Source organism: Streptomyces sp. AC555_RSS877, assembly GCF_019049245.1.
Taxonomy (GTDB): Bacteria; Actinomycetota; Actinomycetes; order Streptomycetales; family Streptomycetaceae; genus Streptomyces.
The window spans coordinates 1-55,742 of sequence record NZ_JAGMUK010000005.1; the positions used below are offsets into that span (position 1 = coordinate 1).

Consider the following 55,742-nt stretch of genomic DNA (forward strand, 5'->3'; position numbering starts at 1 on the left):
GAGAGAGAGACGTGCGGGGCGCGGGCGGGACCGGGGGAACGTGTCCCGCCCGCGCCAAGGTGCACGAGCCGTGAGTACGGGGGGAACCCCGGCTCTGTGCTACGGCCGATGACCAGTCGGCACACTCATTACTGCGCTACGGCGGCCGAAAACGTCACACCCACCGCGGACGAATTTCGACGGAGTCCGCGCGGTCGGCGAAACCGCAGGTCAGCAGGGCCCGCAGGCAGGGCCCGGTCGGTTCGTCCCGGTCGGTTCGTCCCGGTCAGAGCGCGGTGTACGTCGGGCTCGGGCCGGGCGGGGGCCCGTACGAGGCCGTCGCCCGCTGCGCTGCGAGGGGCGCGGGGGACGCGGATGCCGACGGCGTGCCGAAGCCGCCGTTCGCGTCGTGGTGGTTGCCGCCGGAGGCGTCGCCGGAACCGTCCCGGCTGCCGGTGTCGCCCTCGCCCTTGCCGCCCCGGTCGTCCCTGACTTCGTTGTCTTCCTGGCCGTTCCCGCCGTTCTCGCCGTGCTGGTCGCCCGTGGCGCCCTTGCCGCCGTTGCCGGCGTCCTCGTCGGAGGTGCCGGCGGTCAGCACGCCCTTGCAGTACTTCCACACCCGCGCGGAGCCGCCGGCCGCGCCCTCCAGGGTGCGCCTGCGGTCGGCGCTGAGCTCCTTGCCGTCGCGCACGGCACGGCACGCCGAGGCGGCCCCGCTCCACGAGTCGCCGGAGCCGTCCTTCCGGCCGTCGGCGCCGGTTCCGTCGTCCGGCGTGGCCGAGCCGCCGCGCGCGGTGTCGCGCGGGGAGCCCTGCCCGGTGTCGCCGGTGGCGCCGTCCGGGGTGGGCTCGCTCCCGCGCGCGTTCGGCGAGGGCGTCGGCCTCGGGTGGTCCGGTGTCACCGCGGCCGAGACGGAGGCGGCGGGTTCCGGTTCCGACTCGCCGAACGGCAGCGTTCCGGTTCCGGCCGCGACGGCGACCCCGCCGACCATGCCGACGGCCAGCGCGGCGGCCAGCCCGAAGCGCACCGGGCGGGCTCGGCGGCGGGGCGGCGCGTCCGGTCCCGGCCCGCCGATGCGGACGAGCCCGGCGTCGGGGCCACGGCCGCGGGAGCGCCGGCCCCGTGAGGCCCGCCCCTCGGCCCCGCCCGTGGCCGTTTCACCGGCCCGCTCACCGACCCGGTCGTCCACGCGGTCCAAGCGCGCCTCCCGGAAAGCCGCCAACGCGGCGGCCTCACCAGGGAGTTCGGTATCGGCAGGCGAGTCCACACTGAGCGCGCCGAGGGTCTTGGCGAGCCGTTCAGCCTGGTCGCGGTCGGTCACGTCGACGGTGTCGAGGGACTCGCCGCGCAACAGACGCTCCGCCGTTTCGTGGTCCAGCCACCGGTCTGGGGTCCGGGCCTCGGCGGAGCCGCTGGAGGAATCCGCGTCCTCCGGGAAGACACAGCGCTCGTCGGCCATCACATGTCCTTCTGCGTCCGCGTACGCGTATCCGTCACACTCGCGGACGTCACCGCGCGTCCGCGCGGTTCTCGCTGGGGCGGCAGGGCGTCGAGCGCGCCCGAGGATTCCGGATCGCCGTCGAGGAGTTCGGCGAGCCGTTTCAGACCGCGGTGCGCGGCCGTCCGTACGGCTCCCGGCCGCTTGCCGAGCGTCTCGGCGGCGGTCTTGGCGTCCAGGCCCACGACCACCCGCAGGACGACCGCCTCGGCCTGGTCCTGCGGGAGCCGGGCGATGAGGGAGAGGGTGCTGTCGGTGGCCAGGGCCTCCATGGCCTCGCCCGCGGTGTCGGATTCGGCGGGCCTGCCGGTCAGCTCGGTCTCGTCGCCGCCGACGGCGGGGCGGCGGCCTCGCATGCGGATGTGGTCCAGTGCGCGGTTTCTCGCTATCCGGGCGGCCCAGCCGCGGAACCGGTCCGCGTCGCCGCTGAACCGCTCCAGGTCACGGGCTATCTGCAGCCACGCCTCGGACGCCACGTCCTCGGCGTCGGGATCGCCGACGAGCGTCCGCACGTACCCGAGCAGGCGCGGGTGCACCGTGCGGTACACAGTCCGGAACGCGGTCTCGTTCCCGTCCTGTGCGGCAAGCACGGCGGCCGTCAGCTCCGCGTCGTCCCCCAGCACAGTGTTCCTCAGTCGATGGTCGCGGCTTCGAACCGCCGATGGTTGCGATGATCATGCAACTCCGCGCCCGGCGCGAAAGGCACGTTACGACCTGAAACCGCTGCTCGTCCATGTCCGTACAGAATGCAACCACCCTGCGATGCCGTGAGGGACCCGGCGGGGTGTGACAGAAAACGCACTACCGGCGCTGTAGGAAATACGGGCCGCCGCGCGGCCCGTGCCGCGCGACGGCCGGGGCCTCTCCTGTGGGGGGTGGCGGCCCCGGCCGTTGCCGCGGCGGCCAGGCCTGTCCGGCGGATCATGCCGCAGACGCGGGGCCTGGCACGCCGATCTGCGTCGATGAGGCGCCGCGGATGTCCCGCGACCTGATCCGCCGGACAGGCCTAGTTCTTCTTCCCCTGGGCCTCGTCGGCCTTTTCCTGACCTCTGCCGGGATCTTCGCCCGGCCTGCCGCGCTCGTCGGGTTTCGCGGTCCTGCTCGGCCCGACCGTCTTGCCCGGCTTGCTCTCGTCCTTCGCCCGCGCCAGCTGCTCGGCGCAGTAGGCACGCACGTTCGCCTCCCCGCCCGCGGCCGCGACCAGCCGCTGCCAGGCCGTCGAGTCGAGCGCCGCGCGGCCCGCGACGCGCTCGTACGCACGGCAGTGGGCCTCGGTGTCCTCGGCGGTGTCCGGGCGGTCCGTGGGCCCGGAACCCGGTGCGGCGGACGGACCGCCCGGCCGGGCCCCGGTGCTCGCGGAGGCGGGGGCACGACCGCGGTCGTCATCGGAGCCGCCCGAGGAGGAGCCGGCCGTGCCGATCGCGGCGACCGCGACACCGCCCAGCGCGAGGCTGGCGAGGAACACGGACAGCGTGGTCCTCAGCGAACGCGCCGCACTCCGCTGCTCCCGGGGCCGCCAGTCGTCCCGGCGCCGGGTGCGCGCCCGGTGCACACCCGCGTCCCGGGCCGCCCGGAAGGCGAGCACGGCCCGCTGCTCGGCGTCGGCGTCGACCGCCCCCGCGCGCATGGCGGCGGCGAGCAGGGTCTCCAGCGCGGCGGTGTCGGCCGTGGGGCCGTCCGGAACCCGATCGCCAGGGCGTACGCGTCGGCGGTCGGGGACCCCGCTGCCGTTCTGCCGCTCACCCATACCGTTTCCGTTCCCGTCCGGTCCGCCCGGACCGTCCCACCGGTTCGGGCCGTCCGGCGCCTTGTCGTCACCGTCGCCCCTCATGTCGACTCCCCCAGCGTCCGGGGCCCGTCATCCGTCACACCTTCGCCCGCGCTCTCGCCGCCCAGCCGGCGGGCCAGCCGCTTCAGCCCCCGGTAGGCGGCGGTGCGCACCGCGCCCGGGCGCTTGCCGAGGACGCGGGCGGCCGCGGGGCCGTCGAGGCCGACGACGACCCGCAGCAGTACGGCCTCGGCCTGGTCGCGCGGCAGCCCTCGGACCAGTTCCAGGGCGTACTCCGTGGAGATGGACTCCAGCGCCTGGTCGTGGGTGCTGTGCGGACCGGGCAGATCCAGTACGTCCTGTTCCAGAGCCGACGACCGGGGCCGTACCTTCTGGCGGCGCAGATGGTCCAGCGCCCGGTGCCGGGCGATGGTCGCGCTCCAGCCGCGGAACCCGGCCCCGTCGCCCTTGAACCGGCCGAGGTCCCGGGAGATCTCCAGCCAGGCGTCGGACGCCACGTCCTCGGCGTCGTCGCCGACGAGACCGCGCACATACCCGAGCAGGCCGGGCTGCACCAGCCGGTAGGCGACCGCGAAGGCGGCCTCGTCACCCTGCTGGGCTCGCGCGACGGCCGCGCCCAGTTCCCCGTCGTACGACTGCACCCGGCGGGGTTCCCCTCCTTGGCCCAAGAACCGTCCTCGTCCGTACCCGGTCGGCGGCGGATCCGTATGGAGCCGATCCGGCCGCCCTTGCACTTGCCCCCCACGGTGATCAGCGCCGGGCCTCACCGAAGTGTCACAGCCGCCCCCGCGCCCCACGGCCCTCAGCGGCCCCGGTGGTGCGGGCATCTCACGCCACGACCCGCCGTGGCCGGCCGTGCAGCGTGAGGTAGAAGGTCCGCAGCGACTCCTCGGGACCGCCGGTGTCGAAACGGTTGTGGACCTTGCCGAGCGGGTTCCAGACCCGCCCGTCCGGCATGCGTACGCCGACCGGCTGGGCGAAGTACCCGCGCTGGTCGGCGTCCAGGTCCACCCACACCGCCCCCGCGCGACGCACCAGCACCTCACCGACGTACGCCCCGAGCCCGAGCAGCGTCCCGCGCGCCCGCTCCCGGTCGGCGCCGCCCTTGCGCAGCCCGTCGATCAGGAAGTCGACGACGCGCAGGCTGGCCACGGAGTAGTCCAGCGGCAGCCGGTTGCGTGCGGTGACGCGGGCGACGAAGGCCGTCGCGCACGGCCGCATCTCCCGCGCGCACGGCCCAGGTTCGTCCGTCTTGTCCGTTCTCTTGTCCATGTCGGCCCCCTTCGGTCGGTTTCGGGAGCTCCCGCCTCCGGCCACTCCCCCCGATTGACCCAGCGGATATCGCCTCACAAACATCACAGACCACTTCCGTCTCGCCTGTTCGGTGACGTCAGGCGGGATCTGTGCGCTGAGTGAGTGCGACCTGTGTGACAGGTGCCTTTTTCGTGTCCATTTTTGTGTAGGGGTGGGGTAGTTGAGTCCTCGCAAGACCCATGCGTACAGACCGCTGAGTCTTCGCCGAAGAGCCTGGCTGACGGTCGGAGCCGTCCTGCTGAGCGGTGCGGGCGTCGTCACGTACGCGATGGCCGACCAGCCCGCGCGGTCCGACGCCAAGGGCCAGGGCCGTGCACCGGCCGTCCACACCCTGAAGCTCAGGAACGAGGGCGGGGGCCGCAAGGGCCTGGCCAAGCGGGGGACGGAACGGTTCAGCGCGGTCCTGGTGACCTGGGACGACCCTGACGCCGGCGCCAAGGGCACGCCCGAGGTGCGCACCCGGGACCTGACCACCGGCACGTGGTCCGGCTGGCAGAAGCTGACGGTCGAGCCGAGCCAGGCGGACGGCGCGGAGGGCGAGCGGGTGGCCCTGCGCGGCGGCACGGAATCGATGTGGACCGGTGACGCCGACGGCATCGAGGTGCGCGTCGTGAACGCGGACGGCACGGAGGCGGGCGGGCAGCCGGCCGGCATGGACGTCAGACTGCTGGATCCGGGGACCGATCCGAAGCAGACCGCGGGCTCCGAACTGGAGCCGGCCGCTTTCGCGGCGGAGACCACGACACCGACGCCGACACTGACGGATTCACCTACGGCTACGGCGACCGTTACGCCCACCGACTCCGCGTCCCCGGCGGCCTCGGCGTCGACCCCGACTTCGGCCTCCCCGTCGGTGACGGCCTCCCCGACCCCCACCTCCACCGTCCCGGCCCCCCGCCCCTCGACCGTCGTCAAGCCGCCGGTCATCACCCAGGCCCAGTGGGGCGCCTCGACGGACTACGACGGCACGCCGGGCTACGGCACCGAGATCAAGGCCGCCGTCATCCACCACACCGGCGTGGACAGCGACAACACCCTGTCCTGCGCCGAGTCCGCCGCCCGGCTGCGGTCCATCCAGCAGGACCACTTCGCCCGCGGCTACTTCGACATCGGCTACAACTTCGTCGTCGACAGGTGCGGTCAGATCTTCGAGGGCCGCAGCGGCGGCATGGACCTGCCGGTGATCGGCGCGCACGACGCCGGCTTCAACACCAACACGCTCGGCATCTCCTACATCGGCAACTTCGAGTCGGCGAAGCCGAGCAAGGCCGCCCTCGACGCGATCGCCCGGGTCGTGGCCTGGAAGTTCGGGATGTACGGCATCGACCCGACCGGCAAGGTGACACTGACCTCCGGCGCGGAACAGGGCTACAGCGGCAACAGGATCCCGCTGGGCGGGCAGGTCACGCTGCCGCGCGTCTTCGGCCACCGGGACACCAACGCCACGGCCTGCCCGGGCGCCAACCTCTACCCGAAGCTCTCCCTGATCGCCGCGCTCGCGAAGACGCCGGGCGTCTCGCACGCCCTGGCCACCTCCGACGTCAACCGGGACGGCGTCACCGACCTGGCCGCGGGTGTCCCGAAGGCGAACGCGGTGAAGGTGATCCCCGGCGGCGTCGACGGGCCGGTCCCCGCCGCGAGGATCACGCTCACCCAGAACAGCCCCGGTGTCCCCGGCGCCACCGAGACGGGTGACGCCTTCGGCACCTCCACCGCCTGGGGCGACGTCAACGGTGACGGCTACGCCGACCTCGCCGTCGGCTCCCCCGGCGAGGACGACACCCTCGGCACCGACCGCGGCCAGGTCGCCGTCATGTACGGCCCGGCCCTCGACACCGGCTTCTCGTACAGCACCTCGGGGATCACGGCGGCCGGCGCCCGACTCGGCTCCACGGTCACCGTCGGCGACTTCAACGCCGACGGCAGGGCCGACGTCTTCGCGGCCGGCACCGGCAAGGGCGGCAACTGGAACGTCCGGCTGGGCAGCGGCAAGTACCAGTACGGCGCGCTCACCTCCGCCACCGGCTCGGTCGCCTACCTGGACGCCGCCACCGGCGACTTCAACCGGGACGGCTACGCGGACGTCGCCCTCAACTACCGCGACACCGGCGGCATCGGCCGCGTGGTCCGCTTCGCGGGCTCGGCGACCGGCCTGACCAAGGCCGGGGTGATCTCCGTCAAGGGCGGCCGCTCCATCGCCGCGGGAGACGTCAACGGCAACGGCTACGACGACATCGTCATCGGCCAGCCGGTCGCCTCCGAGTCGGGCGGCATCTCGGGCGGCCAGATCACGATGGTGCCGGGCACGTCGACGGGCTTCACGACGACCGGGATGACGACGGTCCACCAGGACACGACGGGCGTCCCCGGCGGCAACGAATCCGGCGACGCCTTCGGCACCTCGGTCTCGGTCGGCGACCACAACGCCGACGGTTACGCGGACGCCCTCGCCGGCGCCCCCGGCGAGGACCTCACCCGTGACGGCGTCAACCGCGCCGACGCGGGCAACGCGATCCTCGTCGAGGGCAGCGCCTCCGGCCTCACCGGCTCCGGCTCGACCGGCGTCTCCCAGGACACGTCCGTCGTCCCGGGCGCCACGGAGACCGGCGACCGCCTCGGCTCGTCCGTGACCCTCGCGGACCTGTCCGGCCACGGCCGCGCGGACCTGACGTTCGGCGCCGACGGCGAGGACGGCACCGACGGCATCCTCCTGTACCTGCCGAGCAACAGCACGGGCCTCGGCTACGCCGACTCCGTCATCTGCAGCAAGACCACGCTGGGCACCCCGACGGACGGACGGCTGGGGCAGACGCTGACGCCGTAGGCGCGCTGCGGATCCGTCCCCGGCAGCACTGACGGACCAACGCCGCATCAACGAGGTCCGCCGGGCACCGCATGCGGTGCCCGGCGGACCCGGAGGACTACTTCGGGGTCCCGCGGCGCCTCAGCCGCCGAGCCCCTTCGCCTCGGGGGAGTTCGCGCTACTGCTCCTGCCGGGAATCGGCCGTCGTCGCGTCCCGGCACAGCAGCCGCAGCGACCCGTCCCCCGCGAAACACCGCCGGGCCTCGTCCATCGGGTCCCACAGCCGGCCGTCGGGGGTACGGATCCAGTGGTCGCCGCCCGACGCCCACCACTCGGCGCCGGTCTGCCGGGCGATCACCTCACCGGCGTACGCCCCGAGCCCGCGCAGCACCGCGTCCACGGCGGCGTACGGCGCCCCGTCCCGTCGTATCTCGTCGATCATCCGGTCGACGCTCCACAGACTCTGCGCCGAGTAGTCGAGCCGCAGTCGCGCCCCCTCCCGCAGGGTCGCCACCACGTCCGCCGCCCACCGCACGGGCTTCGCCGCGGCCGAAGGCCTGGTCTCCTGATGCGTCGTCACAGTCGTCACACCCGGGAAAGCGTGTCCGGGCGGCGTTTCGTCACCCGGATCCGGGACGTTTCCGCAACCGGTGCAGGACCGCCCCACCGCCACCTCACACGGTCACAGGACTCCCCCAGGAACGAGGTTTGCGCGGGTGTGACACTGCACCGCTTCCGTGCGCTCCTCTCTGTGATGAGCCTGTACTTCCATCTCCGCGCGGTGCCGCCTTCGGCCCTGCGCAACAGCGCGACCTGGCTGCGACGGCTGTTCGAGGACGACTGGGACACCGTGCGGGAACGGATCGGCCGGTGCCGTGAGGAGGTGCTCGACAAGGGGTACCTCGGTCACGAACTCCTCTACGCCGGTGCTCCCCCGCACCACGCCGAGGACGGCCCGCGGACCCACGTCGTCCTCGGCGGCGGCCCGGTGTCCGCCACCGCACCGGACGATCCGCCTTTCCTGGTGCTGACGGCCGCCCAGACCGCCAAGGTCGCCGACTACCTCACGTCGGCCGACTTCGAGGCGCTGTGGCGGGACGCCCGCGAGGAACTGCTGCCGAGGTACGGCGGTTCGGGCGCGGAACCGGGGGCGCGCGGCATGTTCGAGTCCACGCACCGCGACCTGACCGCGTTCTACGCGCAGACGGCCCTGTACGGGGACGCGGTGGTGAAGTGGCTGGTGCGGTGAGCGGCGACGCTCAGCCCGCCTGAACGGTCGAGCGGTCCTCAGGCCCGCCGCCGGGACCGCCTCGCCACCACCGCGCGCAGCACACGGCGCCCCTCCGTGGACACCTCCAGCGCCCTGCGTACGCCTCCCGCGCCGTGCTCGGCGAGCAGTTCCAGGACGATGATCTGGCGGCGCAGTTCGGCGGCGACGAGGGGGGACATGCCCTCCGTACGGCCCTCGCGGCGGGCGTCGACCGAGGATGCCGGGCCGGCCAGGGGGTCGAGGAGGCGGTGGATCTGCAGGGAGGCGACGGAGCAGGCGTCGGCCCACACCCGCACCTCGGCGGCGGACCGCTCGGCCGGTGCGGCGGCGAGCATCCGTCTGGCCAGCAGCGTGGCCTCGTCGCCCGGGGACCCGGCGGAACCGCCGGGGTCGGCAGGACCGGCGACGGCAGGATCGTCGGGACCGCCGTCGCCGAGCTTGCCGCGCACCTCTGCGATGCGGGCGGCCCAGTCGTCGACGTCACCGCCGTCCGCGAGGCCGGCCCACAGCGGTCGCAGCACCTCGTCGTCACCGCCCAGCAGGGGAAGACACCGATCCAAACAAGCCAACCCGCTGGCGGCCAGTCCGCGCTCGTCGGCCTGAGCGATCAGTTCCACCAGGCTCATTCCACGCTCCCTCGCCAGGCGTCCTCCCTTACGGAGCCCGCACTTCCCCTTACTGCGCGCGACGACCCGGGAGTGTCACAGGGGCACCACACCGAGCCGGTCGAGCAGCCGGAAGAACAGGTTTTCGGCCAACACGTCCGCTTCGGGGTCGGGGTCCGCGGTCAGCACGTCGATCACCGGCTCGGCGGCGATCTCGTGCCCCGCCTCCGCCGCCCACGCGACGGCCCGCTCGGCGGCGTCCCCGGGCTCCAGGAAGTAGTCCTCCAGGGTCAGTCCCTCCCGGTCGGCCCCGAGATACGTGGTCATCGCCTCCCGGGCCAGACACGTCGTCCACGCCCCGCTCTCCGGCCCCGCCGCCTCCACGACCACGGTCGCGCTGTCCATGACGTACCCGAAGAGCGCGGGCGCGCCCGTCTCCACGGCGAGGCCGTTCATGCTCCCGACGTCACCGTCGCCGCTCGCGTACTCCCACACCTGCCACCCACCCGGTGCCGACGCCCGCTGCGACATGCCCTTGACGTCGGCCAGCGCCTCCAGCTCCGCGAGCGGCCGCTGTCCGCGGCCGACGACGAAGTACCCCCAGTAACCCATTTCCGGTTCCCCCCGGCTGCTCTCCTACGGCTCCGCCCGAATACACCACATTCGTACGGTCGTTCGCAGCCGGTCGGCACAATCCGCCCCGGGTCGGGGGCCGGACTCAGCCCAGCCGGTCGGCGAGCCCCTTGAACTGCGACCACGACAGCTCCGGCTTCCCCGGGTCCCACAGCTTCTGGACCGTCGCCCTGAGCGGCATCCGGATCCCGGCCGCGACCTGCGCCTCGGTCTGTGAGTTCGCCAGGTCGCACCAGACCGCGAAGGACCCGCCGAGGATCTGGGCGTCGTACTTCGCGGGCACCGGCTGGGTGCCGCGCACGACAAGCGGCGTCCACTGCTCGTAGATGCGCTGCCCGGTCGGGTAGACGAAGGTCAGCGGCTGCCCGAGGACGTAGTAAAGGAACTCGTCGTTGTAGTTGATGATCTTGCGGCCCTCGCGCAGATACGCGATCGGCAGCCGCGCCCCGATCTCCTTGCCCGTCCAGTAGGCGACCTGGATGTCCTTGTCGGCCTGGACGGTCGTACCGGCGAAGAAGCCGTCGTTCCAGGCGCGGGGGACCTTGTCGTGGGCGCGGACCGTGTCGGCGCGGTCGTTGAGCCAGCCGGTGGTGAGGTCCTCGACGGTCGCGCCGGAGCCGTAGGCCTCCCGGGCGGCGGTGGCCAGCTGCGGGTAGGACGCCTCCGGGTCGGACACCACCAGCGCCTGGTACTCGTCACCGCCGAGGTGCCACTGGCCGCCCGGGAAGAGGCCGGCGTACTCGTTCAGCAGGTCGTCGACGATCTCGGCGGCGTCCGGATCGGAGATGTCGACCGCCCCGCGCGTCGCCACGCCCCGCACGTTGCGCAGCTGCAGGTCCGGGTGCGCGGCGATCACGGCGCCCAGATGCCCCGGCGAGTCGATCTCGGGCACCACGGTGATGTGCCGAGCGGCCGCGAGGTCGACGATCCGCTTCACCTGCGCCTTGGTCAGGTGCTCCTCGGACACGACCTCCGGGTGGGAGTCGGACTCGATCCGGAACCCCTGGTCGTCGGAGAAGTGCAGTCCCAGCTGGTTGAACTTCAGGTCGCCGAGCTCCCGGACCCGGTCCTCGATCCAGTCGGCCGTGAAGTGCTTGCGCGCGATGTCCAGCATGAACCCGCGCACCGGCTTGGCCGGCTCGTCCCGCACGACGCCCTCCGGCGCCGTACCGCCGGCGTGGACCTCCTGCTTGAGCGTGCGCGTGCCGTAGAAGACCCCGGCGTCCGCGGACCCGCTGATGGTCACCCGCCCACCGCGCACGGTCATGGCGTACGACTCCGGATCCGCGCCTTCGTCGTCGTTGAGCGCCAGCCGTACGTCCCCGGCGCGCACGTCGTCCTTCTCGCCCGCGTACGTCAGCCCCAGCTCACCGGCGAGCAGCCGCCCCTCGTCGGCCAGGTCACCGTCGCTGACCACGACGCGCTCGCCCTTGACCGGCTTCCAGCCGGGACCGCGGGCGGGGGTGTGGGTGCGGACGGCGGGGATGGTCCGGGGCGCCTGCGACAGCGGGTAGGAGCGGGTCGGCGTCGGACTGGGGGTCTGCGCCTCGCCCGCGGAAGCGCCCTGGGACGGCTGCCCCTGCGCGGCCCCCGCGGGTTCGCTGCCGTCGCCGCCGGCGGCAAGCAGTCCGAGGCTCACCCCGGCCGCGACCGTCACGACCACCACCGCGACGATCAGCACCCACGTCTGCTTCAGCGCGCCCTTCGCCGCTGTCCGGCGCCTGTGCTGACTTCGCCTGTGCTGACTCACACCCACCACGCTAGGCCCTGTGAGAACAGGGGCGCGTCACGAGAGGTTCCTAAACTCTCCCGTTCGGATGAAATTCGGGCATCCGTCGGACACGTGTTGTCCGCTCTCGATAGCCTGGCGCCACATCTCTCACCTCACCTTCTGCCGAAACCCACGTGACGCCCACACATCTTCCTGGCCGAGTGGCCATACCCTCGCTGCCCGAGCAGGCCCGGGACACGCCCGGCTCGCCTGCCCCGCTGGAGCACTTCAACACCGCTCCCGCCGACGAGATCCGGTCCACCCTCCTCGCCTGCCTCCGCAGCCTCCGCTGGGCCACCCGTGTCGTCACCCACCGGCCCTACCCGAACCTGGAGTCCCTCCTCGCCGCGTCGGACGAGGCGGCGTACGACCTGACCCCCGGGGACCTGGCGGAGGCACTGTCGGGCGAGACACTGCCGGTGCTGCCGGAGGACGCGTACGGGGCCGCGCACATGGCACTCGGCGCGGCGCACGCGGCGTACGAGGCCCGGTTCGGACATCAGTTCGCCATCTGCCTGGACGGTCTGCCCCCCGAGGAGGCCTCCGACCACGTACTGGCGGGCATCCGGTCACGATTGACAAACGATCCGGAGGAAGAGCGGGGAGTGGCAGCGGAAGAGCTACGACGCCTCGCGAGGGGGCGCCTGGCGAGGCTCCTCAGGGGCGCGGAGAACCGCGCGACCAGCCGCAACGCACCCGCACACGGCACATAACAGGACACCTCACCCCAGAACCCGCCGCCTGTCACCCATACGCGTGCCACTTTGATCACACCGGCAGGCCCCGGCTCAGCGCAGCGGCAGCACATCGCTACGATGCTGGGGGCCGGTGGACCGTACCCGGCCGGGCCCGTCCGACACAGAAGCCGGCGCGGCCCCAATCCCCGCTTTCGGAGGGCTCTTCCGTGCCGGCTGGAACGCTGTACCGCGGCCGGGAAGGTATGTGGTCATGGGTGGCTCACCGAGTCACCGGCGTCCTCATCTTCTTCTTCCTGTTCGTTCACGTGCTGGACACCGCGCTCGTGCGTGTCTCCCCCGAGGACTACGACAAGGTCGTAGCCACCTACAAGACGCCGGTCGTGGCGCTGCTGGAGTACGGCCTCGTCGCCGCCATCCTCTTCCACGCGCTCAACGGCCTGCGCGTCATCGCCGTCGACTTCTGGTCGAAGGGCCCGCGCTACCAGAAGCAGATGCTCTGGAGTGTCGTGGGCCTGTGGCTGGTGCTGATGATCGGGGCGATCTACCCCGTCCTCGGCCACGCCTACCGCGAACTGTTCGGGAGCTGACGCGCATGTCCACCACCGAGAAGACCGCGTCCGGTATCGGCCCCGTCGAGGGCGAGTCCCTCTACAGCGTCGACAACCCGGCCCCCCTCATCGAGGCCCCGCGCCAGCGCACCAGGAAGACCCCGAAGACCACGCGGGGCAACTTCGAGATGGTCGCGTGGCTGTTCATGCGCCTGTCGGGCATCGTCCTGGTCGTCCTGGTCATCGGCCACCTGCTGATCCAGCTGGTGCTCGACGGCGGCGTCTCCAAGATCGGCTTCGCCTTCGTGGCGGGTCGCTGGGCGTCCCCGTTCTGGCAGGTCTGGGACCTGCTGATGCTGTGGCTCGCGATGCTGCACGGCGCCAACGGTCTGCGCACGGTCATCAACGACTACGCGGAGCGCGCGGGCACCCGCCTGTGGCTGAAGGGCCTGCTCTACACCGCCACGGTGTTCACCATCCTGCTGGGCACGCTGGTGATCTTCACCTTCGACCCGAACATCCGCTAGGCACGGGGCTGAGGTAATCCACCCATGAAGATCCACAAGTACGACACCGTCATCGTCGGCGCCGGCGGCGCCGGTATGCGCGCCGCCATCGAGTCGACGAAGCGCAGCCGCACCGCCGTGCTGACCAAGCTCTACCCCACCCGCTCCCACACGGGCGCCGCGCAGGGCGGCATGGCCGCCGCGCTGGCCAACGTGGAGGAGGACAACTGGGAGTGGCACACCTTCGACACGGTCAAGGGCGGTGACTACCTGGTCGACCAGGACGCCGCCGAGATCCTGGCGAAGGAGGCCATCGACTCCGTCCTCGACCTGGAGAAGATGGGCCTGCCGTTCAACCGCACCCCGGACGGCACCATCGACCAGCGCCGCTTCGGCGGTCACTCGCGTAACCACGGCGAGGCCCCGGTCCGCCGCTCCTGCTACGCGGCCGACCGCACCGGTCACATGATCCTCCAGACGCTGTACCAGAACTGCGTCAAGGAGGGCGTGGAGTTCTTCAACGAGTTCTACGTCCTGGACCAGCTGATCACCGAGGTCGACGGCGTCAAGCGCTCGGCCGGCGTCGTCGCCTACGAGCTGGCGACCGGCGAGATCCACGTCTTCCAGGCGAAGGCCGTGATCTACGCGTCCGGCGGCTGCGGCAAGTTCTTCAAGGTGACGTCGAACGCGCACACGCTGACGGGTGACGGTCAGGCGGCGGTCTACCGTCGCGGCCTCCCCCTGGAGGACATGGAGTTCTTCCAGTTCCACCCGACCGGCATCTGGCGCATGGGCATCCTGCTGACGGAGGGCGCCCGCGGTGAGGGCGGCATCCTCCGCAACAAGGACGGCGAGCGCTTCATGGAGAAGTACGCGCCGGTGATGAAGGACCTGGCGTCGCGAGACGTCGTGTCCCGCTCCATCTACACGGAGATCCGGGAAGGCCGCGGCTGCGGCCCCGAGGGCGACCACGTCTACCTCGACCTCACCCACCTCCCGCCGGAGCAGCTCGACGCCAAGCTCCCGGACATCACCGAGTTCGCGCGCACCTACCTGGGCATCGAGCCGTACACGGACCCGATCCCGATCCAGCCCACCGCGCACTACGCGATGGGCGGCATCCCGACGAACGTCGAGGGTGAGGTCCTGGCGGACAACACGACGGTCGTCCCGGGCCTGTACGCGGCCGGCGAGGTCGCCTGCGTGTCCGTCCACGGCGCGAACCGCCTCGGCACCAACTCGCTGCTGGACATCAACGTCTTCGGCAAGCGGGCCGGCATCGCCGCCGCCGAGTACTCGCAGAAGGCCGACTTCGTCGAGCTGCCCGAGAACCCCGCGGAGCTGGTGATCTCGCAGGTGGAGCGCCTGCGCGACGCCACCGGCACCGAGCGGGTATCGGTCCTGCGCCGCGAGCTGCAGGAGACCATGGACGCGAACGTCATGGTGTTCCGCACGGAGCAGACGATCAAGACGGCGGTGGAGAAGATCGCGGAGCTCCGCGAGCGCTACCTGAACGTCTCGATCCAGGACAAGGGCAAGCGGTTCAACACCGATCTGCTGGAGGCCGTCGAACTCGGCAACCTCCTGGACCTCGCCGAGGTCATGGCGGTGTCCGCCCTGGCCCGCAAGGAGTCCCGCGGCGGTCACTACCGCGAGGACTACCCGAACCGCGACGACGTCAACTTCATGCGCCACACCATGGCGTACCGCGAGGTGGGCGACGACGGCACCGAGTCCATCCGTCTCGACTACAAGCCGGTCGTCCAGACCCGCTACCAGCCGATGGAGCGTAAGTACTGATGGCAACCCCGACCCTGGACAAGGCGGACGCGGCCGGCACGCCCGAGCCCGGCTTCGCCGACTCCCCGTACATCACGGCGACCTTCCGCATCCGGCGCTTCAACTCCGAGGTCTCGGCCGAGGCGACCTGGGAAGACTTCCAGGTGGAGATCGACCCGAAGGAACGCGTCCTCGACGCCCTGCACAAGATCAAGTGGGAGCTGGACGGCACACTGACCTTCCGCCGCTCCTGCGCGCACGGCATCTGCGGCTCGGACGCCATGCGGATCAACGGCAAGAACCGCCTCGCCTGCAAGACGCTGATCAAGGACCTCAACCCCGAGAAGCCGATCACGGTGGAGGCCATAAAGGGCCTCACGGTCCTGAAGGACCTGGTCGTGGACATGGACCCGTTCTTCCAGGCGTACCGCGACGTGATGCCCTTCCTCATCACGAAGGAGACGAACGAGCCGACGCGCGAGCGTTTCCAGACGGCCGAGGACCGCGAGCGCTTCGACGACACGACGAAGTGCATCCTCTGCGCGGCCTGCACATCCTCGTGCCCGGTCTTCTGGAACGACGGCCAGTACTTCGGCCCGGCCGCCATCGTCAACGCCCACCGCTTCATCTTCGACTCGCGCGACGACGCGGCGGAGCAGCGACTGGAGATCCTGAACGACCGCGACGGTGTCTGGCGCTGCCGGACCACCTTCAACTGCACGGACGCCTGCCCGCGCGGCATCGAGGTCACGAAGGCGATCCAGGAGGTGAAGCGGGCGCTGATCACGCGCCGCTTCTGACGTCTACTGACGCCTGACGTCGTCTTTCGTACGTGTGTGAGGGCCCCGTTTCCCGGTTTCGTGCCGGGGCGGGGCCCATGCGTGTGCCCGACGTGAGGCGGGGTCAGGCCGGACCCTGGATGTCCTCATCGACGTTGCCAGCCTCGGATTCACCCTCGCCAAACAGGACGACGAACTCCGAGGTGTCGAGCTCGAAGTCGAACGGTGCGGGAACACGCAGGGGCCGCCCGAAGGGGACGTTGGTGCGGGAGCGGTACCCCTTGGGGGACGGGTCCCAGAAGGCGGAGATCTCCTGGACGTTCATGTCCAGCAGCAGATACACGGGAACAACGCGCCCGTATGTGTCCAGTTTGTCGAGCCAGTCGACGTCCTTGGTGGAGTCGGAGGTCAGCTCGGCGACCAGGGAGAGAGCGGCACCGTCGGCGTGACGGCCGTCGGCGTCGAAGACGGTTTCGTCGGCGACGTGCAGGTCAGGGCCGAACCCGCGCCCGGATCCGGGGAACGTGAAGAGAAAGGGCGCCACATCCACGTCATGCCCCTCCGGGGCGTGGGGCTCCAGCTGCAGCCGAAGCGACTTCATCACCTTCTTGTAGCGCAGCTTCGACCACGGCGACACGACGATCTTCCCCCGGATGAGCTCGGCCTTGTAGCCGACGGGTGTGTCCATTTCCTCGACGATGCGGAGCATGTCCTCGAAGGCTCCGGGCTCGGGAGCCTCTATGGCCGTCGGACGCTCGGTCATGATGGTCACCACGGTCCTCCACTGACTACAGAGCGTGTCGCGTCTCCCACGATAGCGCCGGCCTGCCAGGGCGCATCGCGGCCAGGTAGATCAGCGCGTTGTAGCCGGTCCAGCGCCAGAGGCGGCGCTCGGCCCGGCTCACGCCGCAGCCACCCCCTCCACGGTCCTGACTGCCAGCTCGCACCAGAGCAGCTTCCCGCCCCGCCTGAAGAGGTCGTCACCGAGCGGATAACCGCCCCAGGCCTCCGCGTAGTGGCACACAAGGAACAGCCCGCGCCCGCCGTCAGCCTCCGCCGGGACCGGGCAGAGGGGCCGGGACCGGTTGTCGAAGGGCGGCGGGATGTGCGGGTTGGTGTCCCAGACACTCACCCGCAGGCGGTCGCCACCAAGGCCACGCAAGCGGAGGCCCGCCGGGCCGTCCGAGTACCGGTAGGCGTTGGTGACCAGCTCCGATGCCAACAGTTCGGCCGAGTCCTGGAGTTGGGTCATGCCGTGTCCAGCAAGTACGGCCCGCAGGGTGACGCGAGCAATACGGGACGCGCGGGCGTCGTGGGGCAGTTGGAGGGCGTACGCCCATGTTGGGGACCCTTCGCACTCCGACGGGGATACGGTGAGCATGAACGCCTCCTGCGGTGGGGGGACTTGGTTGGCTCGATGGCTCGGCCGGGCGGTGGCAGTGCCGTGCACTTGAGGAGTGGCGTGGTGCACTTCCGGCTTATCGGCCAGGTCGGTTGAGCGGCTCAGGTCTCACCGTAGAGGCATCCGTAGAATGGTTTCTACAGAATCTGCGGATGTATGCGACGTTCCACTCGTGTGGGTGACCGCATACGACGCAAGACAAGGGAACGGAAGGACATGCCGCCAAGGCAGACCCCTACGGCGCGCCAGATCCGCCTGGGAGCCGAGTTGCGCAAGCTGCGCGAGAGCGCGGGGCTCACCGCCCGCGAGGCCGGCGAGATGATCGGCGCCAACCAGGCGCGTATCAGCAACATCGAGACGGGCCGCTTCGGCCTCAGCGAACAGCGCGTCCGGACACTGGCCCACAACTACGACTGCACCGACGACACCCTCATCGATGCGCTCGTCGCCATGACCGGGCATCGAGAACGCGGCTGGTGGGAGGAGTACCGGGAGACCCTCCCACCCCGCTTCCTGGACGTCGCGGAAATGGAGCACCACGCGGTGGGCCTACGCGTCGCCCAGGTCATCAACATCCCCGGCCTGCTCCAGACCCCGGAACACGCCCGGACCCTTTTCCGCCAAGTGGTCCCGGCCCTGCGCCCGCACGAGATCGAGTACCGCATCTCCCATCGCATCAAGCGCCAGGCCGTCCTTCACCGCGAGCAGCCTCTGCAGTACACGGCGATCATCCACGAAGCCGCACTACGAATGCGGTTCGGCGGCCGTGAAGTGGCCCGCGCCCAGCTGGAACACCTCGCCAAGATGGGCGAGCAACCGAACATCACCCTCCGGGTGATCCCCTTCGACGGCACCGCGTTCCCCACCGTCGGCCATGGATTGGACTACGCATACGGTCCGGTACCTGCCCTCGACACGGCGCAGCTCGATGCGGCTCACGGAAGCGAACTCATCGACTCCGTCGCACAGTTGGCCAAGTACCGCCTCGTCCTGGACCGTATGGAGCAGGCCACCCTGAACCCCGAACCCTCAGGCAACCTCATCCACCGCATCGCCCAAGACACCTGAAGGCCGAGCCATGACCGAGCTCAACTGGCAGAAGTCCACATACAGCGAGGAAGCGTCCTCCTGCGTCTGTCTCGCCACCGCCCCCACCGGAACGATTCTTCTCCAGGAAAGCGATGAACCGGGAACGATCCTCACGACCGGAGCGAGCCAAATTCGAGCCCTGATAGCAGCTTTGAGACCCGAGGATAGTGCCACGACGACAGCAAAAAGGTAGCTCTTACGTCAAACGGCTTTGTGGGGCACTCCCTCCCTCAAGAAGCACCAGGAACGGCAGGACAAGGAGCGCGAGACCGCAGGGTCAGCTGAGAAAGACAGCGGCCCTGTCTTCACCACCCCGATTGCCCCCTTCACCCCGCCAACCTCACCGGCCGCATTTGCAACTTCCTCAACCGCGCCGGACTCCGACGCATCCGCTTCCACGACCTCCGCCACCCGACCGTCGCCCTGCTCCAGGAACAAGGCGTTGACCTCGTCGTGATCAAGGAGCTGTTGGGCCACGTCCGACTCCGCCTCCAACGCCAAGCCATCGACACCTTGGGCCACGCCCTCGGTCAGGACGACGACGGCCCTGACACCCCACCCTCGCAGCCGTCGTCCTTTGACCTTGTTGTCAGCTTTGCCGTCAAACCGCTGAGGAGCCCCACCGAATTACCATCGATGAGGCTCCTCGCAGGAGGACTACCGAGACTCACCGCCACTGACGGGACGCAATGCATACCTCAGACTGCCAATCGCAGCCTGAGCCTCTTCCCTGTCGCTAGCGTCGACCCAGCTCCTCCAGAACCAGCCGTCTGCAGGCAACGCCACTTCCAGCACCTGAATCGCAGACGAGGCGAGGGCGGGCGCAATTGGTTTCGCCAGCCATTCAGTAATGCGCAAGTATTCCTCGTTCCAAGCCAAAGAACTCCCCGCTGGGACATTGGCTGCCGCCACAGCAGCAAGAGCCATTACTTCCTCAGGAAGCACAGAGGAATTTGAGCTGCCTCCCGCCTCGATGGCGGAACGGAACGTGCTCTCGACGACCGCCAGTCGGCGCGATGCAGGCTGTTCTTCCAGCTCATCGTGGAAGTCCTCAGCGGTGTCACTGTCGAACGGGTCTGATCCCCAGGTTCCCATCACAAACGCCAGTCGAGGCTTAGGGCAGGTATCCGCCGAGGCCGTGCCCGAACCGCTCCTCCATCTTTGCGCTCGCGACCTACCGGCTCGTGTGCTGCAGGGCTGCGGCCTTATGCCCCGGAGAATCTCGCAAAGAGATCACGGTCGCGCCAAGAATCAGAGAAGGCATCCAGCATGGCCTCGTAAAGCCGAATATTACTGACGTTCCCCCGGGGGTTTCCGATCCTTTCTTCGACCGCCTCTCGGACAGCCTCCCAACGCAGCACGTGCATCAGGAACGAGACAATTTCAACGACACCTTCCTCAGGTGAATCGATCAGATTAATCACACGACTCTCGAATTGCGCTCTCAATTCAGGGTTCTCCTGCAGAATTGCGAGCGCACGCTCCAAGCCCGGCTCCAGCTCTTCGGCGCCGCATGTCTCCTCTGCAGTAGCTAGGACCCCCTGGACGGCCTGCAGGAACTCTGCGACCGGATCAGCAGCTAGGGCGCCATGCCTCGATGTACTTCCCATCAGAGCCGAGTCCATTTCTGTTGAACGCATCCATTGCCGCCTTCTGAGCGTGGGCACCGTAAGGCTGATAATGGCCAGATTTATTGTCGAGGTACACGACTTGACCACCCTTGGTCTTAAACTCTCCGGCAGCCAGCACGTCCCTCCCCTGAGCGAGACTCACGTGGCCAGCCGTTCGTTTCCCGATGATGAGCTCACCATCTCCGGTGACCACATATGCATAGTTTCCCGAGCGAGAGAGAACGGTGCCAGGATCAATCGGCTTGAACCAGTCCGGCGTATCTGCCGGGATCAAGTTCGAGAAAGAGGTGGGGTCAGGGCCCGCTCCGCTGTTGTGAACGAGTACCGGCGTCTCCCCCGCCAGCACATAGTACGTGTGCAGGTCATCGACGGTGAGGTTGTAAGTGTGCGCCTGCTTAGTGAACGACCGGTTCCCGGTGACGATGACCGTGGCGCCCTCGTCCGTGCGCAGGGTCATACCCGGCTTGAGCTTTCCGGCCGGGACCCAGTCGTGCTCCGACGGAGACCAGAATGGGTGCTCGTGCGTCGCCGTGAGCTTCTCTATGCCTTCCCCAGTGGCGATGGACAACTCGTTGAAGTACTTGTCGCCCGCCGTCCTGATGAGGTGGGTGACCTTTCGAAGCCCGGTCTCACCGGTCTCCGGGTCGGTGGCGAGGACCTCGTCTCCGACCTTGACGTCCTCGATGTCCTTGGTCTCTCCGTCGGCCATCAGGACGTCTGTGCCGGCGAGGAAGCACTTGCATTTCTTGCCTAGCCTCGCGAGCCATTCCTCGACGGCTTCGATCCCCTTCTTAAGCACCGAGTCGGGGACCAGCTTCATGGCTTTGGCGAAGGGAAGGTCCGTCCCCGCCATCAGGCAGCTTGCTGCTCCGGAGCCGGCGAAACAGTCCTGCCAGGCTGTGGGGTCGAAGAGGAAGGTGGTGGCGAGAGTCTTGAAGACAGTCTCCTGAGCTGTCAGGTTGTAAGGCTTGTGCACGACCTTCTTGCCGAGGGGCGGCAGGTCGCTGCCCCTCGTGACGACGCTGTGCAGGTCGCCGGCCGAGTCGTAGAGGTAACTGGAGTTCTCGTAGTGGTAGGACCAGGTGCCGTCGCTGTTCGGCGACATCCAGTCCCGATACGTGTTTTCGCCGTCGGAGCAGCCACTGTCACAGGCGGTGACTGGTTTCAGACCATCGGGATCGCTCGTGCTGATCGGGCTGTTGTTCGCGTAGCTGTACCCGTTCATCTGCAGCGGGTCCGCGATGTCGATGATCGGGTCCGCCGAGAGGAAGCGGCCTGTGCTCTGGTCGTACTCGCGTGCTCCGATGTGCGTCAGGCCGGTCGCCGCGTCGTCGATACCCACGCCCAAGTAGCTGCGCTTGTTCGGCCAGTTCGCGGGCTTCGGTCCGCGCAGTTCGCCGTACGGCTTGAACGCGCGGCGGGTCACCGGCTGGGTGCCGGACAGTTCGACCGTCGTGTTCGCCGTGCCCAGGTGGTCGGCGATCATCACGTTGAGCTTGTGGCCCGTCGTCGCGCCGTTGCTCGTCGTGCGGACCACCGTCGGTGCGCCGGCCTGGGCGTACGAGCGTGAGGCTCGGGTGATCGTGCCCGCTGTGTCCGTCGTGAGTTCCGCGTCGCCCAGGTACAGGGTCGAGCCCGTCGCCGAGTTCTCCAGGAGGCGGTTGCCGTCGGCGTCGTGGACGTACGTCGTCTTCGTGCCGTCGTCGGTGATCGAGTCGAGCTTGTTCTCGGGCGACCAGGCCAGGGTCTGCGTCGTGTTGGAGAGGTCGCGGGCCGTGGTGTTGCCCGTCGCGTCGTACGTGTACGCGCTGCCCTTGCCGTCCGGGGTGGAGGTGGTCCACGTCATCGTGTGCGGCTGGGCGATGGTGTCGCCGGTGACGGTCTTGCCGTAGCCGTACTTGTAGGTGACGTTCTTCGTCGCGTCCGCCGGGTCGTGCTCGGTCATCGACGCGCGGTTGCCGATCCAGTCGAACGTGTACGACTGGCGGTAGGCCGTCGCGCCGGTCGCCACCGTGCTCGCGTCCGGGGCCGCCGCGGCGAGCGTGGAGGTGAGAGACGCGTCGGGGCTCAGGGCGTCCGCCGCCGCGTCCGGGGCGTCCGTGACCGGGCCCGAGGAGGTCGCGTACGTGTCGCGGGGGCCCCACGTCGTGCCGTTCGCCGACTTGCAACCGGTGCCGGTGCCGGTCGGGGTGACCTTCGACGTCCAGGCGTGCGCCAGCTCGCCCATCACGTCGTACGTGAAGCACTGGGTGTCCCAGGCGCCCGTGTCGTCGCCCAACTGGCGGGCGTTGGAGGTGATCGTGCCCGTCGCGTCGTAGGAGTAGTAGCTGTCCGTGATGCGGTGCGGGCCCGCCGTCTCGCGGTCCGCGACCGTGCGCTGGAGGCTGCCCGTGTGGGGGTCGACGAAGTTGGTTGTCCAGACGCGGTAGGGCTGGGCGCCGGAGACCGTGCGCAGTACCTCGCCGTACGGCGAGTAGGTGGCGTCGGTCGTGTACCAGCTCTGGCCCGACGTCGACTCCGCCAAGCCGTCGCCGTTGTAACGGGTGACGACCTTCTCCTGGGCCAGACCGCCCTTCGCCGGCAGGGTGACCGACTGCGGCTTGCCCGTGGGCGTGTAGGTGTACTCGTAGGAGTACGTGCCGGAGAGGCCCGTCGTCATCGCGTTGGCCGGGATGACCGTCTCGCTGCCGGTGATCTGGGAGTCGGCGTTGTAGCCGGTGACGCGGTTGACGTAGTCGCCGGTGTCCGTGTGGCGGATGGACTCCGAGGGCTGGCCGATGCCGCCGGCGGCACCGTCGTACTTGTACTCCTTGACCGGAGTCGCGGTGGCGGAGCCCTGGCGGACGTACCTGACGCGGCCGAGGACGTCGTACTCGGTGAAGATCTCCTGCGCGCGGGCGTTCTTGATCCGGTTGGGGCGGTCGGCCGTGTCGTACCAGGTGTCCGTGGTGCCGGTGTCGGGGTCCGTGGAGGACGTCAGCCGACCGCGGACGTCGTAGGTGTAGGACCAGACGTTGCCGGCCGGGTCGGTGACCTTGTTGCGGTTGCCGCGGGCGTCGTACTCGTAGGTGGTGGTGCGCCCCGCCGTCGTGCTGGAGGCATCCTGGGTGAAGTGCCTGAGGGAGGTGACCCGGCCGAGAGCGTCGAAGTACGTCCTCGTCATCGGGGCCGTCGAGCCCGGCGGGTTCACCTTCGTGCTGACCGCGTCGTACCAGTGGAACGTCTCGTACTTGTACGCCCCGCTGTGGTACACCGACGCCCGGTGCTCGCGCCCCAGGCCGTCGTAGCGGTACTGGGTCGAGATGGGGATCAGCGACGTGGACCTGGGCGCGAAGAGTTCCGTGCTCGGGTCGCCCTTGGCGAGGTAGCCGCCGGTCTTCTTGAAGACCAGTCCGTGGTCGTTGTAGTCGGTGTCCACGATGATCCGGCCGGGGCCGTGGGCCTCGGTCTGCTTCTGGACCTCGCGCGTCAGGCCGTCGTAGAGGGTGATGTCACGGACGTAGGAGCCGTCGTCCTTGAGCGTGTCGACGACTGTCGCGGCCGGGCGGTTCTCGCTGGCGGAGGCGATCGCCGGCTGGTAGTCGATGATCACGTTCGGCGACTTGCCGCCCGACGAGCGCGACGGGGACCAGCCCTTCACCAGGCGGCCGAGGGCGTCGTACTCGGTGCGTGCCACCCGGTTGTTGGCGTCGGTGACCGTGAGCGGCAGGCCGCGCCCCGGGTCGTAGGTGGTCAGGACGGCACGATCCTGGGCGTTGATCGTCTTGGTCGCCGTGACCGGGCCGCCCTCCGCAGGCGTGTACTGCGTCTCGGTGACGCCCGCACCAGGCTTGGTGATGGTGCGTACGCGGCCGAGTTCGTCGTACGTCGTCCCGGTGACGACGGAGTGTGCCGTGCCCGCCCCGTTGCTGTCGGCCACCGAGGTGACCTGGCCCTTGGCCGGGGTCGCGCCGTAGGCCAGGTTGTCGTAGGTGTACTGCGCCGACGACTTGAGCCTGGTCGCCGGATCGGCCGTGTCGTAGCCCGCGCAGGAAGTGCCCGTGGTGCGCTGCTCCTTGGGCAGGCCGACCAGCCATGCCGTGGTGTTGTGCAGGTACGACGTCTTGGTGCAGGTCTGGTCGGAGAGCACCTCAGAGGAGCCGCTCGGCTTCACGACCGCCGTCTCCACCTGGATCGGGAGGCCGTAGGTGTCGTCGGGCGTGGTGAGGGTGCGGACGGCGCGCCAGCTCGTCCCGACGTGCTGGATATCGTCCGTCCTCTTGACGCCGAGGCGGTGGGCCAGGAGCGGGTCCGCGGTCGTCGCGTCCTCGTTCTCCCGGGCGCGGGAGGCGGTCTGCTTCGACCACGGGTAGTTCAGGGTGCGCTTGAGGATCGCGCCGTCGGAGTCGACGTACGTGATGGACTCGGCGGTCATCCCGGCGTACTGCGGGGCGTCGTCCGAGAGCAGCGTGTAGGCGCCGGTGGAGTCCTTGACCTCACCGCCGGTGCCCTGGAAGTAGCGCGTGCTGGACTGCGACTGGGTCTGCGGGACGCCCACCTCGGACGTGGACCTGCTGCCCTTGGTGACCTTGACCTGACGGTAACCGCGCCAGTCGCTGTAGGTGCGCAGCGCGGGGCGGCTGAACTCGTCGTCGCTCTTGGCCCAGGCCGGGCCCGAGTATGTGTACTGGCTGACGACGGGCCTGCCGTGCGACGTGACCTTGTCGATCTCCGAGACGGAAGCGACGACGTACTTGTTGAACCACGACTTCGCCGGGGTCTTCTCGTCGCCGTCCGGCGACCAGCGCACCGGGTAGCAGGTGCCGTTGCTCTTGCCCTTGTCCTCGGACGGCTCGGCGGCGCAGCCGCCGGTGTACTCGACCTCGATGTCGCCGCCGTACTCGGTGGAGACGGTGCCGATGCGGGGGCGGGTGAAGCCGGGACGCTGGTCACTCTTGCCGGTCAGGACGAGGTTGGGCAGTTGGCGGTCCTTCAGGCGGGTGCGCAGAGGTGAGGTGGCCCCGACCGTGTAGTGCGCGAAACTGATGCCGTCCTTGGACTGGAGCGTGCCGGTGGCGTCGCCCGGCGCGTAGCCGGTACGGGTGATCGAGTTGAGCCACAGGCCGGGCGCACTGTCGTACCAGTCCTCCGGGAAGGACTGGCGCAGCGTGTACTTGTCGACGGGGCCGAGACCGGTCTGCCCGGCGCGGGCCGCCTTCGTCGTCACCGTGTCCAGGCGCAGCTGCGTCCAGAAGGAGGGGAACGGCGGGCAGAGCTTGGACGTGGACTTGCAGTTGAGGTTGCCGGGGGTGTCCCACCAGGGTCGGTAGGCGCCCGGGTCGTCGGTCTTGGCGAAGTTGGCCGCGGTGCATGCCGTGTCCGACTTGAGGCAGCGCTGCTTGGTCCCGAACTCCACGGTCGCCGACGGCTTGGTCAGGGCGGCCGGGCGCATGCCGTACTCGATGGAGGCCGGGTAGGCGTAACGGTCGTACTGCTCCGGTGACTTGAACTTCTTGCGGACGGCGTAGTAGTTCGTCTCCTGTGACCAGTTGACGATCATCGTGAGCCGAAGGGCTTGCCGCTGTTGGTCGAGGGCCGTCGGACGACCGGTCCGACGGCCCTCGACCGCTGTGCGCGCGGATCACAGCTGGCTGAGGATCGTCGGATCCGTGATCGTCGTGTCGTCGGCCAGCATCATCGCCTTGCTGAGGATCACCGCCAGCATCCGGTCCCCCTCGTACGGCAGGTAGCCGGGCTGCGGTGCGCCCCCGTTGGACTTCGGGACGATGCACAGGTACCGGTCGTCCGGGGTCATCAGGATGTTGCCCGAGCCGAGGTGGATCTTGTACGTGTGGCGTTCGCCCTTCACGTGCAGGAAGCGGCCCTCCAGGGTGCAGCGGTCGGCGATCGCGAGGCGCGGTATCAGGCGGTCCAGGAGGAGGCGGCGGGTCTCGGCGCTCTGGTTGAGTTCGCCGAAGCCGTACGACGTCCAGTACTCGCGGAAGCGGCCGTCGGGGCCGCCGTCCTGCCAGGTCGGGTCGTTGCCGACGCTGGCGACGCCGACGAACAGGTCCACGTCGCGCAGGACTTCGGAGAGGACCAGGGGCGGGATGGCTTCGAGGGTGAGCGGGTCCACCGGGGCCGCGCCCTCGCGGAGCCACATGCGGTACTCACCGTGGTAGCAGTGCGCGGAGTTCTGCGGTGCGTCGATCGGGTAGAAGCGGACCTGGTCGGTGCGCAGGCGGAGGTAGCTGCCGGATTCGGTGGTGTCGACGCCGTAGTCCTGGCCGTCGCCCTCGATCCAGTACTCGGCGCGCAGGCCCCATTGCGGGAGGTCGCGGGTGGCCGGCGGTGCCTCGTCGTCGACGCACAGGCGGAGCTTGTTGCGCCAGCCCCGGATCGCGGCCAGGGAGTGGAACTGGTGCTGGCGGAGGAAGTGGGCCGCGAAGCGGTTCGAGTACGTGCCTGTCGTGCGCTCGGCGTCCGTGAGCAGGTAGACCTCGCGGTGGGCCTGCTTGAACGGCTGGGTGATCCCGTGCCGCTCCAGCCAGTCGCGCCAGGCGACGATCCCGGCGGGTTCGTGGCCGACGGGGTGCCAGAGCCGGACCTCGTGTCCCTCGCGGACGGGGTCGTCGGTGAGGGTGCGCAGCTCGCCCTCGGCGTATCCGGCCGTCTGGCCGTCGACCGTCCAGAGCAGGCGGCGGGCCAGGGTGCCGACCAGGGGGTGGTCGAGGTAGCGCTCGCGCCAGGTGGCGTACGGCCAGACCCGGCGGGCCAGGAACTGGCGGTCCAGGCGTTCGGTCTGGGCCGAGAGCATCTTGTCGATGTCCTTGACGGCCGCCTTGAGCTCCTTGAGTTCGTCGGCGTGGTCTCGCCGGATGGGCGCGGGCACCGTTTTGACCGGCTTGCCGGCCGCGTTGCGCCAGGTCAGCAGGGCCTTGGAGCCGCGGACCTCGAGCACGGCGGTGGCATCTCCGAACCGGTGCTCCGCACGGCCGACGTCCGTCAACCCGTAGGCCGGTACGGCCAGTTCCTCTATCTCCTCGCGGCTGAGGCCCATCGCCTCGGCGCGCGCGTCCAGGGCGGTGTTCAGCGGCTTGAGCGTGCCCTTGTAGGTGACGCGGGTGGCGAGGCGGGCGAGTTCGGCGAGGGCGGCCTCGCCGTCCAGCCGGGCGAGGGCGAGGACTCCGGCGTTGGCGACCTTGGGGTTCACGGGGCCGACGCCGGGGACCTTGCGCAGGGCCGTTTCGACGAGGGCGCCGAGGGTGCGGGCGGTCCCGGCGTCCGCGGGAAGGAAGGAGAGCAGCCAGGTCAGGCCGCGCAGGACGTTGGCGTTGTAGGGGTCGAACGTGTCGTTGGGGTTCGCGCTGTAGTGCGAGGCCAGCAGTGGGCGGGTGCGGGGCCTGCCCACCAGGCCCAGCCAGGGCAGCAGGCGCGCGCGCACGTCATCGGGGCCGATGCCGTCGATCAGCGCCCGCCCCTCCCGCTCCCACTTTGCCGACGGGCGGGCGGCGGTGGCGGTGGCGGCGTGGGCGACCAGTCGGAGCCAGTCCTCGCCGAGGCCGGCGAGGTCCGTGAGCGCCCGGTCGGACCATGCCTCACCGGGGTTCACGACGGGGCTGGTGAGGCGTGCGGCGAGCGGACCCAGCACACTTGCCCCGTTCCACAGCATCACCTGCGAGCGGCGGATCAGGGCGACGAAGTCGCCGGGCAGCTCGCGGCCCTCGGCGAGTTCGAGTTCGGCGAGCCGGATCAGCTGCTGCGGTTCGTACTGCACCTCCTGCTCGGACGCCAGGCTGATCAGTGCGGCCCGGGTGTCCTGCGACTGCCCCTCGATCACTTCCTCGCTCCGGAGGGCGTTGAGCAGGTGCACGATGCGGCGACGGGCCACCGAGCCGTCCTGCAACTCGTGGTACCGGCCGGCCAGGGCGTGCACCAGCCGCGCCCGGAATCCGTGGTCCGCCGCCCGCAACGCGTCGACGACCTTGCGGCCCTCCCAGCCCCAGTGGTCGTCGAGCATGTCGCCGAGCGCGAGCAGTTCGGGTACGAGGGGTTCGACGTCCTCGGCGGCGATCAGCGCCAGAACCTCGCGGACCAGCCGGGCGTACTCGGCGGGAGAGGCGATCATCAGCCACCCACCAGCGGTACGAGCTTCAGGAACGTGACCTCGGTCCCGAGCTCCAGCTCGATCTCCTCGTCCGGGTCCGTGACCTGACGGTCCCCGACCAGCACGAGGAAGCCGTTGCCCGCGAAGGCCTGGAGGGCGAGTTCCGTCTGTGTCTCGGGGTCTATCCGCCGCGGCGTCCGCAGCGCGTACCCGTTCAGCACCCGCTCGGTGTCCTCGGGCTGCACCAGCCCCTGGAACACCCCCGGTGTACGCGCGTTGTACTCGGCGACCTCCTGGAACACCCGACGCCGGATCAACTCCCGCACGGCGAGCCGCTCCTCGGCGATCTCGAGTCCCCAGCCGTCGCTGCGGCTCCCGCTTGTCGTCTCGTCGACGAACGTCACGATTCCCATGGAGCCGACAGTACGAGGCACCACTGACAACGGGCCCTGCCCCGGCACCGAGCCGGCGTCATCTCACGGCCGGCCTGCTCCACTCCCGCGCGTCCGCCCTGCGCATCAGCTCCACCGCGGCCTCGGCGTCGCCGCTCACGAGGGGATGCACGAGCTCGACGTAACGCAGCTGGCCGGCCAGGGACTTCTTCATCCGCCTGAGGCTGCGGGCGCTGAACGAGACACCGCCGGGCCGGTCGACGGCGCCCGCGGCGAGGGCCAGCTTCTCGACGCTCACCTTGCAGAGGGTGGCTTCCGTCTCGCGGCACGCGTGGATCTCGACGTAGCCGTCCCACAGGCCCAGGACCACCTCGTACCGCACGTCGGAGCCGGTGTAGGTCGCGACGGCGATCGGCAGGCCGGGCTCTCCTTCGCCCGGTCCCTCGAGACCGAGCCGCGCCGCGACCTCGGCACAGGTCTCGCGCACCTCCGCGAAGAAGACCTTCACCCCCGGAACCATCCACGCCCCCTGCGCCGCAGCCCTGCCGAGGTTTCAGCGTAGCGGTCGAAGGGGCGGCGCCTCGGCCCAATGAGTGACCCCGCGGACAGCCCGCCCGGCGAGGGGCACCCCCGCACCTAACCTGATGGCATGTCAGATGACGAGTCGTACGAACTGCTCGGTTTCGACAACCTGCTTCTGCCTGTCGGGAACCTCGCCGAAGCCGTCGGGTTCTACGAGCGCGCCGGGTTCACGGTGGGGTTCCGGTTCGACGAGGGCGGGATCGCACTGCTCAAGGTCGGCGGCGAGACGCCCGGGATCCTGCTCCGAGTGGAGGAGGGGTTCGGGCACCGACCGCCTCCCTGGCCCTGCACGCGCGCGTGGCTGGAGGTACCGGACGCGCGTCGCGCCGCGAAGGAGCTGGCCGCCGGGGGCATCACCCCGCTCGACGCGCCCTTCTCGACCGCCACCGGCTGGACCGTCGAGGTCGCCGATCCATGGGGGAACGTCATCGGGTTCACGGACTACAGCAAGCGGCCGGAGCTCGCACGGAGGGCGTGACGCAGATCCCATGCCCCTCTGCCACCCAGTCTGTTGAACACGTTCAAAAACGGGACTACAGTCTGCCCTGTCAGCGTTTTGAACGCGTTCAAGAAGGGGTGGGGCATGGACCGCACCGTCATCGCCTACGTCATCTACCTGCTGGTCAGCATCGCACTGACCATCTGGGTGGCCCGCACGCTCAGCCGCAACGGCCGCGTCTTCCTGTCCGACGTGCTGCGCGGCAACGAAAGCCTCGCCGACGCGGTCAACCACCTCCTGGTGGTCGGCTTCTACCTCGTCAACCTGGGCTTCGTGGCGCTCTACCTCAGCGGTGACGGGACCATCGAGGACACGCGCGGCATCTTCGAGGCCCTGTCGACCAAGCTCGGCGTGGTGCTGCTGGTGCTCGGCGTCATGCACCTGGGGAACGTGTACGTGCTCAGCCGGATCCGGCGGCGGAGCGTCATGGAGCAGGAGCAGGTGCCGCCGGTCGCACCGCAGGACTGGGTCCGGGCGTGAGCACCGTGACGTCCACCGGAAGCCGGGGCGCCGAGCGCGTCCCGGTCCGCCGGCTCACCGTCCTGTACGACGCCGAGTGCTCCCTGTGCGCCTTCCTGCGCGACTGGCTCGCGCGGCAGCCGCAGCTGGTGCCGCTGGAACTGGTGCCCGCCGGGTCGGACGAGGCCCGGCGGCGGTTTCCCGGCCTCGACCACCGGGCCACCCTCGACGAGATCACCGTCGTGGGTGACGCGGGGCAGGTCTATCGCGACACCGCCGCCTGGATCGTCACCCTCTGGGCCCTGCGCGCGTACCGGCCGCTCGCGCACCGCCTGAGCACGGCGTCCGGCGCGCGGCTCGCCAAGGGCGCGGTGCTCGCCGCGGCCAAGTGGCGCGGGGCGCAGTGGAGCGGACGACGAGGCTACGAAGGGCCGTGGGGCCCGGGCGGTGCGGGTCGGTGGGACGGGACGGTGTACCGCCGCGCGGACGGGTGGACGTACGACCCCGCCCAGGGATGGTCGTACGGCCCACCGGCCTGCGACAGCGGTACCTGCGCCACTCGTTAGGCTCCGTTCCGTGCCTGCGAACAACGACGGCCCCGATGAGGGCGGTAACCCGAGCAAGTCCGAGCAGACCCGCGCGCTCATCCTGGAGACGGCGATGCGGCTGTTCCAGGAGCGCGGCTACGACAAGACGACCATGCGGGCCATCGCCAAGGAGGCCGGGGTCTCCGTGGGCAACGCGTACTACTACTTCGCGGGCAAGGAGCACCTGATCCAGGGCTTCTACGACCGGATCGCCGCCGAACACCAGGTGGCGGTCCGGGAGGTCCTGGCCCGGGAGACCGACCTGGAGGCGCGGCTCGCGGGCGTCCTGAGGGTGTGGCTGGACATCGCGACCCCGTACCACGAGTTCGCGGTGCAGTTCTTCAAGAACGCCGCCGACCCGGACAGCCCGCTCAGCCCCTTCTCCCCCGAGTCGGAGCACGCACGCGTGGAGGCCGTCAGCATCCACCGCCAGGTGCTCGCCGGGGCGAAGACCAAGGTGCCGGAGGAACTGCGGGACGTTCTCCCCGAGTTGATGTGGCTCTCCCAGATGGGGCTCGTGCTGTATTGGATCTTCGACCGCACGGAGGGCCGCGAGCGGAGTTACCGGCTCGCCGAGCGGGGGGCGCGGCTCACCGCGCGGGGCGTGTCACTGGCCCGGTTCCGGGTGCTGCGGCCGCTGGTGCGGGAGGTGCACGAGCTGTTCACGGACTTCCTGCCGGGGATGACGAAGATGATGCCGGATCCGGGGGCGGGGGCGAGGGGGCGGGCGGAGTGATCCACGATCGCGTGCAGCGGTGCGAACGGGACACCTCGTATCCGGCCTGCCTACGATGATGCTCTCGATACCGGCCCACAGGAGGCACGTGATGTCCGCAGCATCCGTCGAGCGGCCCCACGGCGACCGTCCGCAGATCGCGGAGGCGAACCGAATCATGGACCGCCTTCCGGGGTACCGCGTCGAGATCATCGGAGGCCTGATCATCGTGTCCCCGCCCCCCAACGGTGCTCATGCTCGCGCGCTCTCCAGGTTGAGGCGCCCCTTCGCTGCAGCGGGGCTGGACGGCGGTGAAACCGAAATCCTCGAGGGACTTGGGCTCTGGCTCCCTGCCGACGCCGAAGACTTCGCCATCCCCGACCTCGTTGTTGTGGACGCCGATTTCGAGGACCATCTCGTCGAGAACAACTGTTACGACCCAATCGCCTTCCGCCTCGTCCTGGAAGTCACGTCCAGCAACTACCAGAACGACCTCCGCGGCAAGGTCACCGCATACGCCCAGGCGAAGATCCCCGTCTACGTCATCGTCGACCGCCGGCATCAGCGCCTCCACGTCCTGACCGAACCCGCCGGGGACACGTACGCCAACCACCGCGTCCACGCTCCCGGCGAGCTCGTCACCCTGCCCGACTCCCTCGGCTCCAAGGTCACCCTCGACGTGGACGAGATCCTCAAGGCCGGGCAGCCGAAGGCTAGTTGACCGCGTCCACCTCCCCTTCTGCCAGCTCCACGTCACACACCAGCGGCCCGTCCCCGACCACCACCTGCCGCGCCCGCGACCCGAACGACGGAGCCGTCGTCGCCAGCAGATACGTCCCCGGACCCGGCACCGACACGATGTACGAGCCGTCCGCGAGGGACACCACCCGGTCCAGCTGACGTCCGCCCGCCGACAGCAGCGTCACCGCCGCCTCGGGGACCGGCGCGCCGTCCGCCGTACGGACGAAGCCGTGGACGGCCGAGGCGGGGCCTCCCTCGGCAGCAGGTGCTTCCGCAGGAACCGCCTCCTCCTTCGGCTCCACCGCCAGATGCGGCAGCCGCTTCTCCAGCCACACCGGCAGCCACCAGTTGGAGTCACCGAGCAGGTGCATCGCGGCCGGCACCAGCGCCGTACGCAGGATGAACGCGTCGAGAGCGACCGCGGCGGCCAACCCCACGCCGGCCATCGCCGCCCCGTAGTCGCCGCTGAGCACGAACGCCATGAAGACGCACACCATGATCAGGGCCGCGGAGTTGATGACGCGACTGGTCTCCGCGAGCCCCACCCGCACCGCTCGCGCGTTGTCCTTGGTGTGCACCCACTCCTCGTGCATCCGGCTGACCAGGAACACCTGGTAGTCCATGGAGAGGCCGAAGAGCAGGGACAGCATGATGATCGGCAGGAAGGCCGCGATCGGGCCCTCCTGGCCGAGACCGAGCAGGTCCAGGCCCCAGCCCCACTGGAAGATCGCGACCAGGACGCCGAAGGAGGCCGCCGCCGCGATCAGGTTCATCAGGGCGGCCGTCAGGGGGACCACGACGGAGCGGAAGGCGATCAGCAGCAGGACGAAGCCGAGGCCGATGATCGTCGCGATGAAGTACGGCAGTCGGTCCGCCGTCACCGACGCGAAGTCCTTCGAGACCGCTGTCACGCCGCCGACGTGGGCCTGGACGTCGGCCTCCGGGATCACCCGGTCGCGCAGGGTGTCGATGAGGCGGTCGGTCTCCACGGCCTGCGGTGAGGTCGTGGGGACGACCTGGATGACCGTCACGCCGTTCGCCGGAGGCGCCGAGAACGCCTGGGCGACGCCCTCCGTCTTCCTGATCGTCGCGACCAGGCTCTCCCCCGGGTCGCCGTTCACGACCACCTGGAGCGGGCCGTTGAAGCCGGGACCGAAGCCCTCGGCGAGCAGGTCGTACGCCTTCCTGGTCGTCGTCGACGCGTCGTCGTTGCCCTGGTCGACCGTGCCCAGACGCAAGGACAGCAGCGGCAGGGCGAGGACGGCCATCACGACGACGGCCAGCGCGGCCACCGAGCGCGGGCGGCGCTCGACGGTGGCCGACCAGCGGGCCGCGAGGCCGCTCGCGCGCTCCACCGCGGGGCCCTGTGCGGCCAGCCGGCGCCGCTGCCGACGGCTGAGCACCCGGTGGCCGAGGACACCGAGCAGCGCGGGCAGCAGGGTGACGGCCGCGAGGACGCTCAGGACGACGGTCAGCGAGGTGCCGATGACCACGCCGTCCAGGAAGCGCAGGTTCGTCACCAGCATCCCGGCGAGCGCGATGCACACCGTGCCGCCCGCGAACAGCACGGCCCGGCCGGAGGTGTTGAGTGCGGTGACCGCCGCCTCCTCCGGGTCCTGGCCGCTCAGGATGCCCTTGCGGTGCCGGGTGACGATGAACAGGGCGTAGTCGATGCCGACGCCCAGGCCGATCAGCGTGGAGAGCAGGGAGGCCAGTTCGGGCACGTTGGTGACGTGGCTGATCAGCTGCGTGGAGAACAGGCCGGTACCGACGCCGAACAGGGCGATCAGGATCGGCAGCAGCATCGCGAACACCGAGCCGAAGGCCAGGAACAGCACGACGGCCGCGGCGAGGATGCCGACGATCTCGGCGGTGCCGGTCGGCGGCTCCTGCACGCGCGTGATGGCCTGGCCGCCGAGCTCGACCTGCAGACCGTCGCCGCCGGCCTTTTCCGCGGTGTCGACGACGTCCTGGACCAGGTCCTTGGGTACGGCGTTCGCCTGCTCGGCGAAGGTGACCTGGGCGTACGCGATCCGCCCGTCCTTGCTGATCTGGGCGGCGCCCTGCGCTCCGTACGGGTCGGTGACCTCGCCGACCCCCTTCATGGCGCCGATCTCCCGCAGCGCGGGTTCTATTCGGGACCGTACGGAGTCGTCCCGTACGGAGCCCTCGTCGACCTTCCACACCACCGTGTCGGTGTCGCCCGCGCGCTCCGGGAAGGCCTTGGCCATCAGGTCGTACGCGCGCTTGGAGTCCGTGTTGGGCAGGGAGAAGACCTCCGCGTAGTTCGTGCCCGCGCTCGAACTCGCCGCGCCCAGGCCGAACAGCGCCCCCACCCACAGCAACAGGACCACCAGCCGGTGCCGGTAGCACCAGCGTGCCAATGTCGCCACGCCAAAAACCCCCTCATAGTCCGGTCGGTCCCCCCAGGTCCTGGGCAACAGAATTGGCGGTGGCACGCGCGCGTGGACATGCGAATCCCGTGACTCTCAAGGAACTCCAAAGCGGGAACCGGCCCCGCTGTCAGTGCCCGCGCCGATACTGGGAGCATGACGACGGCTCCAGGCACCGTGCTGGTGGTGGAGGACGAGGAGAGCATCGCGGACGTCCTCGCCATCGCGCTGCGCTACCACCGGTTCGAGGTGATGACGGCGGGCACCGTCCGCGAGGCGCTCGCGCTCGCGGAGCGCACGAGGCCCGACGCCGCGCTGCTCGACGTCATGCTGCCGGACGGGGACGGGCGGGCCCTGGGGCGCCAACTGCGCGACCAGCGCCCCGACCTGGCGCTCGTCTTCCTCACCGCGCGCGACTCGCCCGCCGAGGTGGTCGGCGCGCTCGGCTTCGGCGACGACTACATCACCAAGCCGTTCAACATCGACGAGGTCGTCGCGCGGATCACCGCGGTGCTGCGCCGCACCCGCCCCGCCGACGTCCTGCCGCAGCGCCCGCCGCTGCGCTACGGCGACCTGGAACTGGACGAGACGACGTACTCGGTGCACCGCGCGGGCCGCTCCGTCGAGCTCACCCCCACCGAGTACGCCCTGCTGCGCTTCCTGGTGCGCAACGGCGGCCGGATCGTGCCCAAGGAGCAACTCCTGCGCCACGTCTGGCAGTACGAGCACACCCCGTCCGAGTCGACCGTCGTCGAGACCTACATCAGCTATCTGCGGCGCAAACTCGAAGTCCTGGGGCCGCCGGTGATCACCACCCGGCGGGGTGTGGGATACGGGCTGGCATGAGGAGCCGGTTCCTTCAGCGCAAGCGTTACGTCCACTCCCTGCGCGCCAAGCTGACGCTGGCGAACGTGGCGCTGCTCGCCCTCGGCATCGCCGCGGCGACCGCCGTGAGCGTGATGGGCATGCGGTACTACCTGCTCGACCAGGTCGACACGGACCTGACCAAGACCCGTGACTCGCTGGGCAGTTCACAGCTCACCCTGCGGGCGATCGACTCGCTCAGCGGGCTGGGCTTCGTGCGCGACCGGCTCGACCCGGGGCAGAGCGACGAGCAGCCCACGCCGGACTCGATCTTCGCCGCGGTCGACAGCCGGGGCGAGGCCGTCGGCATCCTCGGCTTCGCGCCGACCGACGCCCAGCGCGGTCTGGCGGACGAGGTCGGCGACCCGCGCACCCTGACCGAGGACCCCGAGCCGCACGACGTCACCGTGCAGGGCTCCGCCTATCGCGTGACGGCCACCCGGCTCGCCGACGGCACCTTCATCCTGCTCGCCACCTCCACCGACGCCGTCCACCACGGCGTCGCCAAGGCCGTCAAACTCGACCTCGCCATCGGCACCCTGCTGCTCGCGCTGCTGGCGTGTCTGACGATGTTCAGCGTCCGGCGCCGGATGCGGCCGCTGGAGGACATGGTGGAGACCTCGTCGGCGATCGCCGAGGGCGACCTGACCCGGCGTGTCCCCTCCAGCAGCGAGGCCACTCTGGAGGTCGAACAGCTCCGCGTCGCCCTCAACTCCATGCTCCACCAGGTGGAGTCGGCGTACCGCACGCGCGAGCGCAGCGCGGCCCAGCTGCGCCGCTTCGTCGGCGACGCCTCGCACGAGCTGCGCACCCCGCTGTCCGCGATACGCGGCTACCTCCAGCTGTATGACAAGGGCATGCTCACCGACCCGAGCCAGCGCAAACGCGCCTGGGACCGGATGAACGGCGAGGTCGACCGCATGGGCCGGCTCGTCGACGAGCTGCTGACCCTCGCCCGCCTCGACCAGCAACCCGAGCTCCGCTTCCGGAATGTCGACATCAGCCGCCTGGTCCGGGACGCCGCCGAGGATCTGCGGGTGCAGCAGCCGGGGCGGCCCCTCACGGTCGACGCCGACGGCTCCCTGCTGGTGCACGCCGACGAGTCGGGGCTGCGCCAGGTGCTCGGGAATCTGGTGGCCAACGTGCGCACGCACACGCCGGCCGACGTGCCGGTGCGGCTCGGTGTGGAGCGGGCGGACGGGGTCGTACGGCTGTGTGTCGCGGACCAGGGACCCGGGCTCGGACCGCAGGACGCGGCGCGTGTCTTCGACCGTTTCTTCCGGGCCGCCGGGGGCGCGGGCAGCGGGCTCGGCATGGCGATCGTGCAGGGGGTGGTGCGGGCCCACGACGGCGAGGTGACGGTGCGGACGGCGCCGGGCGAGGGACTGGCGGTGACGGTCACACTGCCGGCGGGGGCGGCCGTACGGTCGTGATCCACCCGTTCCGCTTCAGGTGTGGGTGAGGACGAGGGCCCACACGGTCTTGCCGTGCCGGCCCCTGCTCCACACCCCCCAGGCCGCGGCGATGTTCTCCACCAGGTGCAGGCCGCGGCCCGCCTCCTCGGCCTCGTCCACGACGCGCAGCCGGGGCTCCACCCGGCCCTCGTCGGAGACCTCGATGAGACAGGAGCCGTCGGCGAGGGCGGTCACCGCCACCTCGAACTCCCGCTCGAGGAGCGGCCCGTGGCGTACGACGTTGGTGGCCAGCTCGGACACGAGCAGTATCGCGTCGGCCAGCGCCCGGCCGTCCGGGGCGTGGCCCCAGTCGGCCAGATGGTCCCGGACCCGGTGCCGGGCGAGACCGACGGAAGCCGGATGCCGGGGCAGCCGGAAGGAGTTGCGTCTCAACACGTTTGCCCCTCACCCAGCACACACCTCCCTCACATGGTGCGGTCTCGGATGGCCGCCCGGCATCACTCGGACGAAGGTCGCCACCGCGAGATCGCGTCAGATCCAGGTGAGGCGCCAGAGGCGGAAGACTCCGGTGCCGTCCGAGAGGTACTGGCCGCCGCCGACGTTCTCGTTGCTGACGACGTACTCCTTGGCCTGCCACAGCGGGATGACCGGAACGTCGCGGGCGACGGCCTGCTGCAGCTCGCGGAAGTCCTCGGTGGCCTCGGTGCGGTCGGCGTACTGCTGGCTGGTGCGGATCAGCCGGTCCACGGCCTTGCTGCTGTAGCCGGTGTTCATGGTCCCCGCGGTGCCGACGAGCGGGGAGCCGAAGGTGTCCGGGTCCGGGTAGTCGGCCACCCAGCCGACGGCGTACGCGTCCAGCTTCCCGGACGCCCACTGCTTCTGGAAGCCGGTCCACTCGTAGCCCTTGAGGGTCACCTTGAACAGGCCGTCCGCCTCCAGTTCCCGCTTGAGTTCCGCGGCTTCCTGGGCGGCGGCGCCGCGGCCCTTGGCGTAGCCGTAGGTGAAGCGGACCGGCAGGCTCACCCCGGCCTCGGTGAGGAGCTTCTTGGCCTTGTCCTTGTCCAGCTTGGGGTAGAGGTCGAAGAACGACGTGGTGTGGCCGGTGATGCCGGTCGGGATCAGCGAATAGAGCGGGTCGACGGTCCCGTCGTACACCGTGGCGGCCAGCCGGTCGCGGTCGATCAGCCAGGCCATGGCCTGCCGGACCCGGGGGTCGTGCAGCGGGGATCCGGCGCGGGTGTCGAGGTACAGGTTGCGGGTCTCGGAGCTGTCGGCCACGGACACGCGCTGGTTCGGGTCGCTGGTGTTCAGCCCGGCGAGGACCCCGGGCGGCAGCTGCCGGGTGGCCACGTCGACCTGCTTCGCCTTCCAGGCGGCGTCGAGCTTGGCGGCGTCGGCGTAGTAGCGCAGTTCGACGGGGCGTCCGGTGTCCTTGAGGGCGCCCTCGTAGCGCTCGTCGGGCTTGAGGACGGCCTTCTTGTCCTTCGTGTACGCCGTCAGGTCGTACGGTCCGGTGCCGTCGGCGCCCGCGTCGGTGCGCAGGCGGTCCGCCGGGTACGCGGTGCGGTCGACGATCGCGCCGGCTCCGGTGGCCACCTTGAACGGGAAGGTGGCGTCGGCCGAGGACAGCCGGAAGGTGACGGTGAGGTCGTGCGCGCTGACCGAGCGGAGGGTGCTCAGCAGGGACGCGGGGCCGACCTCGGAGTTGATCTTCTTGACCCGGTCGAAGGAGTACTTCACGTCCTCGGCGGTCATCGTCCGGCCGCTCGGGAAGGTGAGGTCCTTGCGCAGTTCGCAGCGGTAGGTGCGCAGACCGCTGCCGACGAAGGCACAGCTTTCGGCCGCGTCCGGGACGGGGGTGGCGCCGCCCGGCTCGAAGGTCAGCAGTGACTGGAAGACGTTGCTGAAAAGCGCCCAGGAGCCGGCGTCGTAGGCGCCGGCCGGGTCGAGCGACGTGACGGCGTCCGTGGTGCCGACCGTGATGGTGTTCTCGTCGTCCTGCGACGGCAGCAACTGCCAGCCACCCACTCCGGCGGCCGCCAGCACCAGCAGCGTCGCGATGATCCGCACGCGAACCGATCGCATCGGTCTGCCCTCCCCAGGCCCCTGGTGGACCGCAGCTCACAAGCCACTGCCCTAGCGGCGCGGATCAATTAACCACAGGTGTTTCACCTGGGGGAAGAGGGATTTGGGGAGTTGGAAAAGACATTACCGCAAGCGGTTTCGGCCACGTTTCACTGTGCCCTCACAGCTTCGACGCCAGTTCGATCACGGTGATGTCCGACTCGGCTCCGACCCGGGTCGGCGGGCCCCACGCGCCCGCGCCCCGGCTGACGTACAACTGCGTGTCGCCGTAGCTCTCCAGGCCGGCGAGGGTCGGGTTCGCGGCCGAGGCGATGAAGTTGCCCGGCCAGAGCTGGCCGCCGTGGGTGTGGCCGGAGAGCTGGAGGTCGACGCCGTGCTCGACGGCGTCGTGGATCTGCACCGGCTGGTGGGCGAGCAGCACGCACGCGCGTGCCGGGTCACGGTCGCCGAGCGCCTTGACGAAGTCGGGGCCCTGGCCCTCGCTCTCGCCCGCCACGTCGTTGACGCCGGCGAGGTCGAAGTGGGCCAGTTCGGTGCGGGCGTTCTCCAGCGGGCGCAGGCCGAGCCGCCGTACCTCATCGACCCATTGTTCGGCGCCGGAGAAGTACTCGTGGTTGCCGGTGACGAAGAAGCTTCCGTGGCGCGCCCGCAGTTGGGCCAGCGGGGCCGCCGCCGGCCCAAGGTCCTTCACGCTGCCGTCGACCAGGTCGCCCACGATCGCGATCAGGTCGGGCTGGGTGCCGTTGATCGTGTCGACGACCTTCTGGGCGAAGCCGCGGCCCAGCACCGGGCCCAGATGGATGTCGCTGACCACGGCGATCCGGTAACCGTGCGCCGCGCGCGGCAGCTTGGCCAGCGGCACGGTGACCCGCTTGACGGTGGGGCCGTTCAGGACGCCGTACGTGCCGTAGCCGACGGTCCCGAGGGCCACGGCGGCGGCGGCGCCCCCGACGACCCGGGAGACGAACAGACGGCGGGAGGGAAGGGCCGCCGGGGTGGCCGCAGCCTCGGGGGCCGGCTCCGGCTCAGGGGTCGGCTCCGGCTCGGAGTCATGCTCCGGTCCGGGCGGGATGGGCGCCCCTCCGGCCGGGACCGGCTCCGCCCGGCGTACGGCCGTCTCGGCGCCCGCCCGCCGCTCCAGGAACCGCCGCAGCAGCGGTCGTACGGCCTCACCCGCGACCACGGCCAGCAGCAGGTAGATCGACAGGGCCATCCACAGGAAGCCCGGCCAGGCCAGGACCCGCTGGAGCCAGAACGGCGCACCGGCGCGCTCGGCCACGATGGCCGTGACGGTGAGCAGCCAGCCGCCCGCGATCAGCACCGCACCGGCGCGGCGCACCGGTCCGGGGGCCCGGGTCGTGTCGCGGAACAGGCGTCTGTAGAGGTACCAGTTGGTCGTCACCAGGACGGCCAGGGTGAGCAGTACGAAGAGTATGACCACGGTCTCGTGTCCCCCGTTGTGGGCTGTCAGGCCTGTCGGTTATGACGTGCGGCGCAATGCGCGCACGGAACGCAACCCGATGCCCCCGACGACCGTCCCCAATACGAAGGAGACGACGGCGAGCACCAGGTGCACCCAGAAGTACGCCGTCGGGTGACCGTCGTCGAACGCGAGCCCACTGCTGTCCTTGATCAGGTTTTTGACGAAAGTGACCCAGATGACCCAGCTCCACACCCCGAAGGCGAGCAGGAACCAGGAGAGGGGGCGGCTGAGCTTCATGCGTCCAGTATCGCCGCCGGGTGTCCGGTTCCTTGGCCGGGGTGGGGAGGCAGACGGGACTTCACGCGCTGTGCCATGTACGTTCCTGACCGTGCCCGCACCGAAGAAGACCGTCAGGCGATCCCTGCTGGTCACCTCCGTCGTCCTGTCGTCGTTCACGCTGACCGCGCCCGTCTCGCTGGCGGCCCCGAGTCCGTCGCCGAGCCCGTCCACGAGCCCGTCCACGAGTCCGTCGGCCACTCCCCCGGCGGACATGTCGACCGTCGGCGGCGAACGCCTCGGCCGGCCCGGGGCGCAGGTCAATCTCGCGAGCGGCGTCCCGGTGCTGCCCAAGGATCTGAGCGCGCGTTCGTGGATCGTCGCCGACGCCGAGTCCGGCGACGTACTGGCCGCCAACAACGCGCACTGGCGGCTGCCCCCGGCGAGCACCCTGAAGATGCTGTTCGCCGACACGGTGCTGCCGAAGTTCGCGAAGACCGAGAAGCACAAGGTCGTCCCCTCCGACCTGGCCGGCATCGGTTCCGGCTCCAGCCTGGTCGGGATAAAGGAAGGCGAGACGTACACGGTCCACGACCTGTGGCTCGGCGTCTTCCTGCGCTCCGGCAACGATGCCGTGCATGTGCTGTCGCAGATGAACGGCGGCATCAAGAACACCGTCGCGGAGATGAACGCGCACGCCGAGGAACTCCAGGCCCTCGACACGCACGTGGTCAGCCCCGACGGCTACGACGAGGCCCGCCAGGTCTCCTCCGCGTACGACCTGACCCTGATCGCCCGCTCCGGGCTGCAGAAGAAGGACTTCCGCGAGTACAGCTCGACGGTCAGCGCGAAGTTCCCGGGCAAGACGACGAAGAACAAGAAGGGCAGGACCAGCCGCGAGTCCTTCGAGATCCAGAACACCAACCGGCTGCTGACCGGCGACTCCGACGTCTCCGTCTACCCGGGCATCGCGGGCGTCAAGAACGGCAACACCACCAATGCCGGCGCCACCTTCACCGGCGTCGCCGAGCAGGGCGGCAAGGTGCTGCTCGTCACCGTCATGAACCCCGGGAAGGACGAGCACAACGAGGTCTACAAGGAGACCGCCAAGCTCCTCGACTGGGGCTTCAAGGCGGCCGGCAAGGTGGAGCCGGTGGGTGAGCTGGTGCCGCCGAGGAGCGCCGCGCCGGCGAGCGCCCAGCCGGGGGCGAACGCCTCCGGGGAGGCGGGCGGCGCGAACGCCGGGGGCACGGAGGCCGGCGCCTCGTCGAAGCCGGTGGCGTCCGCCACCACCGAGGGCGGCTCCGAGGGCATGGGCATCGCGCTCGCGATCACCGGCGGTCTGCTGGTGCTGCTCGCGGGGGCCGGGTTCCTGGTCAACCGCCGCTGGCCGCTGCCGGATCTGGTACGTCGCCGTCCCCGTCCGTAGGTTCGTCCTCCTTGCTCTGCGTCGCCGTCCACGCGGCGCAGAACAGCACCAGCTTCGACGTGAAGTTGATCCACAGCAGCAGGGCGACGGGGACGCCGAACGCGCCGTACATGCTCTTCGTGGCCACACCCTGCATATAGCCGCTGAGCAGCAGCTTCAGCAGTTCGAAGCCGACCGCGCCGGTCAGCGCGGCCACGATCAGGCGGCGGCGTGGGGGCTCGACTCCCGGAAGCAGTGTCAGGACGTAGAGGAGCAGCAGGAAGTCGGCCAGTACGGCGACGAGGAACGCGGCGATCCGCAGCAGGACGCTGCCCCAGCCCTCGCTGTCGATGCCCAACTGGTCGGTGATCCAGCCGACCATGGCGGAGGCCACGGTGGACGTGGCGAGCGTGACCAGGACGGCTCCGCCGAGGCCGACCAGGATGCCCAGGTCCTTGGCCTTGCGCAGGAGCGGGTTCTCCTCCTCGTCGGGCAGCTCCCAGACCGCCCGCAGGCACTCGCGCGTCGAGCCCGCCCAGCCGATGCCGGTGAACAGCAGGACGGCGCCCGCGATGAGGCCGACGGTGCCGGCGTTCTGCACCAGGCCGTCGATGTCGAGCTGGTCGGAGATGCCGGGCACCTGCTCGGCGATCTTGTCCTCCAGCGTGCCCTGGCGCTCCTCGCCGAGCGTGGCCGCGGCGATCGAGGCGGCCACGGTGAGCAGCGGGAAGAGCGCCACGAAGCTGGTGAACGTCATCGCGGCGGCCAGCCGAGTCCACTTCACCCGGTCCAGCCGGTCGTACGACCGCCACGCGTGCGTGACGGTCAGGCGGGCGACCAGCGGCCCGACTCCGGGGAGTTTTTTCAGCCAGTCCATGATCCGACTGTGCCCTGGTTGCGGAAGACCAATGTCCTGGTCCCCCAAAAACGCAGGATGGTGGCGAGGGCCATGCCGATTCCCGCGCCGGAGACGGTGTCGGCGCGCTGCGAGGTGAGGCCGAGGCCGTAGTGGCTGACGGCGAGACACAGGAGCTGCACGAGGGCGCCGGCGAGGTTCACGGCGAAGAAGACGGCGTACGGGCGCAGCCCCTTCGGCTGGGTGCCCCGGTAGGTGCCGAGGGTATTGCCCAGGTAGGCCACCGAGCAGCCCGCGACGAAGGAGAGCGCCTTGGCGGTGAGGGGGTCGAGCCCGGCCGGGCCGCGCAGGCAGGTGAAGAGGGCGAGGTCGGCGGCGTAGGCGAGGAGCCCGACGGTGGCGAAGCCGGGGATTTCCCCGCGGCTCGCCCACGCGCGCGTGCCCGGCCGGCCACTTCGGCCTTCCGACGCGCGCGTGCCCGGCCGGCCGCTTCGGCCTTCCGACGCGCGCGTGCCCGGCCGGCCGCTTCGGCTTCCCCACGCGCGTGTGCTCACCAGTTGGCCACCGCCAGGGCGTACATCGCGACCCACATCAGCCCGATGAGGGCGAGTGCGCGGTCGCGCAGGACGACGTCCTCGGGTTCGCCGGCCGTGCCGCGGTCGGCGAAGACGGCGTACCTGAGGACGGCGAGAACGAACGCGACCATGGACAGCTGCCGCCAGGGCAGGACGCTGGTGTGCGGGACCCCGCCCTCCTCCAGGGCCCACAGGCAGTAGCCGAGGACGGCGACACCGGCCGCCAGCTGCCACACGAAGCGCAGGTACCCGGTGGTGTACTCGGTCAGCAACGCGCGCGTGGCGCCGGCTTTCCCGGCCATCTGGACGGCTTCGGAGTAGCGCTTGGCCGACACCATGAACAGGGCGCCGAAGCCGGTCGTGATCAGGAACCACCGCGACAGCGGGATGCCGAGCGCGAGCCCGCCGACCATCGCCCGCATCAGGAAGCCGGTCGTGACGACGACGAGGTCGATGACCAGGACGTGCTTGAGGCTGACGCAGTAGGCCAGTTGCATGCCCAGGTACGCCGTCAGGAGCGCCGCGACGGCGGGCGAGACCAGCCAGGCCGCGGCGGCCGGCGCGAGGACGCCGAGGGCGCCTCCGACGGCGTAGGCGACGGCTACGGGGACCTGCCCGGCGGCGACCGGGCGGCGGCGCTTGGTGGGATGGGATCGGTCGGCTTCGGCGTCGCGGGCGTCGTTGATCAGGTAGACGGCGGCGGCACAGGCGGTGAAGAGGGCGAAGACGAGCGCGAGTTGGGTGAGGGCGTGCCGGGAGAAGAGCTGGCCGGCGGCGGCCGGGGCGGCCACGACCAGGACGTTCTTGACCCATTGCCTGGGGCGCGCGGTCCTGACGAGCCCTCCCAGCAGGGAGCCCTTGCGGGGCGGTGCGGGCTTCCGCAGGGGCGTGCGCTGTTCCAGTACCAACGTCTCGCGGGTGCGTGCGCTGCCTGTCATCGGCGCGGTCTCAGTCACGCACGCTCCCTCGGATCCAACGCGCCCCGATACGCGCCGTGAGCACCCCAAGGGCCGCGCCCGCCGCCACGTCGGAGGGGTGGTGCACACCGACGACCAGGCGCGACAGGCACATCGCGGCGGCCAGCGGCGGAACGGTGTACGCCCCCAGCGCACCGAAGGCGACCGCGGCGGCCGCGGCGGAGGTCGCGTGCGAGCTCGGGAAGGAGTGCCGGCCCGCGGTGCGTACCAGGGGCTCGACATGCGCGGGACGCGGACGGCGCACCACCCTTTTCACGCCCATGCTGACGAGGTGCGCGCCCGCCGTGAGCGCGGTGCCGCGCAACCAGGCGCCGCGTCGCGGGCCGTCCACGGCGGCTCCCGCGAGGCCTGCCGCGAGCCACAGCGCGCCGTGCTCGCCCGCCCAGGACAGGGCGCGCGCGGTGTTCGCGATGTGCGGGTCGCGGCCGTACGCCCTCAGCGCCGAAAGGATTCGGTGGTCCATGTCGTCGAGATCGTCCATGTGGACTCACTGTTCACGTCAGCACCGCCGGATCTCCGGCAATATAGGGCGACATCCCATTAATCACCCATTTCGGGGATGAGGTGAATGTTTCCAAACTAATCGCCCACTAAGGGGCGATACGGTCGCCGACATGTCTGCCGACACCGTTTCCGTCACCGGCTGGGGCCGCACCGCTCCCACCTCCGCGCGTCTGATCCGCCCACGGACGTACGAGGAGGCCGCGGCCGCCGTCCGGGACTGCGGGGCCCGCGGGGGCATCCCGAGAGGCCTGGGGCGGGCCTACGGGGACGCGGCGCAGAACGCCGGTGGGTCCGTGTTCGACATGACGGGTCTCGACCGCATCCACGTCATCGACGCCAGTGAGGGGATCGTGCTGTGCGACGCCGGCGTCTCCCTGCACCGGCTGATGCACGTGCTGCTGCCGCTCGGCTGGTTCGTGCCGGTCACACCCGGCACGCGCTACGTCACCGTCGGCGGCGCGATCGGCGCGGACATCCACGGCAAGAACCACCACGTGTCGGGCTCGTTCTCCCGGCACGTCCTGTCGCTCGAACTCCTCACCGCCGACGGCGAGGTCCGCACGGTCGGCCGTGACACGCCGCTGTTCGACGCGACGACCGGCGGCATGGGCCTGACCGGCATGATCCTCACCGCGACGGTCCGCCTCCAGCCGGTCGAGACCTCGCTCATGTCGGTCGACACCGAGCGTGCGCGGGACCTGGACGACCTGATGGCCCGTCTGACGGCCACCGACCACCACCACCGCTACTCCGTCGCGTGGATCGACCTCCTGGCGCGCGGCGCGGCGACGGGCCGCGCGGTACTGACCCGCGGCGACCACGCCCCCCTGGAGGCACTGCCGGAACGCACGCGCGCGCGTAGGGACCCGCTGGCCTTCCGCACCTCCCACCTTCCGGCGGCCCCCGCCTTCCTCCCGGAGGGCCTTCTCAGCCGGACGACCGTAGGCCTGTTCAACGAGTTCTGGTTTCGCAAGGCCCCACGCGCGCGTACCGGCGAACTTCAGAAGATCTCCACCTTCTTCCACCCTCTGGACGGCGTCCCCCACTGGAACCGGATCTACGGCCGCGGCGGCTTCGTGCAGTACCAGTTCGTCGTCGGCCACGGCCAGGAGGACGCCGTGCGCCGGATCGTGCGCCGCATCTCGCAACGCCGGTGCCCGTCCTTCCTCGCCGTCCTCAAGCGCTTCGGGGACGCCGACCCGGGCTGGCTGTCCTTCCCCGTGCCCGGCTGGACCCTGGCCCTGGACATCCCGGCCCACCTGCCCGGCCTCGGCGCCTTCCTCGACGAACTGGACGAGGAGGTCGCCGCGGCCGACGGGCGCGTCTACCTCGCCAAGGACTCCCGGCTGCGCCCTGAACTGCTCACCGCGATGTACCCGCGCCTGCCCGACTTCCGCGCGCTGCGGGCGGAGCTGGACCCGCGCGGGGTCTTCACGTCGGACCTGTCCCGTCGCCTCGACATCTGAACAACACCCCCAGGCCGCCTCACCCTCTTCAGCCGCACGGCTGGGGCCACCTCTAGGAGCTGTCGTGAAGGACGCCTTCGGCATCCCCCAGTCCCTGCTCGTCCTCGGCGGCACGTCGGAGATCGCGCTCGCCACCGCACGCCGCCTGATCGCCCGCCGGACCCGCACGGTGTGGCTGGCGGGACGCCCCACGCCCGACCTGGAGGAGGCCGCGGAGCACCTGCGCGGCCTCGGGGCCGAGGTGCACACCGTCCCCTTCGACGCGCTCGATCCCGACTCCCACGAGACGACGCTCGGCAAGGTCTTCGCCGAGGGCGACGTCGACATGGTGTTGCTCGCCTTCGGGATCCTCGGCGACCAGGCACACGACGAACGCGAACCGTCGAGCGCGGTGCGCGTCGCGCAGACCAACTACACGGGAGCGGTGTCCGCGGGGCTGGTCGCCGCGCGCGGGCTGCAGACCCAGGGCCACGGCTCCCTCGTGGTGCTGTCCTCCGTGGCCGGCGAGCGCGCCCGCCGCTCCAACTTCATCTACGGCTCCAGCAAGGCCGGCCTCGACGCCTTCGCCCAGGGCCTGGGCGACGCCCTGCACGGCACCGGCGTGCACGTGATGGTCGTACGCCCCGGATTCGTCCGCACGAAGATGACCACGGGCCTGCCGGAGGCACCCCTCACGACGACGCCGGAGACGGTCGCCACGGCGATCGAGCTGGGGCTGCGCCGCCGAACGGAGACCGTGTGGGTACCGGGAGCGCTGCGGGTGGTGATGTCGGCACTGCGGCACGTACCGCGGGCGGTGTTCCGGCGACTGCCGCTGTAACCGTGGTCACAGCGGGCCTGTAACTGTGGTTACAGGCCGTTCGCAACCGTGGTCACCGCTGGTTGGTCACCGTGGTCACAGCTGGCTTGTCGGCAGCGAACCGCGCTCGACGCGCGCCGGCTGCGGCGGCACCACCGTGCCGCCGAAGACGTACTCTCGCAGCTTGCGCCACACGCCGTCGGCGCCCTGTTCGTAGAGCGCGAAACCGGTGCAGCGCCACTCGGCCCGGTAGTCGGCCAGCTCCTCGAACGCGCGGTCCATGGCCTCGTCGTCGATGCCGTGCGCGACCGTCACGTGCGGGTGGTACGGGAACGGCAGTTCGCGGGCCACGGGGCCCGAGGCGTCCCGGACCTGCTTCTGCAGCCAGGTGCACGCCTCGGCGCCGTCGGCCACCTGGACGTAGACGACGGGCGACAGCGGTCGGAACGTACCCGTGCCCGACAGGAGCATGGGGAAGGGCCGGCCGACCGCGGCGACCTCGGTCAGGTGCGCCTCGACGGCCGGCAGCGCGGCCTCGTCGATCTCCGTCGGCGGCAGCAGCGTGACATGCGTGGGAATACCGTGAGCTGCCGCGTCGCCGAAGCCCACGCGCAGCTGCTGGATCAGGCTGCCGTGAGGCTCCGGGACCGCGATCGACACGCCGATCGTTACGGTCCCCACGTCGTCTCCTGTCGTCCTGTCCGGGTGCGTTCCCAGCCGTCCGGCTATCGACTGTACGGCCACGGCCGTGTTGTGGGCAGGCGCAACCGTAGTGATGTGCAGCGCTCTGCCCTGTCGTGCGCTTGTGCGGTCGTACGCCTCAGTGCTTGGCGGGCAGGAAACCCACCCGGTCGTAGGCCTGCGCGAGGGTCTCCGCGGCCACGGCACGCGCCTTCTCCGCGCCCTTGGCCAGGATCGAGTCCAGCGTCTCCGGGTCGTCCAGGTACTGCTGGGTGCGCTCGCGGAACGGCGTCACGAACTCGACCATGATCTCGGCGAGGTCCGTCTTGAGCGCGCCGTAGCCCTTGCCCTCGTACTTCTGTTCCAGCTCCGCGATCCCCTCGCCGGTGAGGGTCGAGTGGATGGTGAGCAGGTTGCTGACGCCCGGCTTGTTCGCCGGGTCGAAGCGGATGACGGTGTCGGTGTCGGTGACCGCGCTCTTGACCTTCTTGGCGGTGGCCCTGGGCTCGTCGAGGAGGTTGATGAGCCCCTTCGGCGTGGACGCCGACTTGCTCATCTTGATCGACGGGTCCTGAAGGTCGTAGATCTTCGCCGTCTCCTTGAGGATGTACGGCTTCGGGACGGTGAAGGTCGCGCCGAAGCGGCCGTTGAACCGCTCGGCGAGGTCACGGGTGAGCTCGATGTGCTGGCGCTGGTCCTCGCCCACCGGGACCTCGTGCGCCTGGTACAGCAGGATGTCCGCGACCTGGAGGACCGGGTACGTGAACAGGCCGACGCTGGCGCGGTCGGCGCCCTGCTTGGCCGACTTGTCCTTGAACTGGGTCATGCGGGACGCCTCGCCGAAGCCGGTGAGGCAGTTCATGACCCAGGCGAGCTGGGCGTGCTCGGGGACGTGGCTCTGGACGAAGAGCGTGCAGCGCTCCGGGTCGAGACCGGCCGCGAGGAGCTGGGCGGCGGCGAGCCGGGTGTTGGCACGCAGGTCCGCGGGATCCTGCGGGAGCGTGATCGCGTGCAGGTCGACGACCATGTAGAACGCGTCGTGGGACTCCTGCAGGGCCACCCACTGGCGGACGGCGCCGAGGTAGTTGCCGAGGTGGAACGAGCCTGCGGTGGGCTGGATTCCGGAGAGCACGCGGGGTCGGTCAGAGGCCATGCTCACCATTCTCTCAGGTGTCGGGGGCCGATCCGGAACTGGTCGGAATCAGATGGGACTCGGGTGGAACCGATCCGGCCCGAGCGGTGTACCAAGAATGTGAGGACGCGGGAGGGGGGCCGCATCGTCGATGAGGCCGCGGTGATCGCACGCGTACGCGCCGGAGACCCGGAGGCGTACGCGGACCTGGTGCGGGCCCATACGGGCCTCGCGCTCAGGGCGGCTGCCGCGCTCGGGGCGGGTGCGGACGCGGAGGACGTGGTGCAGCAGGCCTTCGTCAAGGCGTACTGCGCGCTGGGCCGGTTCAAGGACGGCGCGTCGTTCAAGCCGTGGCTGTTGTCGATCGTGGCCAATGAGACGAGGAACACAGTGCGGACGGCGGCCCGGCAGCGGACGCTCGCCGGCCGTGAGGCGGCCTTCGCGGAGGCGGACCCGCTGATACCCGAATCGGCGGATCCCGCTGTGGCCACGCTGGAGACGGAGCGCCGCGCCGCGCTGCTGGCCGCCCTGGAGAAGCTGACCGAGGAGCACCGCCTGGTCGTCACCTACCGCTATCTGCTGGAGATGGACGAATCCGAGACGGCCCAGGCCCTGGGCTGGCCCCGAGGGACGGTGAAATCCCGGCTCAACCGCGCACTGCGGAAGATGAGCCGACTGCTGCCGGATTTCCAGCCCCGGGAAGCTCGGGAAGGGGGTGATGAGCGTGAGTGAGGAGCGGAAGCGGGATGCCTACGGCGGTGAGGGCAGCGCCGGCGACCAGGGCGGGGGGCGTCGGCGCGGCGAGGCCGCCCGGCTGCCGGAGGAGCTGCGGGCGCTGGGGCGTTCCCTGGACCCGCCCGGTGGTGCCGCGGCCGAGTCGATGGTCGAGCGGGTGCTGGAGCGGATACTCGCCGAGCAGGTCCCCGTTCCGGTGGCCGAGCCGCCGAGGGCCGGTGATCGGCTGCGGGCGGCCCGGTACTGGACGCGGGCGCGGTGGCGGTCGCTGACCGCGACGCTGTGCGGTCTGCTGACGCTCCTCGCGCTCACGCCCCCGGTGCGTGCCGCGGTCCTGGACTGGTTCGACTTCGGCGGGGTCGAGGTGCGGTACGACCCGTCGGCGGCGCCGTCGACCGGCGCCGAGGTGCCCGGCTGCGGGCGGCCCGTGTCGCTCGCGCAGGCCGAGCGCGAGGCCGGGTTCGAGCCGCTGGTCCCTCCGGCGCTGGGCGCGCCGGACACCGTGTCGGTCAGCGACGAGCCGCAGGGGCGGTTCCTGGTGAGCCTGTGCTGGCGCGAGCAGGGACGCACGGTCCGCCTGGACCAGTACCCGGCCAGTCTGGACGTCGGCTTCGCCAAGAGCGTGCCCGAGCAGCCCGCGTGGATCGTGCTGAACGAGGACCCCGCCGACGCCGGCACTTCGACGAACACGGCCCTGTGGTTCCCGCGACCTCACCTGCTGAGCTTCTGGCTGGTGGATGCGGACGGCTCCCGCCACACCCGCGAGAAGCGGACCGCGGGGCCGACGCTGCTGTGGATGCACAGCTCCGGCGGCTCCGGCACCGGCGGCACCGGCGGCTCGCACGTGACGCTGCGGCTGGAGGGCGTGGCGTCGCAGGGGCGGGCGGTGGAAATCGCGAAGTCCCTCGACGGGGCGCCGGAGGCGTCTGCGAAATAGTGCGGGCGGAGTGGGAACCCCGACGGGCCGGGCGGTGTACCAGAAGTGACACGCGGCTCGTGGACGGGCCGCACAGGGGACGGGCCGGCTTGGCAGGGGGTTCGAATGCGCGGGATCGGGACCAGGGACCGTATCCGGACCGGGACCGGGATCGGGACCGGGACCGGGTGGAGCCGTCGATGTCGTGAACTGGCGGCCGTGACAGGGGCTTTGGCGGTGACGTTGGCGGTGACGCTCTGGAGGGCTTCGCTGATACGCCGCGCGGCGGCCCGGCCGGGTGCCGGACCGCCGCGGGAAGAACCACGACAGGAGTTGATCGGTCTATGAGCCGGACCGACGCGACGGCCCCGGGCGACGAGCCGAGACCGTCGAACCACGCCACGAGGCGAGACCGTCGGCCCAGGCCATGAGTCCCGGGCCGGGTGTCAGCCGAGGTCGATCTCCGGGTACAGCGGGAAGTTCGCCACGAGGTCGGTGGCTCGGTGGGAGATCTCGTCCGAGATCTTCGGGTCGAGGATGTGCTGGGCCTTCGACGGAGCGCCCTTGCTGGTGGTGCCGGGCTCGGTGGAGGTGAGGACGCGGTCGATGAGGCCCGCGACCTCGTCCATCTCGGCGGTGCCGAGCCCACGCGTGGTGAGGGCGGGGGTGCCGATGCGGATGCCGGAGGTGTACCAGGCTCCGTTGGGGTCGGAGGGGATGGCGTTGCGGTTGGTGACGATGCCCGAGTCGAGCAGGGCGGCCTCGGCCTGGCGGCCGGTGAGGCCGTAGGAGGAGGCGACGTCGATCAGGTTGAGGTGGTTGTCCGTGCCGCCGGTGACGAGGGTGGCGCCGCGGCGCATCAGGCCCTCGGCGAGCGCGCGGGAGTTGTCGACGATGCGCTGGGCGTAGTCCTGGAAGGAGGGCTGACGCGCTTCGGCGAGGGCGACGGCCTTGGCGGCCATGACGTGCGGGAGCGGCCCGCCGAGGACCATCGGGCAGCCGCGGTCGACCTGGTCCTTGAGGGAGTCGTCGCACAGGACCATGCCGCCGCGCGGGCCGCGGAGCGACTTGTGGGTGGTGGTGGTGACGATCTGGGCGTGCGGGACCGGGTCGAAGTCGCCGGTGAGGACCTTGCCGGCGACGAGGCCGGCGAAGTGGGCCATGTCCACCATGAGCGTGGCGCCGACCTCGTCGGCGATCTCGCGCATGATCCGGAAGTTCACGAGACGGGGGTAGGCGGAGTAGCCGGCGACGATGATGAGCGGCTTGAACTCGCGGGCGGTGGCGCGCAGGGCCTCGTAGTCCAGGAGGCCGGTCGCGGGGTCGGTGCCGTAGGAGCTCTGGTCGAACATCTTGCCGGAGATGTTCGGGCGGAAGCCGTGGGTGAGGTGACCGCCGGCGTCCAGGGACATGCCGAGCATGCGCTGGTTGCCGAAGGCCTGGCGGAGTTCGGCCCAGTCGGCGTCGGAGAGGTCGTTGACCTGGCGCACACCGGCCTTCGCCAGGGCGGGGACCTCGACGCGCTGGGCGAGGACGGACCAGAAGGCGACGAGGTTGGCGTCGATGCCGGAGTGCGGCTGGACGTAGGCGTGGCGGGCACCGAAGAGCTCGCGCGCGTGCTCCGCGGCGAGGGACTCGACGGTGTCGACGTTGCGACAGCCGGCGTAGAAGCGACGGCCGACGGTGCCCTCGGCGTACTTGTCGCTGAACCAGTTGCCCATGGCCAGCAGGGTGGCCGGGGAGGCGTAGTTCTCGGAGGCGATCAGCTTGAGCATCTCGCGCTGGTCGGCGACCTCCTGGCCGATGGCGTCGGCCACGCGCGGCTCGACGGCGCGGATCACGTCGAGGGCGGCACGGAAGGCGGTGGACTCGTGAGAGAGGGGTTCGGCTGGCATGGGGACCTCCGGACGTCGTGTGCAGCGATCACGGTACGGCCCAGGCGCACGGCACTCGGTGCTGGACACAGTCCAGGGGCCGCTCCCCGATGGTTCATCCCATCCCAGCGCGCCAGTCACGGCCCGCCCGTCAGCCTACCGGGCACGCCGCATCGGACAGGTCCCGCGTCCACCATGCGAGCGACGATAGGAAGGAGGCCACCGCCACCTCAGGGAGATCCCGTGAACGCTACGGAACGGCTCGTCGCCGTGGCCGACGCCCACAGTGCGCACACCTACGATCCGCTGCCCGTGGTGGTCGCCACCGCGGACGGGGCCTGGATGACGGACGTGGAGGGGCGCCGCTTCCTGGACCTGCTGGCCGGCTACTCGGCCCTCAATTTCGGGCACGGCAACCGGCGGCTCGTGGCGGCGGCGAAGGCGCAGTTGGACCGGGTGACGCTGACGTCCCGGGCGTTTCACCACGACCGGTTCGCGGCGTTCTGCGAGGAGCTCGCCGAACTGTGCGGCATGGAGAGGGTACTGCCGATGAACACCGGCACGGAGGCGGTGGAGACGGCGGTGAAGACCGCCCGCAAGTGGGGGTACCGGGTCAAGGGCGTGCCGACCGGGATGGCGAAGATCGTGGTCGCCGGCAACAACTTCCACGGGCGCACGACGACGGTCATCAGCTTCTCCACGGATTCCGAGGCGCGGGCGGACTTCGGGCCGTACACGCCGGGCTTCGAGATCGTGCCGTACGGGGATCTGACGGCGATGCGCTCGGCGGTGACCGAGAACACGGTGGCGGTGCTGCTCGAACCGATCCAGGGCGAGGCGGGGGTGCTGGTGCCGCCGACCGGTTATCTGCCGGGGGTGCGGGAGCTGACGCGGGAGCGGAACGTGTTGTTCGTGGCGGACGAGATCCAGTCGGGGCTAGGGCGGACGGGGCGGACGTTCGCGTGCGAGCACGAGGGGGTGGTGCCGGACGTGTATCTGCTGGGGAAGGCGCTCGGCGGCGGGATCGTGCCGGTGTCGGCGGTGGTGTCGAGCGCGGCGGTGCTCGGGGTGTTCCGGCCCGGGGAACACGGCTCGACGTTCGGCGGGAATCCGCTGGCCTGTGCAGTGGCACTGGAGGTCATCGCGATGCTGCGGTCGGGCGAGTACCAGGCGCGGGCGGCGCGGCTGGGATCTCATCTGCTGCGGGAGCTGAGGGTGCTCGCGGGGACGGGCCGGCTGACGGCGGTGCGCGGGCGTGGGCTGTGGGCGGGGATCGACATCGCGCCGGCCTACGGCACGGGGCGGGAGGTGTCGGAGCGGCTGATGGAGCGGGGGGTGCTGGTGAAGGACACGCATGGGGCGACGATCCGGATCGCGCCGCCCCTGGTCGTCTCCGAGGAGGACCTGGACTGGGGGTTGGCCCAGTTGCGTGCCGTACTGGATGTGGATGACGCACAGGTGGAGCAGGTCAGAACAGGGCGTCGGTGAGGCGGTCGACCTGGTCGGGGTCCGGGGCACAGCAGTAGAGGACGACCTCTTCGGCGCCGATGCCGAACAGGGCGTCGGTGGCCTCGCGGATCCGCTGGGGTGTGGTGAGGAGGCCGTTCACCATGCAGCCGGCGCGGCCGGTGAACTCGTAGTGGCTGTGGAGGTTGCGGCGGGCCAGGTCCGCGGTGGGCTCCGGGCCGAGGGCGACGCTGCGCTGGGCGACCAGGCGCGGGTGGCCGGGGCGGTCGTACTTCTGCCAGATGGCCTCGACGCTGGGGACCGCGGCGGGCCGGCGGCGTTGCGGTACGCGCTGCTCGGGGTGGCCGTGGCGGTGTCGCTGGTCGCGCTGGGCGGCGGGCGGCTGCCGGAGCGGGGACGAGCCGGGTTGCTCGGGCTGGCGGCCGGGTTCGGGGCGGTGGAGGTGACGGTGCGGTTGATCGACTCACTCGCGGTTCCGGACCTCCTGCGCCACCCGGCGGCGTACGCACTGCTGCTGGGCGGCGCCGCTGCGTTCCTCGCCTGACCTCGGGCCTGCGGACGGGGTCGGTCACGGCGACCACGGCCGGCCTGGTGATCGGGGAGACCCCCGGCCCGGCGGCGGCGGTGGGCGTCGCCTGGCTCGGGGACCGCACCCGGGAGGGGGTTGGCGTGGGTGGCGGTACCGGGGTTCGTCGTCGCGGTGGCCGGAGCGTTGGCGCTGGCACGGTTCGGGGAGGCGCCCGGGGCGGACGAGGGGGCGTAAGGTGGCCCGCTCTCGCCCCTGACCGACCTCCTCACCCCACCACCCCCATAGCCTCCGAGATCCCGTCCCACAGTCGGACCCTCGCCTCCAGTGCGACGTTCGCCGTGTCGATCGCCTCGCGCCAGCGGGTGTCGTCCGTGCCGCAGAGGTCGGCGACCATCTGCATGGCCATGGGGGTGTGTTCCTCGCCGTCGACCTCGATGTGGCGGGCCAGGTAGTCGCAGAAGAGGGGGAAACGGTCGGTCCCGTCCTTCTTGATGACCTGGTCGAACATGTCGGGGATGAGGTCCTCGCGGGAGAAGGCGAAGGCGGCGGCCCGGCAGTGCAGGGGCCGGTCGGTGATGATCGCGAAGGTCGCGCGGACGAACTCGGCGGCGGGGGAGGGGACTTGGGCCACCCGTAGCGCCGACGGCACATCGTGGCCTTCCGTGATCAGCGCGAGGAACGTGTCGATCGGGCCGGTGTCGGCCGACGCCTCGGCCATGGCGGCGCGGTACAGCTCGAAGTGGCTGGTGAAGCCGCCGTTCAGCTCGTCGCTCTCCTCGACCAGCACGATGTCGTTGATGAGCCGTCGGCTCACGTCCGAGCCGCGCGGCACCCAGGGGACGTCGACGCAGGTGAGCTCCCGCTGCAGGGACTTGAGCAGGGACATGAAGTCCCATACCGCGAACACGTGGTGCGTCATGAACGTCGCCATGCGTTCCCGGCTGCCTATCCGCTGATAAAGAGGATGGGCGGTGACTTCTTTTCGCGCGGATTCGATATCGGACCGGGCTCGGTCGATTCCCTCGTGGGACATGTTCCAGTCGTACCTGGGCATGGATCTCCTTCGATCAGGGAAGGTGATCGTGCAATCTTTTCCAGCCGCCCGGCAAGCGATTCCGAGAATTTTTAAGAAGTTGAGGAGAGTTACCCGCAGTACCTCTTCTTACAAGACGCCAAGGCCACCGAAACGGCTATAAAGAGCCACGTTCCGGA

General features: G+C 70.4%; 53 protein-coding genes and 2 pseudogenes. 24 read left to right on the forward strand and 31 right to left on the reverse strand.

Annotated features, from left to right (window positions below; all coding sequences use genetic code 11):
• Positions 1-265: 265 nt before the first annotated feature.
• From KUM49_RS02900 to KUM49_RS02920, 5 genes are all read right to left on the reverse strand, one after another.
• The gene (locus KUM49_RS02900; protein WP_254400658.1) at positions 266-1,438 is read right to left on the reverse strand and encodes a hypothetical protein; all 1,173 of its coding nucleotides are present in this window, start codon (positions 1,436-1,438) and stop codon (positions 266-268) included.
• The gene (locus KUM49_RS02905; protein WP_217235060.1) at positions 1,438-2,100 is read right to left on the reverse strand and encodes an RNA polymerase sigma factor; all 663 of its coding nucleotides are present in this window, start codon (positions 2,098-2,100) and stop codon (positions 1,438-1,440) included. The genes KUM49_RS02900 and KUM49_RS02905 overlap by 1 nt, the downstream gene beginning before the upstream one ends.
• 383 nt (positions 2,101-2,483) lie before the next feature.
• Entirely contained in the window at positions 2,484-3,308 is an 825-nt protein-coding gene (locus KUM49_RS02910; protein WP_217235061.1) for a hypothetical protein, read from the reverse strand.
• The gene (locus KUM49_RS02915; protein WP_217235062.1) at positions 3,305-3,934 is read right to left on the reverse strand and encodes an RNA polymerase sigma factor; all 630 of its coding nucleotides are present in this window, start codon (positions 3,932-3,934) and stop codon (positions 3,305-3,307) included. The genes KUM49_RS02910 and KUM49_RS02915 overlap by 4 nt, the downstream gene beginning before the upstream one ends.
• Positions 3,935-4,094: 160 nt before the next feature.
• Positions 4,095-4,538 (reverse strand): hypothetical protein, encoded by a 444-nt coding sequence (locus KUM49_RS02920; protein WP_308406532.1) that lies wholly within the window; start codon positions 4,536-4,538, stop codon positions 4,095-4,097.
• A 202-nt stretch (positions 4,539-4,740) separates the two neighbouring features.
• On the opposite strand from KUM49_RS02920, the gene KUM49_RS02925 reads away from it, so the two are divergent.
• The gene (locus KUM49_RS02925; protein WP_254400659.1) at positions 4,741-7,404 is read left to right on the forward strand and encodes an N-acetylmuramoyl-L-alanine amidase; all 2,664 of its coding nucleotides are present in this window, start codon (positions 4,741-4,743) and stop codon (positions 7,402-7,404) included.
• Between the two features lie 157 nt (positions 7,405-7,561).
• Here KUM49_RS02925 and KUM49_RS02930 read toward each other — a convergent pair whose 3' ends face one another.
• On the reverse strand, positions 7,562-7,963 hold the full coding sequence (locus KUM49_RS02930) for a hypothetical protein (RefSeq protein WP_217235063.1): 402 nt from the start codon (positions 7,961-7,963) through the stop codon (positions 7,562-7,564).
• A 174-nt stretch (positions 7,964-8,137) separates the two neighbouring features.
• Here KUM49_RS02930 and KUM49_RS02935 point away from each other — a divergent pair, with 174 nt between their 5' ends.
• Positions 8,138-8,632, forward strand: coding sequence for a DUF1877 family protein (locus KUM49_RS02935; RefSeq protein ID WP_217235064.1), 495 nt, complete (start codon positions 8,138-8,140; stop codon positions 8,630-8,632).
• 38 nt (positions 8,633-8,670) lie between these two features.
• Here the strand turns inward: KUM49_RS02935 and KUM49_RS02940 are convergent, their stop codons facing one another.
• The 3 genes from KUM49_RS02940 to KUM49_RS02950 all read right to left on the reverse strand — a co-directional run bounded on the left by KUM49_RS02940 (position 8,671) and on the right by KUM49_RS02950 (position 11,572).
• Positions 8,671-9,279 (reverse strand): hypothetical protein, encoded by a 609-nt coding sequence (locus KUM49_RS02940; protein ID WP_217235065.1) that lies wholly within the window; start codon positions 9,277-9,279, stop codon positions 8,671-8,673.
• A 75-nt stretch (positions 9,280-9,354) separates the two neighbouring features.
• A complete protein-coding gene (locus KUM49_RS02945) occupies positions 9,355-9,870 on the reverse strand; it encodes a hypothetical protein (RefSeq protein ID WP_217235066.1) in 516 nt (171 codons plus the stop codon).
• 106 nt (positions 9,871-9,976) lie between these two features.
• Entirely contained in the window at positions 9,977-11,572 is a 1,596-nt protein-coding gene (locus KUM49_RS02950; protein ID WP_217235226.1) for a glycoside hydrolase family 20 protein, read from the reverse strand.
• A gap of 224 nt (positions 11,573-11,796) precedes the next feature.
• Between KUM49_RS02950 and KUM49_RS02955 the strand changes: the two genes are divergently transcribed.
• The 5 genes from KUM49_RS02955 (at position 11,797) to KUM49_RS02975 (ending at position 15,993) form a co-directional block, all read left to right on the forward strand.
• Complete coding sequence (locus tag KUM49_RS02955; protein ID WP_217235067.1) at positions 11,797-12,375, forward strand: 2-oxo-4-hydroxy-4-carboxy-5-ureidoimidazoline decarboxylase; 579 nt, start codon at positions 11,797-11,799, stop codon at positions 12,373-12,375.
• A gap of 191 nt (positions 12,376-12,566) precedes the next feature.
• Positions 12,567-12,947, forward strand: a complete 381-nt coding sequence (gene sdhC, locus KUM49_RS02960) for a succinate dehydrogenase, cytochrome b556 subunit (protein WP_217235068.1) — start codon at positions 12,567-12,569, stop codon at positions 12,945-12,947.
• A gap of 5 nt (positions 12,948-12,952) precedes the next feature.
• Entirely contained in the window at positions 12,953-13,435 is a 483-nt protein-coding gene (locus KUM49_RS02965; protein WP_217235069.1) for a succinate dehydrogenase hydrophobic membrane anchor subunit, read from the forward strand.
• A 24-nt stretch (positions 13,436-13,459) separates the two neighbouring features.
• Positions 13,460-15,214, forward strand: a complete 1,755-nt coding sequence (sdhA, locus tag KUM49_RS02970) for a succinate dehydrogenase flavoprotein subunit (RefSeq protein WP_217235070.1) — start codon at positions 13,460-13,462, stop codon at positions 15,212-15,214.
• Positions 15,214-15,993: a succinate dehydrogenase iron-sulfur subunit gene (locus KUM49_RS02975; RefSeq protein ID WP_217235071.1), complete on the forward strand. Its 780-nt coding sequence runs from the start codon at positions 15,214-15,216 to the stop codon at positions 15,991-15,993. Before sdhA ends, KUM49_RS02975 begins: the two co-directional genes overlap by 1 nt.
• Positions 15,994-16,096: 103 nt before the next feature.
• Here the strand turns inward: KUM49_RS02975 and KUM49_RS02980 are convergent, their stop codons facing one another.
• Both KUM49_RS02980 and KUM49_RS02985 read right to left on the reverse strand, forming a co-directional pair.
• The gene (locus KUM49_RS02980; protein WP_217235072.1) at positions 16,097-16,735 is read right to left on the reverse strand and encodes a Uma2 family endonuclease; all 639 of its coding nucleotides are present in this window, start codon (positions 16,733-16,735) and stop codon (positions 16,097-16,099) included.
• A gap of 138 nt (positions 16,736-16,873) precedes the next feature.
• Positions 16,874-17,353, reverse strand: a complete 480-nt coding sequence (locus KUM49_RS02985; RefSeq protein ID WP_217235073.1) for an ATP-binding protein — start codon at positions 17,351-17,353, stop codon at positions 16,874-16,876.
• A 237-nt stretch (positions 17,354-17,590) separates the two neighbouring features.
• Here KUM49_RS02985 and KUM49_RS02990 point away from each other — a divergent pair, with 237 nt between their 5' ends.
• The 3 genes and pseudogenes from KUM49_RS02990 to KUM49_RS50605 all read left to right on the forward strand — a co-directional run.
• A complete protein-coding gene (locus KUM49_RS02990) occupies positions 17,591-18,442 on the forward strand; it encodes a helix-turn-helix transcriptional regulator (RefSeq protein ID WP_217235074.1) in 852 nt (283 codons plus the stop codon).
• Between the two features lie 10 nt (positions 18,443-18,452).
• Complete coding sequence (locus KUM49_RS02995; protein ID WP_217235075.1) at positions 18,453-18,656, forward strand: DUF397 domain-containing protein; 204 nt, start codon at positions 18,453-18,455, stop codon at positions 18,654-18,656.
• A 158-nt stretch (positions 18,657-18,814) separates the two neighbouring features.
• Positions 18,815-18,889: pseudogene (locus tag KUM49_RS50605) on the forward strand (hypothetical protein); the annotation flags it as partial.
• Between the two features lie 231 nt (positions 18,890-19,120).
• Here KUM49_RS50605 and KUM49_RS03005 read toward each other — a convergent pair.
• The 6 genes from KUM49_RS03005 to KUM49_RS03030 form a co-directional block, all read right to left on the reverse strand.
• Positions 19,121-19,558 carry a DUF4259 domain-containing protein gene (locus KUM49_RS03005; protein WP_217235077.1) on the reverse strand — a complete coding sequence of 146 codons (438 nt, stop codon included), beginning with the start codon at positions 19,556-19,558 and terminating at the stop codon, positions 19,121-19,123.
• A 110-nt stretch (positions 19,559-19,668) separates the two neighbouring features.
• Positions 19,669-20,073, reverse strand: coding sequence for a hypothetical protein (locus KUM49_RS03010; protein ID WP_217235078.1), 405 nt, complete (start codon positions 20,071-20,073; stop codon positions 19,669-19,671).
• Positions 20,036-25,633, reverse strand: a complete 5,598-nt coding sequence (locus KUM49_RS03015) for a polymorphic toxin-type HINT domain-containing protein (protein WP_217235079.1) — start codon at positions 25,631-25,633, stop codon at positions 20,036-20,038. Before KUM49_RS03015 ends, KUM49_RS03010 begins: the two co-directional genes overlap by 38 nt.
• A gap of 81 nt (positions 25,634-25,714) precedes the next feature.
• Entirely contained in the window at positions 25,715-28,201 is a 2,487-nt protein-coding gene (locus KUM49_RS03020) for a DUF4132 domain-containing protein (RefSeq protein WP_254400661.1), read from the reverse strand.
• A complete protein-coding gene (locus KUM49_RS03025; protein ID WP_217235080.1) occupies positions 28,201-28,593 on the reverse strand; it encodes a hypothetical protein in 393 nt (130 codons plus the stop codon). The genes KUM49_RS03020 and KUM49_RS03025 overlap by 1 nt, the downstream gene beginning before the upstream one ends.
• 58 nt (positions 28,594-28,651) lie before the next feature.
• Positions 28,652-29,092, reverse strand: a complete 441-nt coding sequence (locus tag KUM49_RS03030; RefSeq protein WP_217235081.1) for a hypothetical protein — start codon at positions 29,090-29,092, stop codon at positions 28,652-28,654.
• 129 nt (positions 29,093-29,221) lie between these two features.
• On the opposite strand from KUM49_RS03030, the gene KUM49_RS03035 reads away from it, so the two are divergent.
• The 5 genes from KUM49_RS03035 to KUM49_RS03055 all read left to right on the forward strand — a co-directional run bounded on the left by KUM49_RS03035 (position 29,222) and on the right by KUM49_RS03055 (position 32,135).
• On the forward strand, positions 29,222-29,632 hold the full coding sequence (locus tag KUM49_RS03035; protein ID WP_217235082.1) for a VOC family protein: 411 nt from the start codon (positions 29,222-29,224) through the stop codon (positions 29,630-29,632).
• 105 nt (positions 29,633-29,737) lie between these two features.
• On the forward strand, positions 29,738-30,133 hold the full coding sequence (locus KUM49_RS03040) for a hypothetical protein (protein WP_217235083.1): 396 nt from the start codon (positions 29,738-29,740) through the stop codon (positions 30,131-30,133).
• Positions 30,130-30,678, forward strand: coding sequence for a DCC1-like thiol-disulfide oxidoreductase family protein (locus tag KUM49_RS03045; RefSeq protein ID WP_217235084.1), 549 nt, complete (start codon positions 30,130-30,132; stop codon positions 30,676-30,678). The genes KUM49_RS03040 and KUM49_RS03045 overlap by 4 nt, the downstream gene beginning before the upstream one ends.
• 10 nt (positions 30,679-30,688) lie before the next feature.
• A complete protein-coding gene (locus KUM49_RS03050) occupies positions 30,689-31,435 on the forward strand; it encodes a TetR/AcrR family transcriptional regulator (RefSeq protein WP_217235085.1) in 747 nt (248 codons plus the stop codon).
• A gap of 91 nt (positions 31,436-31,526) precedes the next feature.
• A complete protein-coding gene (locus tag KUM49_RS03055) occupies positions 31,527-32,135 on the forward strand; it encodes a Uma2 family endonuclease (protein ID WP_217235086.1) in 609 nt (202 codons plus the stop codon).
• Here KUM49_RS03055 and KUM49_RS03060 read toward each other — a convergent pair.
• On the reverse strand, positions 32,128-34,539 hold the full coding sequence (locus tag KUM49_RS03060; RefSeq protein ID WP_217235228.1) for an MMPL family transporter: 2,412 nt from the start codon (positions 34,537-34,539) through the stop codon (positions 32,128-32,130). The two genes, KUM49_RS03055 and KUM49_RS03060, sit on opposite strands and share 8 nt — an antisense overlap.
• A 165-nt stretch (positions 34,540-34,704) precedes the next feature.
• Here KUM49_RS03060 and KUM49_RS03065 point away from each other — a divergent pair, with 165 nt between their 5' ends.
• Positions 34,705-35,394 (forward strand): response regulator transcription factor, encoded by a 690-nt coding sequence (locus tag KUM49_RS03065; protein ID WP_217235087.1) that lies wholly within the window; start codon positions 34,705-34,707, stop codon positions 35,392-35,394.
• Entirely contained in the window at positions 35,391-36,845 is a 1,455-nt protein-coding gene (locus KUM49_RS03070; protein WP_217235088.1) for a HAMP domain-containing sensor histidine kinase, read from the forward strand. Before KUM49_RS03065 ends, KUM49_RS03070 begins: the two co-directional genes overlap by 4 nt.
• A 15-nt stretch (positions 36,846-36,860) precedes the next feature.
• Here the strand turns inward: KUM49_RS03070 and KUM49_RS03075 are convergent, their stop codons facing one another.
• From KUM49_RS03075 to KUM49_RS03090, 4 genes are all read right to left on the reverse strand, one after another.
• A complete protein-coding gene (locus tag KUM49_RS03075) occupies positions 36,861-37,262 on the reverse strand; it encodes an ATP-binding protein (protein WP_217235089.1) in 402 nt (133 codons plus the stop codon).
• A gap of 96 nt (positions 37,263-37,358) precedes the next feature.
• On the reverse strand, positions 37,359-38,912 hold the full coding sequence (locus tag KUM49_RS03080; protein WP_217235090.1) for an ABC transporter substrate-binding protein: 1,554 nt from the start codon (positions 38,910-38,912) through the stop codon (positions 37,359-37,361).
• 160 nt (positions 38,913-39,072) lie between these two features.
• Positions 39,073-40,353, reverse strand: a complete 1,281-nt coding sequence (locus KUM49_RS03085; protein WP_217235091.1) for a metallophosphoesterase — start codon at positions 40,351-40,353, stop codon at positions 39,073-39,075.
• Between the two features lie 39 nt (positions 40,354-40,392).
• Positions 40,393-40,632 carry an SCO4848 family membrane protein gene (locus KUM49_RS03090; protein WP_217235092.1) on the reverse strand — a complete coding sequence of 80 codons (240 nt, stop codon included), beginning with the start codon at positions 40,630-40,632 and terminating at the stop codon, positions 40,393-40,395.
• A gap of 91 nt (positions 40,633-40,723) precedes the next feature.
• Here KUM49_RS03090 and KUM49_RS03095 point away from each other — a divergent pair, with 91 nt between their 5' ends.
• Positions 40,724-42,040, forward strand: coding sequence for a D-alanyl-D-alanine carboxypeptidase family protein (locus KUM49_RS03095; RefSeq protein WP_374200125.1), 1,317 nt, complete (start codon positions 40,724-40,726; stop codon positions 42,038-42,040).
• On the opposite strand, the gene KUM49_RS03100 is transcribed toward KUM49_RS03095, so the two are convergent.
• From KUM49_RS03100 to KUM49_RS03115, 4 genes are all read right to left on the reverse strand, one after another.
• Complete coding sequence (locus KUM49_RS03100) at positions 41,988-42,896, reverse strand: YihY/virulence factor BrkB family protein (RefSeq protein WP_217235094.1); 909 nt, start codon at positions 42,894-42,896, stop codon at positions 41,988-41,990. The genes KUM49_RS03095 and KUM49_RS03100 overlap by 53 nt on opposite strands.
• Positions 42,884-43,288 (reverse strand): GtrA family protein, encoded by a 405-nt coding sequence (locus KUM49_RS03105; RefSeq protein ID WP_217235229.1) that lies wholly within the window; start codon positions 43,286-43,288, stop codon positions 42,884-42,886. Before KUM49_RS03105 ends, KUM49_RS03100 begins: the two co-directional genes overlap by 13 nt.
• Before the next feature lie 137 nt (positions 43,289-43,425).
• Positions 43,426-44,388 (reverse strand): decaprenyl-phosphate phosphoribosyltransferase, encoded by a 963-nt coding sequence (locus tag KUM49_RS03110; protein WP_217235230.1) that lies wholly within the window; start codon positions 44,386-44,388, stop codon positions 43,426-43,428.
• Between the two features lie 10 nt (positions 44,389-44,398).
• The gene (locus tag KUM49_RS03115; protein WP_217235095.1) at positions 44,399-44,908 is read right to left on the reverse strand and encodes a phosphatase PAP2 family protein; all 510 of its coding nucleotides are present in this window, start codon (positions 44,906-44,908) and stop codon (positions 44,399-44,401) included.
• A gap of 133 nt (positions 44,909-45,041) precedes the next feature.
• On the opposite strand from KUM49_RS03115, the gene KUM49_RS03120 reads away from it, so the two are divergent.
• Both KUM49_RS03120 and KUM49_RS03125 read left to right on the forward strand, forming a co-directional pair.
• Positions 45,042-46,397 carry an FAD-binding oxidoreductase gene (locus KUM49_RS03120; RefSeq protein WP_217235096.1) on the forward strand — a complete coding sequence of 452 codons (1,356 nt, stop codon included), beginning with the start codon at positions 45,042-45,044 and terminating at the stop codon, positions 46,395-46,397.
• 64 nt (positions 46,398-46,461) lie between these two features.
• Positions 46,462-47,217, forward strand: a complete 756-nt coding sequence (locus KUM49_RS03125) for a decaprenylphospho-beta-D-erythro-pentofuranosid-2-ulose 2-reductase (RefSeq protein WP_217235097.1) — start codon at positions 46,462-46,464, stop codon at positions 47,215-47,217.
• 75 nt (positions 47,218-47,292) lie between these two features.
• Here the strand turns inward: KUM49_RS03125 and KUM49_RS03130 are convergent, their stop codons facing one another.
• Both KUM49_RS03130 and trpS read right to left on the reverse strand, forming a co-directional pair.
• Complete coding sequence (locus tag KUM49_RS03130) at positions 47,293-47,877, reverse strand: 2'-5' RNA ligase family protein (protein ID WP_217235098.1); 585 nt, start codon at positions 47,875-47,877, stop codon at positions 47,293-47,295.
• 139 nt (positions 47,878-48,016) lie between these two features.
• Entirely contained in the window at positions 48,017-49,030 is a 1,014-nt protein-coding gene (trpS, locus tag KUM49_RS03135; protein WP_217235099.1) for a tryptophan--tRNA ligase, read from the reverse strand.
• 141 nt (positions 49,031-49,171) lie between these two features.
• Between trpS and KUM49_RS03140 the strand changes: the two genes are divergently transcribed.
• Positions 49,172-49,741: an RNA polymerase sigma factor gene (locus KUM49_RS03140; protein ID WP_308406533.1), complete on the forward strand. Its 570-nt coding sequence runs from the start codon at positions 49,172-49,174 to the stop codon at positions 49,739-49,741.
• On the forward strand, positions 49,728-50,681 hold the full coding sequence (locus tag KUM49_RS03145; protein ID WP_217235101.1) for a hypothetical protein: 954 nt from the start codon (positions 49,728-49,730) through the stop codon (positions 50,679-50,681). Before KUM49_RS03140 ends, KUM49_RS03145 begins: the two co-directional genes overlap by 14 nt.
• A 425-nt stretch (positions 50,682-51,106) precedes the next feature.
• Here the strand turns inward: KUM49_RS03145 and KUM49_RS03150 are convergent, their stop codons facing one another.
• Positions 51,107-52,555, reverse strand: coding sequence for a glycine hydroxymethyltransferase (locus KUM49_RS03150; protein WP_217235102.1), 1,449 nt, complete (start codon positions 52,553-52,555; stop codon positions 51,107-51,109).
• A gap of 222 nt (positions 52,556-52,777) precedes the next feature.
• Between KUM49_RS03150 and rocD the strand changes: the two genes are divergently transcribed.
• Positions 52,778-54,022, forward strand: coding sequence for an ornithine--oxo-acid transaminase (rocD, locus tag KUM49_RS03155; RefSeq protein ID WP_217235103.1), 1,245 nt, complete (start codon positions 52,778-52,780; stop codon positions 54,020-54,022).
• Here rocD and KUM49_RS03160 read toward each other — a convergent pair.
• On the reverse strand, positions 54,003-54,146 hold the full coding sequence (locus KUM49_RS03160) for a hypothetical protein (RefSeq protein WP_217235104.1): 144 nt from the start codon (positions 54,144-54,146) through the stop codon (positions 54,003-54,005). The genes rocD and KUM49_RS03160 overlap by 20 nt on opposite strands.
• Positions 54,147-54,149: 3 nt before the next feature.
• On the opposite strand from KUM49_RS03160, the pseudogene KUM49_RS03165 reads away from it, so the two are divergent.
• A pseudogene (locus KUM49_RS03165) lies at positions 54,150-54,764 on the forward strand (hypothetical protein); the annotation flags it as partial.
• Between the two features lie 31 nt (positions 54,765-54,795).
• On the opposite strand, the gene KUM49_RS03170 reads toward KUM49_RS03165, so the two are convergent.
• Positions 54,796-55,584: a DUF3050 domain-containing protein gene (locus KUM49_RS03170; RefSeq protein WP_217235105.1), complete on the reverse strand. Its 789-nt coding sequence runs from the start codon at positions 55,582-55,584 to the stop codon at positions 54,796-54,798.
• Positions 55,585-55,742 lie beyond the last annotated feature (158 nt).

Bases quoted from the DNA above. Each gene is read 5' to 3' on its own strand.
- KUM49_RS02900 (WP_254400658.1), bottom strand. From the start codon at position 1,438: ATGGCCGACGAGCGCTGTGTCTTCCCGGAGGACGCGGATTCCTCCAGC.
- KUM49_RS03090 (WP_217235092.1), bottom strand. From the start codon at position 40,632: ATGAAGCTCAGCCGCCCCCTCTCCTGGTTCCTGCTCGCCTTCGGGGTG.
- KUM49_RS03040 (WP_217235083.1), top strand. From the start codon at position 29,738: ATGGACCGCACCGTCATCGCCTACGTCATCTACCTGCTGGTCAGCATC.
- KUM49_RS02995 (WP_217235075.1), top strand. From the start codon at position 18,453: ATGACCGAGCTCAACTGGCAGAAGTCCACATACAGCGAGGAAGCGTCC.
- KUM49_RS03015 (WP_217235079.1), bottom strand. From the start codon at position 25,633: ATGATCGTCAACTGGTCACAGGAGACGAACTACTACGCCGTCCGCAAG.
- KUM49_RS03100 (WP_217235094.1), bottom strand. From the start codon at position 42,896: ATGGACTGGCTGAAAAAACTCCCCGGAGTCGGGCCGCTGGTCGCCCGC.
- KUM49_RS02980 (WP_217235072.1), bottom strand. From the start codon at position 16,735: ATGACCGAGCGTCCGACGGCCATAGAGGCTCCCGAGCCCGGAGCCTTC.
- KUM49_RS02940 (WP_217235065.1), bottom strand. From the start codon at position 9,279: ATGAGCCTGGTGGAACTGATCGCTCAGGCCGACGAGCGCGGACTGGCC.
- KUM49_RS03070 (WP_217235088.1), top strand. From the start codon at position 35,391: ATGAGGAGCCGGTTCCTTCAGCGCAAGCGTTACGTCCACTCCCTGCGC.
- trpS (WP_217235099.1), bottom strand. From the start codon at position 49,030: ATGGCCTCTGACCGACCCCGCGTGCTCTCCGGAATCCAGCCCACCGCA.
- KUM49_RS02910 (WP_217235061.1), bottom strand. From the start codon at position 3,308: ATGAGGGGCGACGGTGACGACAAGGCGCCGGACGGCCCGAACCGGTGG.
- KUM49_RS03115 (WP_217235095.1), bottom strand. From the start codon at position 44,908: ATGGACGATCTCGACGACATGGACCACCGAATCCTTTCGGCGCTGAGG.
- KUM49_RS02945 (WP_217235066.1), bottom strand. From the start codon at position 9,870: ATGGGTTACTGGGGGTACTTCGTCGTCGGCCGCGGACAGCGGCCGCTC.
- KUM49_RS03005 (WP_217235077.1), bottom strand. From the start codon at position 19,558: ATGGGAACCTGGGGATCAGACCCGTTCGACAGTGACACCGCTGAGGAC.
- KUM49_RS03020 (WP_254400661.1), bottom strand. From the start codon at position 28,201: ATGATCGCCTCTCCCGCCGAGTACGCCCGGCTGGTCCGCGAGGTTCTG.
- KUM49_RS03035 (WP_217235082.1), top strand. From the start codon at position 29,222: ATGTCAGATGACGAGTCGTACGAACTGCTCGGTTTCGACAACCTGCTT.
- KUM49_RS02975 (WP_217235071.1), top strand. From the start codon at position 15,214: ATGGCAACCCCGACCCTGGACAAGGCGGACGCGGCCGGCACGCCCGAG.
- KUM49_RS03010 (WP_217235078.1), bottom strand. From the start codon at position 20,073: ATGGGAAGTACATCGAGGCATGGCGCCCTAGCTGCTGATCCGGTCGCA.
- KUM49_RS02935 (WP_217235064.1), top strand. From the start codon at position 8,138: ATGAGCCTGTACTTCCATCTCCGCGCGGTGCCGCCTTCGGCCCTGCGC.
- KUM49_RS02990 (WP_217235074.1), top strand. From the start codon at position 17,591: ATGCCGCCAAGGCAGACCCCTACGGCGCGCCAGATCCGCCTGGGAGCC.
- KUM49_RS03150 (WP_217235102.1), bottom strand. From the start codon at position 52,555: ATGCCAGCCGAACCCCTCTCTCACGAGTCCACCGCCTTCCGTGCCGCC.
- KUM49_RS02985 (WP_217235073.1), bottom strand. From the start codon at position 17,353: ATGCTCACCGTATCCCCGTCGGAGTGCGAAGGGTCCCCAACATGGGCG.
- KUM49_RS03145 (WP_217235101.1), top strand. From the start codon at position 49,728: ATGAGCGTGAGTGAGGAGCGGAAGCGGGATGCCTACGGCGGTGAGGGC.
- KUM49_RS02965 (WP_217235069.1), top strand. From the start codon at position 12,953: ATGTCCACCACCGAGAAGACCGCGTCCGGTATCGGCCCCGTCGAGGGC.
- KUM49_RS02920 (WP_308406532.1), bottom strand. From the start codon at position 4,538: ATGGACAAGAGAACGGACAAGACGGACGAACCTGGGCCGTGCGCGCGG.
- KUM49_RS03065 (WP_217235087.1), top strand. From the start codon at position 34,705: ATGACGACGGCTCCAGGCACCGTGCTGGTGGTGGAGGACGAGGAGAGC.
- sdhA (WP_217235070.1), top strand. From the start codon at position 13,460: ATGAAGATCCACAAGTACGACACCGTCATCGTCGGCGCCGGCGGCGCC.
- KUM49_RS03025 (WP_217235080.1), bottom strand. From the start codon at position 28,593: ATGGGAATCGTGACGTTCGTCGACGAGACGACAAGCGGGAGCCGCAGC.
- KUM49_RS03055 (WP_217235086.1), top strand. From the start codon at position 31,527: ATGTCCGCAGCATCCGTCGAGCGGCCCCACGGCGACCGTCCGCAGATC.
- KUM49_RS03170 (WP_217235105.1), bottom strand. From the start codon at position 55,584: ATGCCCAGGTACGACTGGAACATGTCCCACGAGGGAATCGACCGAGCC.
- KUM49_RS03120 (WP_217235096.1), top strand. From the start codon at position 45,042: ATGTCTGCCGACACCGTTTCCGTCACCGGCTGGGGCCGCACCGCTCCC.
- KUM49_RS03030 (WP_217235081.1), bottom strand. From the start codon at position 29,092: ATGGTTCCGGGGGTGAAGGTCTTCTTCGCGGAGGTGCGCGAGACCTGT.
- KUM49_RS03160 (WP_217235104.1), bottom strand. From the start codon at position 54,146: ATGGTGAACGGCCTCCTCACCACACCCCAGCGGATCCGCGAGGCCACC.
- KUM49_RS03080 (WP_217235090.1), bottom strand. From the start codon at position 38,912: ATGCGATCGGTTCGCGTGCGGATCATCGCGACGCTGCTGGTGCTGGCG.
- KUM49_RS03110 (WP_217235230.1), bottom strand. From the start codon at position 44,388: ATGACAGGCAGCGCACGCACCCGCGAGACGTTGGTACTGGAACAGCGC.